Source organism: Neptunomonas sp. (assembly GCF_016744175.1).
Classification (GTDB): Bacteria; Pseudomonadota; Gammaproteobacteria; order Pseudomonadales; family Balneatricaceae; genus Neptunomonas.
This window is the reverse complement of the sequence record NZ_JADGEV010000001.1, coordinates 11,658-69,328: the sequence shown is the minus strand read 5'-3', so window position 1 is coordinate 69,328 and position 57,671 is coordinate 11,658. Positions and strand designations below refer to the sequence as shown.

Here is a 57,671-nt window from a genome sequence, read left to right as displayed (position 1 = left end):
ACCGAAGCTTTAAGCAAAGGGAGTGACACGGCACTCTTTGTTGCCATTTTAATGGCTATTTTTGCCATCCTGTTTGGTACCCGTCACATCGACGCCACTGAACACCATGAAGGTATAGTCCTTGCTGTAGCGTTTGAATCAATAGTGAAACTCACTGCATTCATAGCAGTAGGACTATTTGTTTCAGGCCAAGTATTTGATGGTATTTTTGATACCTTGCACAATGTCAGCCTTCAGCTGCAAACAGAGTACAAGTATCAGAACTATTTAAGTGGCAGTTTCTTGACGGAAATTGTTCTCGCGAGCTGCGCCATTCTTTGTCTTCCCCGTCAATTTCACGTAACTATTGTTGAAAATACGGATATTAAAAACCTACGTATTGCACGATGGATGTTTCCATTCTACATGGTACTGCTGAGTGTTTTCGTCCTCCCTATAGCGACCGCAGGTAACATTTTTTTCCAAGGCGAATACATTGATGCTGACACCTTTGTTCTTATGCTCCCATTTGAACTGGGTAACAAGCAGCTAGCGACGTTTGCTTTCATCGGCGGACTCTCTGCGGCAACAAGCATGGTTATTGTCGCCAGCATTACGCTCTCAACCATGGTATGCAATGATATTATTATGCCGCTCCTTTTCAGAGTGTCGAGGCTGAAACTATCGCAAAGCAAAGACTTAGGTGCTCTCCTGCTTAAAGTCAGACGCTTAACAATTATCACACTGCTACTCATGGCCTATTTTTATTATCGTATATTAGGAGAGCAAGGCCCCTTATCTTCATTTGGATTGCTCGCATTTGTCGCAGTGGCACAGTTTATGCCTGCCATTATTGGTGGTATTTTTTGGAAGAAAGGCTCCCGACAAGGGGCGCTTGCAGGAATGATGGCAGGGCTATTTTTATGGATCTACACCCTTGTTATCCCTACACTTATTAACGCAAGCATTATGTCTCCTCAATTCCTCAAAAATGGCCTTTTTGATTACCTGATTCTTACGCCCACGGCCTTATTCGGAATAGATAACCTTGATCCGCTGACACACGGTGTTTTATGGAGTCTGATCACAAATACGGTGCTTTACATTATTGTTTCTCTTTATACCTCCCAAAGATTAACGGACCGCATTCAGGCAAGCGCATTTGTCGATGTCTATAACAAAGACCCCACTACGCCATCTCGCCAGCACAGCACGGTGACTGTAGGCGACTTACAAATGCTGACTGAGCGCTTTTTGGGTCTCAGCCGCACCCAACATGCCTTTACTGGTTACGCACTGCAACGCAACGAAGACCCTCCTTTATCAGGCGAGAAAGCCACACCTGAACTCAACAACTTTACCGAACGACTGTTAGCCGGTGTCATTGGAGCGTCTTCAGCTCGCATAGTACTTGCGTCTACGCTTCGTGGAAAAGACATGCAAATAGGCGATGTAGTGTCCATCGTCGACGAGGCATCTCAAGCCCTGAGATTTAATCGCTCACTACTCCAGTCAACCATTGAAAACATAGGATTAGGGATCAGTGTTGTTGACCAGCAAATGCGCCTTGTTGCATGGAACCGACCATACTTACAGATGTTCAACTACCCCGAAGGGTTAATTTGTGTAGGCCGTTCTATAGACGAAATTTTCCGATATAACGCGCTACAAGGAGAGTATGGTCCAGGCAATATTGAAGAACAGGTCAACCAGCGCCTAGAAAGCATTAAATCAGGACGGCCACATCGCTACGAAAGGTACCGCCCCGACGGCACCGTTTTAGAAGTACGTGACAACCCAACACCTAACGGGGGCTATGTAAACACTTACATGGATATCACGCAGCACAAACGAGTGGAGGAAGCGCTACGTGAAAGCGAACATAACATAAGAATTTACACGGATAATGTTCCTGTATTGATTGCTTATTTGGACACGGAACGTCGCTATCTATTTGTTAACAAAGCTTATGCCGAAGCCTTTGGCATAGAGCGAGACAGCATGATAGGCATGCCTGCTTACAAGGTACTCAAAGAAACAGAATACGCAAAAAGGAAAGATTTCATACAACTAGCGCTAACCGGAAGTAGGCAAAAGTTTGAAACAGATCTTCCCTCACAAAGTGGTGCTAAGCGATTTGCCGAAGTCACCTATATTCCTCACATAGGAGAATACGGTGATGTGTTAGGTTACTTCACTCTTTACCAAGACATTACGGAACGTCGTGAAGCAGAAATCGCATTACAAATCACCAATGAAACACTTGAGCAACGAGTAAAAGAACGTACACATGCTTTATCCGTTGTAAATAAAGAACTTCGTAAAGAAAACACCATACGCGCACTCATGGAAGACGAGTTACGCCAAGCCAAAAGCGATGCAGAAGCCGCAAACTTAGGCAAAACCCGCTTCTTGGCCGCCGCGAGTCATGACTTATTACAACCCCTTAATGCCGCGCGCTTATTTACATCGGCTTTAGCTCAAAAAAGCCATGCATCACCCAGCACAACGCAACTTGTAGACAATTTAGATGGCTCTCTTAAAGCAGCAGAAGAGCTCATCACCACTATTCTAGATATTTCAAAACTGGATGCCGGTGCTCTTGAGCCTGTTATTACTCACTTTTCTTTAGACTCACTTTTCAACAATTTAAGTACAGAGTTTGCCGCATTAACACAGGAAAAAGCGTTGAATTTTCGCTATGTTCATTGCAATCAAATTGTTGCCTCGGACCAAAAGCTATTAAGAAGAATTTTGCAGAACTTTCTATCCAATGCTGTCCGCTATACACAAAACGGAAAAGTGTTATTAGGGTGCAGGCATTTAGGTCAGCACTTACGTATCGAGGTATGGGATACCGGCGTAGGCATCCCCCAGGAAAAGCTCCATGAAGTTTTTGAAGAGTTCAAACGCATAAACAACCCTAAGCATTCAAAGGTTCAAGGCTTAGGCTTAGGCTTAGCCATTACTGACCGTATTGCTAAAATGCTAAAACATAAGCTGCATGTACGCTCTTGGCCCGGTCAAGGAACCGTATTTAGTATTATGGTGCCGCTTGGTGACCCAGAGAAAGAAGTACAATCAAAACCCGAACAACGCGGCTGGATAAGAAGTAAAACGCTGAATGGCACCACCGCACTCATTATTGATAATGAGCCCAAAATATTAGAAGGCATGTCTGCACTTCTACAAGGCTGGGGCTGCGAAACCTATACAGCGGTTTCAATTAACACCGCTACAAGTCTATATACCCATAAAGACACCCCTCTTCCAGATATCGTTCTTGCAGACTATCATTTAAATGAATCAGACACGGGAATTATGGCATTACGAGAGCTCTATACAGCGTGGGGGGTTGAAGTCCCTGCACTCGTCATAACAGCAGATAGAACAGATGAAGTAAAAGATGAAATTGCAGATTTCGGTGCCCAACTACTCACAAAACCCATAAAGCCCGCAGCTTTACGTGCCGTGATTAACAAACTTGTTTCAGCCAATAAATCAGCATAAAAAAAGCACCCTTAAGGGTGCTTCTTTTTCAAATCAATAAAACCTATTTATTCCATTTCTGTACGCGCAGGATCAACACTCAAGCGCTGAGCAGCAATAACAGCTTGTGTACGGCTATGGACACGCAACTTACGTAAGATAGCTGTTACATGGGCTTTGATGGTCGCTTCAGACACATTGAGCTCATATGCTATTTGCTTATTCAACAACCCCTCTGTCAGCATAGTCAGTACCCTGAACTGCTGTGGCGTTAATGAAACCAGTGCAGCTGCAAACTTGCGCTCTTCTTCACTAACATCAACCGTACCATTTTCGGTGATATCACGAGGTAGCCACTCTTCACCTTTAAGAACAGCAACAATCGCTTCAGAAATAGTTTCAAGCGGAGCTGACTTAGGAATAAAACCAGAAGCGCCATAGTCCATTGCACGCCTTAATACACTTACTTCTTCACTTCCCGAAACCACCACTACTGGCATACCTGGATTTTGTCCACGTAAAAAGACTAAGCCGGTAAAGCCATGTGTACCTGGCATATGGAGATCTAACAGCACTAAGTCAGCATCACTATGCTGAACAACAGCCTCTTGAACCGCAGCGAGTGAATCAGCTTCTACAATTTCAACGCCCTCAATCGCCTGAGTTACCGCTTGGCGTAAAGCCGCACGAAACAACGGATGGTCATCTGCAATAATGATTTTACTGGCTAGCTGCATGCTTTATCCCCCGGACGCAGAAACGCCCAAATCTATATTATTCAGTCTTTAATAGCATGAATAATAACATCTATAAACGAAAAACTCCCCCTACAGACTCTCTGAAGAGGGAGCTTTCACTAAATTAACACGTAATTAATAAGTAACCTTACTTACGGTTCATTCGGTTTTCGATCAGATCATCAACAACTGTTGGGTCTGATAAGGTAGAGGTATCACCCAGCGCATCAAAATCATCTTCAGCAATTTTACGCAAAATACGACGCATAATCTTACCTGAGCGCGTTTTTGGCATCCCTGGAGAGAATTGAATCAAATCGGGCGAAGCAATTGGGCCAATCTCTTTACGGACATGTAAGCGCAGCTCTTTCATCAACTCATCTGACTGATCATAGCCAGACTGTAGCGTTACATAAACGTATATTCCCTGCCCTTTCAACTCATGCGGATAACCCACTACAGCCGCTTCAGCAACCGCGGGATGGGCTACAAGTGCAGACTCAACTTCAGCTGTACCCATACGGTGACCAGATACATTGATAACATCATCAACGCGACCCGTAATCCAGTAGTAACCATCCTCATCACGACGCGCACCATCCCCAGTGGTATAAACACCTTTATAAGTAGAGAAGTATGTTTGAATAAAACGCTCATGATCACCCCAAATAGAGCGACTCTGACCAGGCCAAGAATCTTTAAGAACCAGATTACCGTCTACTGCACCTTCTAACTCATTACCATCTGCATCCAAAAGTGCTGGTTGCACACCAAAGAACGGACGTGTTGCAGAGCCCGGCTTAAGCGCCGTCGCACCCGGCAATGGAAGAATCATCATTCCGCCAGTCTCAGTCTGCCACCACGTATCCACGATTGGGCAACGACCTTGACCCACAATACGGTGGTACCAATTCCATGCTTCTGGGTTAATCGGCTCACCGACTGAACCAAGAATACGTAAAGAAGACAGGTCTGAATCACCCAACACATCTTCGCCCTGCTGCATCAAAGAGCGAATAGCTGTTGGAGCGGTATATAACTGATTGACTTTATGCTTCTCAATAACACGTCCGAAACGGCTGTTATCAGGGTAATTTGGCACACCTTCAAACATCAAAGAAGTACCGCCGTTTGCTAACGGCCCGTAAACAATATAACTGTGACCCGTTACCCAACCGACATCAGCAGTACACCAGTAAATGTCACCATCTTTATAGTCAAAAGCATATTCATGTGTCATGGCCGCATACACCATATAACCGCCGGTAGTATGCTTCAAACCTTTAGGCGCACCCGTAGAACCTGAGGTATACAGAATGAACATCGGCGCTTCCGCTTCCATCTCTTCTGGAGCACATTCTGCAGACGCTTCAGCAACAAGCCCTTCATACCACACATCAACTTTTTCATTCCAGGCAACATCTTGGTCTACGCGCTTCACCACAATTACGCTACTAACTAAAGCAGCCGCTGCTGGATGCTCCAGCGCTTTATCTACGTTTGCTTTAAGCGGAACAACTTTACCACCGCGCAATGAATAGTTTGACGTTACAACTACTTTTGATTTTGCGCCTTCGATACGAGCAGCAAGCGCTTCAGGCGAGAAACCACCAAAAACAATAGAGTGAACCGCACCCACACGCGTACAAGCCAGCATTGCGATAGCGGCTTCAGGGATCATAGGCATATACAGAGTAACAACATCTCCCTTTTCTACGCCCTGACTTTTCAGTGCATTAGAAAAGCGACAAACACGCTCATATAGGTCCCTGTATGTGATATTTTCTGATTCACTTGGGTCGTCACCTTCCCAAATAATAGCAACTTGATCACCACGTGTTTCAAGATGACGGTCTAAGCAGTTATAAGAAGCATTTAGAGTACCATCTTCAAACCAACGAATATCTACATTGTGCGGATCAAAAGTAGTGTTCTTAACTTTAGTATATGGCTTAAACCAATCAAGACGCTTACCTTCTTCACCCCAGAATGTATCAGGATCATTGATGGACTGCTCATACATAGCTTCATATTTTGCATTATCAATATGCGCCTGTGCCGCCACTTCTGGACTGACTGGATGTATCTTTTCGCTCATGGTGATGCCCTTAGCTTGCTTGTTTTAATTATATATCCGCTTGTCTACCCATTTATTATAGTTCTCTAAGGGTTCAACATACGGAATTAGAGTCTAGATTTATACCCAACCGGAAGCTCACCCCTGAATTAGACATTGGTCTATTTAGACTCGTTCAATAGTCTAACAAATGTCATAAAACTTTGATATTAAAGGAATTATTTCATTCATGACATGTTAGTCATTTTGCTAACAACTTATCCAGATCCAAACCAGATTCACGAATCTTAGCCAACTTGTAACGCAACGTCCTTGGACTAATCGCTAATCGCTCGGCTGCTTCTTTTCGACTGCCCCCAGAGGTTTTCAATGCATCAATGATCAATTGAAATTCATGTTGACGTAAATCACTGCCTAATTTCCCAGCCTCATCCTCTTCTACTGGGTGAGCATCAAGTGTATTAATCACCGAAGAAGTTTCTTGTAAAGAAATTGCGCCCGTTAGCATATGAAGGTCTGAAGGCGTTATAACATTGCCAGTTTGTAAAATAAGTGCTCGCTGCACAACATTTTCCAACTCGCGGACATTCCCCGGCCAAGAATGTTGCGATAATGCTATTTCAGTTTCTCCACTCAAACGCACCGGCTCTCGCTTCATCTTATGGCAATGCTTATCAAATAAACCTTTCGCTAAAGGGACAATATCAGCTCTACGATCACGCAGTGGCAACCACTGTAAAGGAAACACATTAAGGCGATAGTATAAATCTTCTCGAAATTTACCGTCAGCGACAGCTGACTCTAACTGGCGATTCGTCGTTGCAAGCACACGGACATCTAGCTTAATAACCGCTCTTCCGCCTACCCTTTCTACTTCTTGTTCTTGTAACACTCTGAGCAATTTAGCCTGCAAACCCAACTCCATTTCTGTAATTTCATCCAGCAATAAAGTACCGCCATTTGCTTGCTCAAACTTACCCGCTTGACTTGCAACAGCCCCGGTAAATGCGCCTTTCTCATGACCAAACAACATAGCTTCCAGCATATTTTCAGGAATGGCTGCACAATTAATGGCAATAAAAGGCTTATCTGATCGTCCTGAATGCTCATGGATATACCGTGCCAAAACCTCTTTCCCAGTTCCAGACTCACCTGTAATAAGCACAGTAGAAGCGGTATCAGCAACGCGTCTAGCTAACTGCAGCAGCTGTTGACTGCTTACTTCTTCAGCCACGGGCTCAGATATCTCATTAGATACACCGTTGGCATACTGATTAATAGTGTTAATCAACGCATCGGGTTCGAATGGCTTTAATAAATAATCCACGGCTCCTTTACGAATGGCATCAACAGCTTTGTCTACCTGCCCAAAAGCAGTCATTAATAAGACAGGAGTTCCTGGTAGATTTTGCTTCACATATTCCAATAAAGCATGACCATCAATTCCCGGCATATTGACATCGGAGACCACCATATCAATCCTATTACTTTTCAAACGGAGAATAGCCGATTCTCCATCTTCTGCTTCAATGGCACTTATACCTGCAAGCTCAAGCGTATCAACCAGAGCCTCCCTCAAATCAAAGTCATCCTCGACAACCAATACCGTTAACGACATCTGTTCTTCCTGTTATGCCTATTTCAGTAGCATATAAAAAATGAGTTACACATTCTGGCTAATAAATGGCAAACAAAACTGCGCCACTGTGCCCTGACCTTCCTGAGATAGTAAATTGAAATGCCCGTGATGCGCCTTCGCGACCACCTGAGCAACAGCCAGCCCAAGACCTGTCCCATGAGACTTCGTAGTATAAAAAGGCTCTAATGCTTGAGCTATCGTCTCTGAGTCCATCCCCGGACCTCTATCAATCACACTGATTAGTATATTTTGTTCTTCGACACGCGCTTCTATTAGCAAAGGATGTAAATTATCCGCCGCTTGCAACGCATTATTCACTAAGTTCAGAATAGCACCGATTAGTGTTTCTTGATTGCATTGCAGCCTGTAGCCCTTGGCGTTGTTCGATAATTCGCAATCAGCATCGTATTGCGCCAACGGCACATCCAATACATCATCAATCAACAGAAATAATTCTTCTGTTGAAATTTGATTGTCCAGTTTTGTTTCTCCCCGAGCGAACAGGAGCATGTCTTGCACCTGATGTTCTAGATGCAATAATCGCGACTTAACTTTCGACGCAAACTTAACCCGCTGCTTATCTGTAATGTTTTCAGCACCGAGATGACTAGAATAAAGCAATGCAGCAGAAAGCGGCGTTCTGATCTGGTGAGCCAAAGACGCCATCATTCGCCCCATTTCCGAAAGCCTCTGATACTGAGACAACCTCGATTGCAATAATCGTGTTCCTGTTTGATCTGTGAGTAGAACCAACTGACCCGGCTCATCTTTCATGGCTCTGGTAAGGAGGCTAACCCGTCGCCCATCTTTCAGTGAGATCTCATGACCATCATCACTTCTGGGAGCGAAACTGCGCTGGATAATCTGCATCCAAACCTCCCCCAAAAGAGGCTTACCTAATAGGTCTTCTGCTGCAGGGTTACAATCCGAAACCAACCCTTGATTATCAATTAAGATGACACCAGCGGGTAATAGGTCAAGTAATTGACGCATACGCACAGCAAGTAAGTCACCATGCGCCATTTCACGATCTCGGACACGCTTTATGCTTTCCAACTCTTGCTTAGTACTTTCCAACTCTTGCTTTAAATCATCAATTTCACTCATTTATCTGATACTCGCTGAATACCAAACTTTCGCATTTTTTCAACCAAGGTCGTTCGCCTGATCATCAACAAAGCAGCAGCACGCGCAACGACAAAACCGGTCTTATCTAACGCATCAGTAATCAAAGATTTCTCGATTGACTCCATATACTGTTTAAGGTCGAGCCCGTCTGAAGGAACATGTAACAGTGGAGCACTTACTGCAAATACTGGCGATTCGTCTAGAAGGGCCGGTTTATCTGTTGTCACAAAGCTATCGTGCTTTTCTTTACCCGCCAGAGCTAAGGAGTTCTGTGCTTGATATCGGGTAGGTTCAGGTTCAGCAACATGACGGCATTTAGCCGGTAACTCAGACACACCAACAACACCATCAGGATGCATAATGGCAAGCCGTTCAATCAAGTTAGAAAGCTCGCGTACATTTCCCGGCCATGGGTGCCTTTGTAATGACTCAAGAGCCGATGAATGAAAACGCAAACGACCTAACCCTTGTTTTTCTGCGCGCTTAGATAATGTATGCAACAACATAACGACATCATCTTTTCTTTCACGAAGTGGAGGTGTTTCAATTGGATAAACATTTAACCGGTAATACAGATCTTCACGAAAATCACCTGTAATTATCATATCTTCAAGGTTTTTATGCGTCGCTGCTATTATTCGAACATCAACGTCAATTGTTTTACTTCCTCCAACTCGCTCAAAACAGCGCTCTTGCAAAACACGTAGTAGCTTCACTTGCATAGCCAGAGGCATATCGCCAATTTCATCTAGAAACAAGGTGCCACCGTCTGCCATTTCAAACCGGCCAGCACGTGCGCTAATGGCGCCTGTGTACGCTCCTTTTTCATGACCAAAAAGTTCACTTTCCAATAATTCAGCAGCTATCGCACCACAGTTTACTGGAACAAAAGGCCCTTTTTTTCTTTTTGAGTAATCATGCAAGCTACGCGCAATTAACTCTTTCCCTGTTCCTGATTCGCCTGTAATCATCACGTTTACGTCACGATCAACAACTCGCATCATAGACTGCTTCAGCCCTTTCATGGAGTGACTTTGGCCTATTAACTGTGGAAATAGAGACTGATCAAGCTCTTCGTCATCCTCCCCCTTTAATACTTGTGCTTCATGTAGTAAATCGGTGAGAACATGTTCCGTTAACGGACCATCTAAAACACGTAACAATTGTACTTTCGAACGTTCAGTTAGCTGCTCAACATCATCCCAACGCTCCAAAAGGCACAACGATGTCTGGGTACCTTTCGAACGAAATGAAGCTATCAATTTCTCAAGCGAAACAGGCAGCAAGCATCGCCCAATAAATGCGACATTGAGATCAGGGCTCACTTGATTTTTCTGAAACCACTCAACAAAGGTCATCATTTGATGAGCAACGCCAAGAAAATTAAAGATAGTACTGACAGATTGCCGGCGCTGATCATCATCATCAACCAACAACACATTCATTTTAGAGGGTAAGTTCATAGAGCACTAATAATATGTCATTTTTTTGACAGCTTAGCAGAAGAAACAAAATAAACAAGGAAGTAGCTACGTTTAAATAGCTCATGTCAGAATTTTGGCTATAAGAAGAAATTTAACGTTTTAGATGGAGGTGGGTGCAGAATAGATAGGGGGATAAATATGGCCGTGATGAGATACCAGACTAAAGCATTTTTATACTAAAATAAAAATGCTTTCTAAACCTCCATTTTTTATGAAGGTACTTCCATAGCGTTCCACCCTGATTTAATTTGCAACATCAGGCTCATCACTTCCTGAACCTTAGCTTCGTCATTATTACGATTAGCCTGCATGAGAGAACGTACCATATAATCATACAATGCATCTAAATTACCGGCTATTTCACCGCCTTTCTCATGATCTAAAAAATCTTTTAAGCCTAATATAATATCATTGGCTTTATTTAACTGCTCAGTACGCATGCTAATATCGCTGCGTTCAATAGCGCCCATTGCTTTCGCCATAGCCGTCAATGCACCATCTACTAACATAGAGATAAGCTCTTTAGGAGAAGCTGTCTCTACTGCAGCTCGCAAATCTACGCTTTGATACTGTTTCAGGGCATTCATGTTGACACTCATTTTCACATTCTCCAAAGCGTAACCAATATAATATTGTTATATAGCTTCTATAAATTAATTTTATTTTTTAGCAGTAAATGGCAAACGATCTACAAGCCCTGTAAATGTGTCACCCGTGGTTTTCAAACTCGTTATTACTTTTTCCATTGCAAGATACTGCTGAGTTAAACGATCTTGATAGATCGTCATTCTTCGATCCAAGTTCGTTTGATCTTCAGTAATACCCTTTAACTGACTATTGATGCTATCTTCGCGGGTTTGAATCACACCCGTCTTAGATAAAAAGCTATCAAATAATGCAGCCATCTCACCAGCAAAACCTTTGGAAAAGGTAAAACTGAAGTCACCTATGGGAGCACCAGCCCTTACTGTCAGATTTAAACCATAAGGATCTGTATCAATTTTCGGTAACAGTACATTCCCTGATCCAAAAGCGGCTTCTCCATTAATGTTACCTGTTGCATCGGCGCCATTAGAAGAAACAGATAGCGTAGAAAGTCCTGTTGAAGCAGCAAACTCTGCACCCGATGTCTCTATATCTACTTCTGATGCACTACCAAACTCCCGTGAGGCCAGTTTGAATTCACCACCGGTTTCAATCACGACATCAACGAAAGTGTTTGCTTCTTTTAGTGTTGCATCGTTATTAATAAGCGATTGCAATTCAGTACGAAGATCATCAGCCGTGGCAAAACTACCTGACAATGTAAGCTCGCTAGATGTAATACCATCAACTGTTACTGAAAATGTATAGTCTCCAGGAGAGGCGACTGTATCTATAGGCAGTACAGGCACAGCTCCCACTACAGACCCTTTACTAGGCGCAGCAGCAATAGATCCCGTGTAGGTTCCAGACACAGTTTTCGAAGCATAGCTACCGACGCTCACATCAACATAACTACTAGTAGAAGATGTTTGTGGTGCGAAAATCGATGCGACTTTATCAAAGTTATCAGCAATGGCTGCGTTAAATTCTTTATCTATTATTTCTAATGTGCCATCTAACTGAGTACGAATACCCACATTAGTTAACGCATTAAACTCACTTACGCCAGGCACTGTAGAAGAAATCAGGCCTCGAATACTGTTCAGTAATGTCTTAGCAGAGCCATCTGTTGCCAAATCACCACGCGTAGTTTGATTAGTTTCTGCATCTTTGCTAATGCCGGTAAGCGACTTTGCCGTTTCGTAAAAGGTATTGTATGCCTCTACAAATCCGCGGATAGCTTGTTCGGCTGTATTTTTATCTTCTGAAATCGAAAAAGTAAATTTATCACCAGGGCTTGCTTTATTAATCGTAAACTCAAGTCCTTGGATAACATCTTTTACTTCATTACTTTCACGAAAAACGGTTAGGCCGTTCACTTTCAGCTCTGCATTATTACCTTGCTGCGTTTCTGTCACATTGGCATGTAATGTTTCATTAAAAGCAAACATGTTATTAAGATCGGTATCATCAGCAGAAATTCTTAGTGCATTATCCTCACCAGAAGGAGCGGCAATCATTAACTGAAAATTCCCATCTACCAACAGTACTGAAGCTTGCACCTCTGAATCAGCCGCATTAATTTTATCGGCTATGTCCTGTAATGAATCATCAGTGGTGATGTCGAGGGTAATAGCTGTTTGGGTTTCGTTCTCTGCAAATGAAACAGGGTTATCATTATCGACACCATCGTATGTCCATTCACCCAAACTAATGGTAAGTGCACCCGATAAATTAATACTGGCATCTTTATCTTCTACAGCGGTATTCACTGCCAAGGCTTGAGCTTGAGCTACATCAATAACTTCAATTTGATATGAACCGGTTAGCGCATCAGCATCCAATGCAGCCGGGGTAATTACGTCAGTTTCGGGGAAAGATACAGAACGGGCATTAAAGGTATCATTATCGGAGAGCGGTTCTAGCATTTTCTGAAATTCAGCAAGGCTACTTTTTAAAGTCCCATACGCTGAAATTTGAGCATCTAGCTTTTCTTTTTTTGAATCTAAGCGCGATTGCTGAGGCGCTTTTTCTACCTCAACCAACTGCTTAACAAGATTTGTGGTATCGATACCTGAACCACCCCCCAGTGCGGAAACGATATTGGTATCCATAACCTTCTCCTTTTTACTTTATCACCCAGCGTTGGTGTAAAACTTATTCAAAACTACTTTTATGACATTTTTCATATGCTATTAAATAAGAACAAGTTTACATCTAATTAAGCTCGATCATTCAATATTAAACCCAACATCCCTTCAATATGCTTAGCTAACTTGAGGGTCTCTTCTGATGGGAACTGACGAATAACTTCCTGCGTCTCTGTATCCATCACTTTTACCACCATATCATCAGTATCTTTATCAATACTGAAACTAAGGTTTCGCTGGCCATCCTGCATAAAGGCATTCATTTTATCCAGTACAGCTTGAACTTCTTCAGCATTCATTTTTTGTGATGGCTGAATACTATCAACCTGTTCTGCCTGGGCATTTACATTGCCTGATTGAACACTACTCGTTTGTTGTGATGCCGCTGCCTGTACAGTAGAAGCCGCAACATTACTGGCGTTAACTGATTCAACTGACATTTTCCACCTCCTGAACTAGTGCACTCACCAGCTCACTATACCACTTTTTAAATCAACCCTTTTTAAACAGCAATCCCCCACCAAAGGTGGTGAGGGATTTTAATAGGCTGAAAGCTAACCTTTAATGCCTATTACTGTAGCAATGACAATACTTGCTGAGGAGCAGCATTAGCCTGAGCCAACATCGCACTACCTGCTTGCTGTAGTACCTGAGCACGACTCAAGTTTGCAGATTCAGCTGCAAAGTCAGCATCCATGATACGTGACCGAGCAGATGATACGTTCTCAGATACGTTAGACAAGTTGCTCACTGTAAAGTCAAGACGGTTACTAATCGCACCCAAGTCACCACGGGTTGAGTTGATTGTTTCCAATGCATTATCAATGATGCCGATGGCTTTTTGAGCCCCAGCTGCAGTTGAAATATCCAACTGAGATATAGATGCACCGAATGAACCTTCTGCAGTCGCATTCGAGTCAGTCAAACCAGATGCTGTTTCAGCACCAGCATCAGCATGCAACACACTAATTGGATTACCCGACTCGCTCTCTAGTTTAATACCGCCATCAATGTTTGTAGCTGCGGTTAGAGCTGTAACAGTATCAGCACTGCCAGAAGTAAGCTCAACGCCTGCTGTTTCCCATGCAGCCACATCATCCGTAGTTGTAACAGTGTTACGGAAAGATATCTGCGAAGTGTTGCCTTCTAAAACGATTCTTGACCCAAGAACTGTTGCTGATAAGCCTGTGTCATCACTGCTAGCATTGAAAGTAGCAGCCACATCGGCAAGGCTCGCATCACCGACAAAATCAAGCGACACACCGTTAACGTCAATCTCATTGGCAGCAGCGATATCAGCCAAATCAACTCCTGAGAAATCTAGTGCAGCTGATGAGAAAGCACTTGCTGTAACACCTGATTCAGAGCTAACTTTATTAATTGCATCAATTTTGTCTTGTAAGCCAGCAGAATCACTAATACCGACTTCAACATTATTGATTGTTAAATCGCCAATCGCAAAAGCACCAGCACCAACAGCAGACCCTTCAATTTCTCCACCCGCATCATTTTCTCTGAAGCCCAGGTTTTCCAAATCATTTAAGGTACCATTTGCACCACGTTCAACTCGGATTGGATCGCCATTATCTGATGCCAGAGCAAGTGATGCTTGCGCTGTTGCCGGAGTACCTGCTGCGGCCACACCACCACCCGCACCTGTAGTAGTGATAGTAGCAACATTTTCAGCGCTGATAGTTAACTTACCATCATCATTAATAGTTGCAGACAGCTCACCACCAGATTCATCTGTCAATTTAGCAGCTAGCTCTTCTAAGCTTTCTGTATCCGTTACGGTAACAGCAGATGTTGTACCATCTAGTTTTGTTAATGTAACAGTAACTTCATCACCTGCACCCAACACACCCGAACCAACAGTCGCTGCAGTCGAGTTAGCATGTGTAGAAGCAGTTACGCCTGTAACGTTTTCATTAATTTTGTTAATCAGCTGATCCATATCTTCGGTGTTACCATCAAAGGTTTCACCAACAGCCATAATGGATTGACCGTTAACCATTACATCATTGTGACCGAGAGCAAGAGCACCTGTTAAAGTTGCAACACTTGATGCCGCACCTAACAAGTCAACACTCGTAGAGCCTAAACCAAGTGACTTAGAATCCATTTTATCAATTTTAAGTTCAATTGTTTGATTGGCTTCAGAACCAACCTGTAGATCCACTTTACCTAACGACCCATCAAGAATATTCAAGCCGTTAAATGATGTTGTTTCAGAGATTCTATCCAGCTCAGATACTAGCTGTTTAACCTCTGCATCCAACGTGCCTCGGTTACCAGAATCGTACGTGCCGTTGGCAGACTGAATTGACAGTTCACGCATACGCTGCAAGATGTTAGTAGACTCATCCAGCGCACCCTCAGCTGTTTGAATCAATGATGAACCGTCGTTCGCATTACGAATCGCCTGGTTAAGACCATTTACCTGAGAAGTCATACGGTTTGAGATAGACAGACCTGCGGCATCGTCAGCAGCGGAGTTGATACGCTTACCACTGGCTAAACGTTCCATAGAAGTGTTCAGGTCGTTCTGAGACATTGTCAAGTTACGCTGAGCGTTAAGTGACATAATGTTTGAGTTAATTACCATAGCCATGAGACTTTCTCCTATCAACCAGATTTGACTGGCTGTTTTGTGTTCGTTACCGAGGAATGCTTTTTAAAAATCTTGTCTTTAAATGGCATCTCTACCGGGTATACTTTTAGTTATCGACCAATTATTTCTTTGCTTTAGTCTTTATTTCTAGTTTCTTCTGTGGCAGCTTCCTGCCTTGGTTACTTTATATATCGGCACATATTGTGTGTGCTTTAGCAAAAACATGAGCAATTATTTCGAGGCACGTCACATGCTAATAAATATCGAGCAAGCATTTGATTTAACAAATAAAATACAAAAAGCTGTAACAGATAAGGATTGGGATCAAGTAGTAGACCTTCAAGAAAGCAGAGAAAAGCTCATGCTTAGTACGCAACAGCTCCCCACGCCGACAAACGAAGAAGCTTCGTTACAGATTGAGAAGTTGATATCAAGTATTCAACAGATAGACGCTCAGATACTACCGCTCATTACTGAGCATATGCGCTCTTTAAGCCAAGAGAGACAGCAGACCAACCAGGGGAAAAAAATGACAAAAGCTTATCAGTCTACCTGATAAGCTTTTTTGTTAAACACCAAAAACAAATACGAGGTTAAACGTCACTAGTTAATGTGATTGAAAAGTGACAAAGAGGATACGCGCCCAAATGTAGCCTGCGCTGCCTGCAAGGTTGCTTCTTCTAATTTAAACTCACTAATAACAGACGCCAAATCAGCATCTACCAGAGTAGATAATGCTGACTCGGTAAAGAGTTTAAAATCTAGATTAGAACTACTCATCTGCTCTAAAGACCTTAATCGTGAGCCTACGGTTGAGATAGCCTCATTATTTCGATCCGACGCTTGTGTAAACTGCACTAAGCTTGTTGCCACTATTTCATTTAGCTCATCACGCTCAGCCTGACTCTCTACCGGCTTGCTCAACACTTCTGCTAAGTCCATTGCCACATCAAGAGCGTTTTTCTTTTCCGTAGAAACCGTTAATCGAATATCTCCAGCAACCGCTGGCTGATGTATTTCTACCTGCATGCCATAAATATTCAAACCACCGGGTGTTGTTGAGAAATCACCGGAAATTGCTATAGGGTTACCCAATTCATCATTGACAACCTGCCCACCGCTATCCACCACTGTATAATCAAACTCACCTAATGGCGCAGGTGAAAGCGAAGCCGTTGCTCGAATAGTAAGATCACCCCACCCTTCTGATTTAGCGACCTTGCTGAATGCACTTTCAACATCTGCTGTAGAAAATGCTACATTTCGAGCAAAGGGCTCAACTGTTGAAACACCACTGTTGAAATCAACAACAGCCTGACCTGTTAGCTCAACTTCTAACCTATCGCTTGCTGCTTCGAACAAATAGGTACCAGAATCATTTGATGGTATATATAGATCAGATCCAACTTGCATCTGGCGCTGCCCATCGTCTCCTTGATACTGATATCGACCATTTTCAAGTTCGTAGGGCTTAGCACCACCCTGACTACCTGAAAAAAGATACTCGCCCTGAGAGTCTTGCGTATTCATAAGACCCGCAACATAACTCGTTATCTGCGTAAGCTCATTGGCGATAGTTTTCCTATCTTGGTCATGCAATGTTCCATTAGATGCGTTTAGTGTTAACTCACGCATCCTATTGATGGCTGTATTTACATCATCCAGAATCGTTTCTTCTAACTCCAAACGTCGCTCAGTCACATTGATGTTATCATCAAATTTTTCATACTGTGCCAACTCTCGTTCTAGCTTAACTACTTGCGCAGCAGCAACAGGATCATCGGAAGGCGTTTGTATTCTCTTCCCAGTAGAAATCTGGTTTTGCAACTCTGACAATTTAGATTGCGAATTTTGCATCTGATCTATCGATCTAAAATACTGTTGCTGGGTTGAAATTCTCATCGCTCAACCTCCTTCATTAAATGCTGCTAAGTAGTGTATCGAATAATGTTTGAGATGTTCTTATCAGCTGAGCAGACGCTTGATAAGCCTGCTGAAATTGCACAAGCTTTGCCGCTTCCTCGTCTAAATTAACACCTGACACACTCGATTTAGCTGTCACTGTTGAGTCCAATACTGCTTTATTGGCATCCACCGTAATGATTGAAGTTGCTGTACGTGTACCAACGCGCTCAACCAAACTGCCATATAAATCCTGATATGAACCACCATCTAAGGTGGATTCTTGCTGAAGACCCGATAGCACAAGCGCATTGCGATTATCCGACACGCCATCTTTATTAAAGGTAAAGCTAAATCGATCACCTGCTTTTGGCTGATCCGTTATAACCACGTTATAACCCTTCAACCCGATGTCACTGCCGGCTGAATAAGTTTGATTTAATAGTGGCTTATTATCAACTTCAAGAACGATAGGGTTTAAAGGCTCAGTCATATCGTAAGCGGTGTACGTTAACGGATCACTATTATTAAACACTATATCAACCGGCGGCTTGAGATCACCTGAAGCATCAAATGCGGATGCAATTGAATCCAGTATCTGAACACTCGCTTTACCCGCACCTATATTATCTGTGTCGGCTGTTACACGTACAGGGGATGCAAGTGCCAATTGCCGACCATCCTTAACAATTAAAGATAAATTATCAGCACCACTTCTCACAGGCTGAATCAAGAATCGATCACCCTTTATAAAGTTAGTCGTTTCTATTGATACTTTTATGCCATCGATGGCAAAGGATAATGTATTACCGCCCGGGTCCATATAAAACTCACCCTCGCCAACATCCTCCACACCCAGCACTGTATCACCACGTGTTGATTCGACATTATTAGTCCCATCAACTAAGACGGTTGTAGCCCCAACAAGTACTCCAGCAGAAAGGCTAAGGGACTCCACCGATGAGTCGACTGTTGCTGTGTTGTCTTTTAAGTACCCAACAACGCTACCGGTATTACCAGGAGAAACAGCAACAGGGCCACCAGCAACTAAGTTGCCATTTGAGCTGTAATTTTGGATGCTAATACTGTCACCAGCCGCACCGTTATTACGAACTGATATATTTCCACCCGTGCTATCTACTATCTTAACCCCTCCGCTGGTAGGCGTACTAACAGCAAGGTGACTAAAATCATTTGGGTCAGCACTGAGTGCTGCATTGATTGCCGAGGCAATATTACCATCTGAAAACACACCCGCAGCCAAGGGAACCGTCACCGTTTGCACATTTCCTGTCGCATCATTTACGGTCACATCAAAAGATACACCATCAGCTCCACCGTCCACTATATTCGACAGATTTATCGCACTTTCTGCTGTTACACCTGACACTCCAACAAGCCCATTTAATGTTGCCGCCATAACTTGTGCTGAATCGACAGAAACACCGGGAGCGGCCACTCCGTTTAGAGTAGGTGTAACGACCTGAGTCACGATGGCTGCTGGGGTTACAGAAGGCGCAACATTTCCACCCCAGGTTAATGCGTTAGATGGAACCGAGCGATTATCTACCGCATCTGCCAAAAGGTTTATCTCTATTTTTTTGCCATCACTATTTCTTGTTAGTGTAATTTCACTATCACTACCGTAAAACAGCTCATAATCGCTCGCTTGCAACTTGGTAGTATCTTGGATTTCAACACTCGCTGCTAATACATTGGAATGATTACCAAAACCCGCTGATATTCGATCTGCCTGTGCGGCAAATGAGTTCACATCACTAAATAGATTGCCACCTAGCTCATTATTCAGGTCAATACCTGCACGATGAGCTGTATTCATACTTTCTGCAAAACCAATAGCTATCCGACCCAGCTCATCCCGCGCAGTGTTAAGTGCATTTTCACGGTACTCTAATAAACCGCCAATTTTCCCGCCGCTCAGTACGTTTGTTACATCCACTGAACTATTAGCCATCTTCAGAGATAAACTTCTTTGCGATATATCAGGGTCTCCGGGAACCACTTCAAACTGGTTTGCAGATATACCCGTCACGAGTGGCTCACCGTTTCCTACAAAAATACTGTAGCTGTCGGCGTTTTGCTGTTCCAGTACAGTAATACCAATAAGTTCAGACAACTGGTTTGTTAGCTCATCACGTTGATCCTTAAGCTCGTTAGCAGGCTTATTGGATGCAACTTGTAATTGAATATTGGCATTCAATTCTGCAATATTTGTTGATAGCGAATTTACTTTACTGGCAAGATCGTCCAGCGACTCGTTTACTGTGTTATTTTGTCGCTGGATATGAGCATCCAAACTATTGAAACGCTTTACTAACGCATCAGACTCAGCAACAAACAACTCTCGGTTAGGCGTAGATACTGGATCATCAACAACATTTTGCAACGCACTAAAATAACTATCTAAAGCGGTGGAGACACTGCTAGTTTTGGTTGCTAATAGGTTATCTAGCTGGCTAGATAATTCTGAAAAAGTAGAAGACTGGTTATAAGATGACAGGTCAGCCCATAACTGCTGTGTTAAAAACTGGTTCGTTATTCGGTCTATAGAATCAACCACCACCCCAGATTGGTCTGGTAGTGTTGAAAAATTAGCAATTTGGCGGCTATACCCAGGTGTATTCACATTGGATATATTTTGACCAACAGTCGACAATGCGGCCTGATTAGTCCTAATCGCCTGGTTACCTAAATTTAGTAAGTTGAAACTAGACATAATAATCTCCTGAGCCTATAGCCTTATTAGCACCAAGAACTCACATTTATCTATTATATAGCGGCCAAACATCAACCTTCTTTAGGTGTGTTTACATCCATGGCCAATATTCGATTCTCAAAAATCGCTGTTATCTTTTCCGCATAAGCGGGGTCTGTAGCATATCCTGCGGCTTGAAGTTGCTGGAGATACTTCCTTGGATCAGCAGCTGCCTCCAAAGCTTGTTGATAACGCGGACTATTTTTCAAAAAGTCAGCATAATCTCTAAAACTTTGCTCGAAGGAATCATACGAACGAAATTGTGCTTTTTCTTGCTGCGCTAAACCATCACGATACTCTAGTGTATTAACCTGAGCTCTATCACCATCCCAACGTTTGTCTGCTTTAATATTGAACAGGTTGTTACTACTTTCGCCGACTGCGTCCTTAATAATATGCTTACCCCAGCCAGTCTCGAGCGCCGCTTGTGCCAACAGCACTTTAGGGTCGACCCCTAAATCTGCAGCAACCTCTTTAGCCAGAGGGAATAAATGTGTAACGAACTCCTCCGGTGAGTCGAATGTTCTCGGCACTGCTACTGAGGCTGCTCGGCTATCCAATTTCTTAGCATTTGATACAACCAATGTCTCTACTGTCTTAGCAACAGGAATAATTGAAGGCGGCTCCTCCGTTTTCCCTGCTTCATGCACAACATTTTGACCAAGAAGGGTAGAAGCCGCAGCACTTGCCCCTTGATTAATTGCATTGTTTAACAAACGCTCTGAATCAGAAAGGGGCTGCTGCTTCTTATCACTAGCATCATCCATGCGTACATTTAACTGATGGCTTAACTGCCTTGCCAAAACGTCAGCGAGCCCAATACCCTGACCTTGTGACATTTCCTGAGTCATCTGACTATCAAGCATGCCCTGATAAAAACGCACATCACCACTACTAAATGGATTATCTTCACCAAAAGATGCATTAGCATCACGCATGCTTTTCATCACCATGCTGAGAAACATTTGCTCAAACTGCTCAGCAACTTGCTTTAACGCTTCTGGCGTATCCGTTTTGGCCTGATGCTTGAGTTTTTGCAAACTCCCCATATCGGCATAAAACTGTGGGTTATGATTTGGATCGTTATTAATAGCCATATCAAATTACTATCAGTTCAGCTTTAAGCGCGCCCGCTTGCTTTAATGCCTCTAAAATGGCCATCAAATCACCTGGAGCTGCGCCCACTTGGTTCACTGCTTCAATTATTTCCTGCAGAGAAGTCCCAGGAGAAAACTCAAACATATGCCCGGACCCTTCATCAACTTCTATACCGGTACGTGGTGTGATCACGGTTTCGCCACCTGCTAAAGCATTTGGCTGGTTAACATCCAAATTCTCGGTAATAGCCACCGTCAAGCCACCATGAGTAATAGCAACAGGGGATACTCGTACATCTTGTCCAATCACTATTGTTCCGGTACGTGAATTTATAATGACTTTTGCAATTTCTTTTGCTGGTGTGATTTCTAAATTTTCAAGCACAGAGACAAAAGAAACACGCTGCGACGCATCTCTGGGGGCTCTCACACGAATAGAGGTCGCATCAATTGCTGTGGCCGTTCTCATACCCAGCAAACCATTTATTTCTTCTGAAACACGTCGAGATGTTGTGAAGTCTGGGTGATTAAGATTCAGTGTAAGACTATCCCCTTGTGCGAATGCATTCGGTACTGTTCGCTCAACTGTCGCACCATTTGGAATACGGCCAACACTGGGTACATTTAACGACAATCGTGAACCATCTCGCCCTTCAGCACCAAAACCTGATACGACTAGATTCCCTTGCGCCATGGCATAAATTTGGCCATCAGCACCCTTCAATGGAGCAAGCAGAAGGCTACCACCACGTAAACTTTTGGAGTCACCAATAGAGGAGACTGTTAAATCTATTGTTTGGCCGGGTTTTGAAAAAGGAGGTAGTTCTGCATGTATAGCAACCGCAGCAATGTTTTTGGATTTCGGGCTCACCGTTGCAGGAATAGCCACACCAAAATTATTGAGCATATTTCTGAATGTCTGTGAGGTAAAGCTTGCTTTATCACCTGTACCATCTAAACCTACAACCAATCCATATCCTACCAGCTGGTTATTACGAACGCCGGCAACAGAACTAATATCCTTAATACGCTCGGCAAATACGCTCGAGGAAAACATTAATCCGAGTAGCAATAAAGGCAACATTTTATTAAACATACTATTCACCATGTTCTAGTTTATTGCAGAATGAATGTGCAAAATCAGTATTAAAAAGGCCAAAGAGGACTGACAAAAAACTTACCTAACCAACCCATCACATTTGTATCATGTACGGTACCTGTTCCACTGTAGCCAATTCTTGCATCTGCTAATTTAGTGGAGGATATCGTATTATCAGACGCAATATCTTGAGGTCGGACCAAACCACTAATCTGAATATACTCATCACCCTGGTTAAGTTTCAGCCATTTCTCACCACGGACAGCCAAGACACCATTTGGTAAAACATCATGCACTGTCACGGTAATATCTCCGCTAAGGCTATTACTCATATCTGACTTACCTTCACCTTCAAATGTGTTTGTCGATGCGCCAGAAGAGGCACTCACAGGAGCACCAAAAACAGATAAAGGGTTACCCAACACCGTTGGCTGAGGAATTGATAATGTACTGCTCTTATCAGATGTTGTTTTTGCTGTTTTAGAAGACTGTGTTTTTTCACTTAACACGATAGTGATAATATCTCCTACTCGATGAGCTCTACCATCACTGTATATATCAATATTTGTTGCCGCGTTAAAAATAGCGCCATTCACTGGCCTTGGTTGCTGCAATTGCTGTGGAGCTACCGGTGCATAGTACGGACGATCAGGCTTTACCGGCTTGTTCACACAACCTATTAAAAATATTGATGTTACCGCCAACAATAAAGCACCCTTCATGGTATTTATCATAACCGCGCTCTTAAATTCATCTAATTACAACTGCTGAGAAACATAAGATAGCATTTCATCAGCGGTAGAAATCACCTTGGAGTTAATCTCATATGCACGCTGTGTCGTGATCATGTTAACTAGCTCTTCTACCGAATTGACGTTAGAGCCCTCTAGCATTCCTTGACGCAAAATCCCTGTTCCTGCCTCGCCGGGAACAGCCACTTGCGGTGCACCACTGGCTGCTGTTTCTATAAATAAGTTCTGCCCTATGGCTTGTAAACCCGCAGGGTTTACAAAATCCGCTATTTCCAACTGCGCTATTTGTACTGGGTTAGGGTCTCCCGCCACAACAGCTGTTACCGTTCCATCAACACCAACTGTAAAGGTTTGCACTTCAGCAGGGAGGGTGATTGCAGGGTCAAGCAAATACCCTTCTGCCGTAACGACCTCATTTTCACCATTCACATGAAACTGACCATTACGTGTGTAACCCAGCTCACCATTAGGCATCGTTACTTGAAAAAAACCTCGTCCGTTAATGGCCACATCAAATGGCTCCTCAGACACTTGCATTTCACCTGTTTGGAACAGTTTTTGTGTTCCAACAACACGTACACCGTTACCTAATTGCAGACCTGATGGCAACTGAGTTCCTTCAGCAGAATCCGCTCCAGGCTGGCGTTGCACCTGATAAAGCAAATCTTCAAAAACCGCACGGTCCTTCTTAAACCCTACCGTACTGACGTTTGCCAAGTTATTAGAGATAACTTTCAGCTGTGTATCCTGTGCTGACAAACCTGTTTTAGCGACATAAAGTGCACCGTGCATTGCTATCTCCTAACTCTGTTAACCTAACTGAAGAATCTTAGTCGCAGCACTTGAATTCTCTTCTGCGGTTTTCATCATTTTTATGTTCATTTCAAACTGGCGCGATAAGCTGATAATACTAGTAAGCTCATTCACTGCATTTACATTACTTGATTCAAGATACCCTGAGCGTAGCTTTAGTCCCAAATCCGGTGGTTGTGGAAGATTTCCATCTACATGCATCAACCCATCTACACCTTTATAGATGGACTGTTGATCTAATTGCACTAGCTTAATACGGTCGACAACGGCTAATTCAGCGGCAGCCTCGCCTAATGGCCGAATGGTAATCGTTCCATCGGAACCAATATCAACTTTTTCGGCAGCAGGAACAGCGATTGGAATGCCGCCATTACCCATTACCGGCAAACCACTGCCCGTTACAAGCTGATTGGCGGCATTGAGCTGCAGTTCCCCAGACTGGGTATATGCCTCTTGACCGTCAGGACCAATCACTGCCAACCACCCACCGCCATCGACGGCTACATCTAGCGTGCGGCCCGTTTGAATAAAAGTGCCCGTCGTTGTGTCTGTTGCAGGCCTTTCTGTCATGGCATAAACACGCGTGGGCAAACCCTCTCCAAACACTTGCATAGCGCGGGCTTGAGCCAAATCAGTTTTAAACCCAGTAGTGCTCACGTTAGCCAGGTTGTTAGCATGAGTTTGCTGTGCAAGCATATTTTCTCGCGCACCGCTCATCGCTATAAAAACAACTTTATCCATAACATCTTCCGGAATTTAGTGATTGCCGCATTTATTCTATATATCTTTAAATGCAAACCACATGCCAAAAAAAAGAGCCGCATAAGCGACTCTTTTAATAAACAGAATAAAGAATAAATTAGATCTGTAAAATTGACTGCGTTACGGTGTTTAAAGTTTCCAACGTTTTTGAATTTGCCTGGAAGTTACGCTGCGCCTCAATCAGTTTCACCAACTCTGCTGATAAGTCTACATTTGACTGCTCTAACGAAGCCGATCTAATCGTACCATTTAAACCAGTCCCCGGCGGGTTAAGAATCGCTTGCCCTGAAGAAAGAGAAGCAACCCACTCCGTATCTCCTGCCGACTGTAGTCCAGACTGGTTTTCAAATGAAGCTATTGCAACTAGACCTAGATTTTGTCGCTGACCATTACTAAAACTTGCAACCATCTCTCCTGTTTCTTCAAAAGCAACACCAATCAGATCACCTTTGGTGTAACCATCTTGAGAAGCTTTCTTCACAATAGATGCAGAAGAGAACTGTGTTGACCCAGAAATATCAAGCTGCAAACCAACCAAGTTATCTGTATCACTTTCTAACTTTGTATCATTAGGGTTAGATGGATCAGCCCCTTTGATAGTTATATTAGGAATGGCCGCACCAGCAATCAGCTCTTCTCCATTGATCTCTTTTAATACACCCGTAGTGGTATCAAATTTAATAACAAGCGCACCTACTTCAGTCGTTCTAGCAGCAAAACCAGCCTCACCCGGGTCAACACGCTTTCCGACATCTAGCTGCTGAGAGTCATTAAGGTAGGCGTACATACGGTAAACGCTCATAAAGCTATTATCACCCTCTTGGGAAACAGGGTCTGTAATATCTGTAGGGCCATTCAATAAAAGTGCAGCCGTATCCACTGTTGGAATGGGATCTACATCGCCTGCCTCTGCCTGCCATGTCACATAAACTGTATTGGTGTTTTTATTATATTGCACCGCTTGTATATTCGGGTTTTGCTCTATTACTCGTGCCTGAGCAGCAGCAATTGTTGCCCCCACATCATCAACATCCATTTGCACGTCTAACGGTATAGTGACACCACCGATAACAACATCTACATCAGCCAACAATTTACCCGTCACAGCACTAAATTTGGTAGGATCACCATCAATCAAAAATGACTGTACTTCATTGGCCGTTCTCGTTAAAGGCTCACCTTCTACTAGATTCGCAACGAGTAGATCGGGGTTTGCATCAGCAACTGCCCCAGTATTATCTCGTACGCGCACATCCCCAGTAGCAGACGATTCAGACTTAAGTTCAAAACTCACTTTAGCACTCACCGCTGGCGGACCTGCAACTGCAGCAGAAAACACAATCGAGTTTGTATCAATACGAGGATCGGCAGCTTCGAGCAAGTCTTTTTCAACACCCGTAATAGCCGAGATATCTACAATGTCGACGCCTGAAATCCTGACGTCTGTACCCGCAACGTCAAAGGAATACTGTTCGCGCACAGGTCTCTGCTCAGCAAAATTATATTTAATAGTCTGCGCATTACCTAAACTATCAAAAGTTTCGACAGTCGTTGTATAACTAAACGAGTTAGCATTGTTTTTGTCATAGACTGACGCTAATTTTGATGAGTCTAATTTTGAATCTATGTTAAATGCCAGCCCTATGCTTTCTGTCGCATGAGGAGGGCTCTCTTTTTGATCTACTGCCAAATTACGCAATGGCAATTGATTACCTTGAGTATCAAGACCGAACCCTTGTAAGTTTTTACCATTTTTTGAAACGATAAAACCTTCTTTATCTAATTCAAAAGCACCGGCTCTAGTATAGGTAGTTCCGCCCTGCCCATCATCAAGCTGGAAAAAACCTGATCCATTAATGGCCAAATCAAGGTTATTATTTGTGAACTCAGCCGTGCCCGCACTAAAATCTTGCGATATACCTGATACTGTCACACCAGATCCTGGCAAGTTACTTGAACCTGCCCCGACAACTGCCGTTGCATAAATATCGCCAAACTCTGTGCGCGAAGACTTAAAGCCTACCGTACTGGAGTTTGCAATGTTATTACCTGCTACATCAAGCATAGTTGAAGAAGCTTTGATACCGGTTACCGCTGTATTGAAACCCGCCATGATTACACCTCTCCAATTAACCTAATTGCTTGATATCATTAATACTTACAGAACCAGTAGCGGTATTAACCTTCATGCCAATCCCATTTTGGCCGAGCGTCACACTATCAACGCGATGGCCAATATAGCTGTCTACTTCTTGATAAGCACCTTCACTATCCGGAGCCTCTACAACCACTCGATATTCACTTTGGGGGGCACGATCACCCACCTGCCAACTAAAGCTATGATCTCCCGATGCCTTAGCACCCATTGACCATCTATCGACTTCCGCACCCGATAAATCATATACCGACACGCGAATATCTGAAGCACTTGATGGTAGCGATATCACTCCGTCAATATTCCCTTCGCTATCGAGCATAGCCTTTTCAGTTTTCACAAATGCTGTTTGACCTACCATTGAGGATGCTTGCAAAGCCGACTGACTCGTTAATAAAGCACTGCTCATCTCGGTCATCGTTGTATTAAGATTATTAATACTCTCAACTGAGCTCATGTTTGAAATCTGTTGCATAAAATCGGCCGTATCAGCGGGGCTGGTAGGGCTTTGATTTTTCAATTGAGCAATCATCAACTGCATGAACATATCGTTGTCTGATTCAGACTGTGATTGCGCCTTAGCTGTAGACGATGCTTTATTGCTTTGGTTTATCTGCTCATAAACCGAAGTTGCATTATTGATACCGTTGATATCAGCCATATCGTGACCTCAACTCTAAAATTACGGCCAGTAACATCGCGGCCTAGTTAATATAAGTTCAACAAATTACTGACCCAATGTCAGAGCCCGCTGCACCATCTGTTTTGCTGTATTCATAACTTCAGCGTTGATCTGAAATGATCTTGAAGCCGAAATCATATCTGCCATTTCCTCAACTACATTTACATTGGGGTAATGCACATAACCTTTCTCATCTGCTAATGGGTGGCTTGGCTCATACGCAGTTCGAAGCGGCGCTTGGCTCTCAATAATTCCGGCAACATTCACGCCTTGACCAGGAATCAAACCAGCATCGACATTAGTAACTTGTTCAAGTGAAGGTGCTTGCAATTCAAAAACAGGCTTACGAGCTCGATATGTTTCACCGATACTAGAGCTTACACTGTCAGCATTGGCCATATTACTTGCTGTTGTGTTCAGACGTACTGTCTGAGCACTCATGGCTGAACCCGCTATATTAAATATATTTGACAATGACATGATTAATCACCTTTGATCGCGCTAGTAATGCCTTTAAATTTACGATTTAGAAAATCAAATGACGCTTGGTAACCCAAAGCATTTTCTGTATATCGAGCCATCTCTTCCTGAACATCAACTGTATTCCCATCAACAGAAGGCTGCATCGGTGTTCGAAACAAAAGCTCTGCTGCATAATCTGGATGTATAACCGTATCTTTATGGGCTGTATTCGTATTCATCATTTTCAAGAGACTAATACCCTGATGCGCCCCCTGAACTCCCTGTAAGATACTTTTAAAATCTATATCTCTCGCTTGGAAATTTGGCGTGTCCGCATTAGCAATATTATTAGCGATCACTTCAGCACGTCGTGAACGCAATGCAACTGCGTCTTCATGAATCCCTAATGCTTTGTCAAAAGTAATTGCCATACGTCACCTCAATAATATGTAAGTAGATAAAGCAATATGCATGCCAGTGGCACAGAAACGCCGTATAGCGTAAGGAAGCAAGGATGATGATTTTTTTACGATGCGAGAAACAAAAAAAAGCGGCATTCGATTGCCGCTTTTTTTGCCGCTATAGTACTAAATAGCTTGGTAGATAATGCCAGGACGGCAATGAATCATTTTATAGCAATCAGACAACCCCGGCAGAGACTCTGAAGCGCCCAGCAAGAGGTAGCCTCCCGGATTGAGCTGTTTATGCATTTTTCTAAGTATTTCTGTTTTTACTTCTAAAGAGAAATAAATCATAACATTACGACAAAAAATTATATCGAACTGCCCTAAGTTGGTATATTGACTAAGCAGGTTAATACTTTGAAAACGCACCCTGCTTTTTATATCAGGGTTAATAGTCCAAGAACCATCAGCATTTGCTTTAAAATGCTTTTGCAGTCGATCCTTCTCTAAACCACGCCCTAAAGCCAACATTTCATATTCACCAGAGCGGGCCTGCTGAAGCACACTCGCAGAAATATCCGTTGCGACTATCTCTTCTCCCGCCATAAATGAACCAGGCACTGCTCGCTTATATTCATCAATAACCATACTCATAGAATATGGCTCCTGCCCAGTTGAGCAGGCAGCCGACCAAATACGTAACTTTTGGCGACCTTTTTTCTCTTTTATTTCGGGAAGCAGTTTATTTTTTAAAATGTCATACGGGTGAATATCACGAAACCATAACGTTTCATTGGTCGTCATAGCATCGATAACTTTATCTTTTAGCTGACTCCCACCCGGACGCTCTAACTGCTTTACAAGACAACTCAAGTTATCTAATGAGCTATCTTGCATTATTTTACCCAGACGGCTCTTCACAAGGTATTGCTTGTGCTCTGCTAACAAAATACCGCAGCTTTTTTCCAAAAACTGGCTAAATATAGCAAATTCATCAGAGGTAATTCTGAAAGCTTCTACACGCTCATTCATAGCGATGATTCCACTCTATAGCCGCTGCTCAAGTTTCTTAATTCGCTCAATAACAACACTCGCTAAATCATCAGGGTTGAACTTAGCCAAGAATCCATCTGCACCCACTTTTTTCACCATTGATACGTTAAATCCGCCACTTAGCGAAGAATGGAGAACAATATGCATTTTCTCCATACGAGGGTCTTCTCGAATCATAGCTGCTAAGGTATATCCATCCATTTCTGGCATTTCGATGTCTGAAATAATCATTAGATAGAGTTCTGTAACATCGTTACCTTTATCTGCCAATTTATTTAGCATATCCCATGCAATTTTTCCGTTATTACATGTGGTTACTTTAATGCCTAGATCTTCGAGGCTGCGCTGCATTTGATTACGAGCAACACTCGAGTCATCAACACAAAGAATTTGGTATTCTTTGGCTTTAGCCTTCATCTCTTGAGTAGCAATTTCTTCACTAACTTTTGTATGCATTGGATACAAGTCAGCTAAAATTTGCTCAACGTCTAGAATCTCAATCAATCTATCTTCATATTCAAAAACGGCTGTCAGATAGTTCTCCACACCAATTTCTTTTGGTGGAGCCATGATCTGATCCCAATGAGTATTTAGGATGCGATCAACCTTTCTGACCAAAAAGGCCAATGTACGCGTATTGTACTCAGCCACTATTAGGAAGCACTGTTGATGCTCATCCTTTGGAATACCAGAGCGCCCAACAGCTTCAGAGAGATCCAATACAGGAATGGTCTCTCCACGGATATGCGCCATCCCCTTCACCGATGTCGTTTGCCGGGGAACCTCCGTCAATCTTGGACATTGCAGCACTTCACGCACTTTAAACACATTGATTCCGTATACTTGCTCGGTCTCAAGTGCAAACAATAAAAGCTCTAAACGATTCTGCCCAACCATCTGGGTACGCAGGTTTACAGTATCTAGAATACCTGACATGATCTACACCAAATCTATTGTCACTATATTAAGCGACACCACGCTAACCATCCTGTTCTAAATCAGGAGCCACCGTGAGTTATTTTCAAATAATGCCTAGTATCGGCACTCTCATTATTCTTTTTAGTACTTATTTATTCTCTACGCAATGCATAGCCCAACCTTTACAAACCATAGTAGAAAGACATCTTTACGAGCATTTTTCAGTAAAAAGTGCTCAAACTGATATTAATATAGTCGTAAACCCAATTAATGATCATACAAATTTAAAAAAATGTTCAAAATTTGATATTCGAGTTCCTTCAACCCTCCCTTCAGGAGGTCGTATATCAATGCGCATCAGCTGCCTTTCACCCAAAAAATGGGCCACTTACGCAACCGCAAAGGTTAGTATTTATTCTAGAGTTGCCACGGTAAAGCACCCAATATTAAAAGGGACAGTCATTACTGCCAATGATTTCTCATTTGTCCGGACAAACACTAGCATACACAAACAGAGTTATTTCACTAGGCCTGACCAATTAATCAACCTTATTGCCCGACGGAACATACCTACAGGCAGCGTATTAACGGCAAACATGCTGATCACCCCGAAACTTATCAAACGAAATGACACCGTGATTATAGAGGCCAAAGTTGGCGCCCTTTCAGTCAGAACACAAGGCACTGCATTACAAAGCGGGAAAAAGGGAGAGCAAATAAAAGTGCTTAATAATAAATCCCAAAAAATTATTCGCGCCTATGTAAAAAGCAGAGGCCATGTATCCGTATCCAGATAGCTATTCTGAGCTAAACAGTTATAATCACACTCTATTATTGAAGTGAAAAAATATTTGTTATTTTCTCTAAAGTTTTAATAAACACGGCCGCTAAACAACGTACACATAGTTTTTGAGGGTAGAAAAATGGCTATTGATCTTAACAGCTCCTTATCGCAACAAGCGATGGCTGCTCGTGAAAAGGTCAGCACCCAGAAAAGTAATGGGAGTGCTGCACCAATTCCCCATGCTTCCGCGAAGCCTATTCAGAAAGATACAGTTGAGCTAAGCGACACCGTTAAAGTAATGCAGGCAGCTGATGCCAAAATTGCTAATACACCGGATGTTGATAGCGAACGTGTTGCAAGCATTAAAGCCGCTATTGAAAATGGCAGCTATTCTATTGATGCTGAGAAAGTGGCAGAGAAAATGATCGATTTTGATTCCATGATGGCATAATCCACCATGACAGATCTGTCTTCCACTCTCGCATCAATCGATGTCCTTGCTAATGAGGGTATCGCCATTCTGAGCGGTTTAGAAGATTTTCTGAATCAAGAGTTGATCGTACTTAAGTCTCGTGACATTGACGCTATACGATCAATCAATCTGGAAAAGCAAAATATTCTTCATCAGTTTGATCTTAACAATCAAGCTAGAGCAGAGCTGCTTATAGCGGCTGACTTGCCCGTTTCTAAAGCTGGACTCTCTTCTTTGCTTTCACAAAGCTCAAATCAAGCACTTAAAGCACAATTCAATGATCATTGGAATGAGCTTGAGAGCACCCTTAAAAAAACCATGGATGCCAATCAGCGAAACGAGCAAGTGGTTATGAGAACCAGCCAAAGCTTAGACAAACTTCTCACTGTTTTGCGCGGACAAAAGCCCACCAATAGCTTATACACAGCAAAAGGCGCAAAAGGAAACTACACTGGACAGTCACATATAGGAAAAGCGTAACCCCCCCCTATTTACTCCCAAATGTTTTCGAAAACTTCATAAATCAACGATGATTGCTTTGCAGATTCAAAAAAAAGCCTTAAAATACGGGCTCTTAAATGCTTGTCGTTTATGTGTTAAAAATGTCTCAGTAGCTCAGCTGGATAGAGCAGCCCCCTCCTAAGGGGCAGGTCGCAGGTTCGAATCCTGCCTGGGACACCATTAATAGATTTGACTCAGAACGCACGACCAACTTTTTACTTCAACAAAACACCTAAACTCCCTTCCGGAAGCTGATCCAAAGAAACTTTACTGCATGATTTAAGTAAGGCTAATTTTTTACTTTCAAAATCATTCAATGCCATACGTTCTGCTAACCGCAAATATCGCGTTACCATTTTCAAGCGCTCTTCACGCCGTGCAGACTCTTGTTTAGCAGACTCAAGAAACAGTTGCGCTAAATTAAGTAGTGCACGAGCATTTTTAGGGTCGTTCTCTATTGCCAAACCAAAATAACGTATTGCTTGCGGGACCTTATCTGCCAGATAGTGCTTCACACCCAAACGGTTTACCCGAATACTCATTTCTGGATCATATACGTGACCTTTTGCTTTACTCTTTTCAGGCAACGGCTGCTTTTCAAGAATAGGTAGACGATCACCCGTTATATCTAAGAGCTCCCTTTGCAAATCCATGGACTGATCAAGCTTCCCAGCGAGCTTCGAAGCCTCACCCATAAATCGATTAGCATCATCTTCATTTCCCATATCACTACTTAGCTGACTGCGTAAGAGAGCTGTCTTAACTTTAAGCGCCTTATCTTTTGGGTATTTGTAACTAGCAGTATTCAATAACTCGTCAAACTGCGAGCGTAGGCTGCCCTGCTCACTCTCAGGAAGACCAGCCATTTCCAGTCGACGTATATTAGCCAAACGTAAAAAGGGCTCAGGTGAGCTATAGCAACTATTTCGACCCAAAGAAATCGATTTTCTATAAGCACCCTCAGCTAACTCCAGCGTTTTCGTGTAAACAGCAACCCGACCTAACTCCATTTGTCTCAATAAACTTAGCGGCGACTTTTGAGTGGCATCTTTTAAAGTGTCTTGAACAGGAAGCAACTCACCATCATGTTCATATACTTTTGCAAGAAGATCATAGGCAGGCAGAAAAAGAGGAAACTTAGCAACAAGCTTCAAGAGTAACGGCTTTGCGACAGAATACTTATCTTGACCGATACAGGCTTCAGCAAGACACAAACCACTTTCTTTCTCATTATGGTGCCTAAAGCGTTGCTTGAAAAAAAGCTCTGCTTCTTCAAAACGATTGAGTTGTAGCAATAACTTACCTTTTACCATCTGAACATAATCATAATCACTACCAGACAACTCGATCTGATCGCAGGCTTTTACCGCCATATCAAGCTGACCACGCTCCACAAGCGCATCCACTTCTTGCAATGCATCCTTTCGAAACATCAACAAATCAAGCCTTGATTTAAGCTCATCCATTGAAAATGGTTTTGTTAGCAATGCATCAGGTTGGTTATCAATTGCATGCAAAATCACTTCCTGAGAAGAGTCTCCTGTCATAAACATCCAACATGCTCCAGGCTTCACATAGCCAAGGGAGCGGGACTCTTCCAGCAATTGCAAACCCGTTAACTGATCACTTCCATTATGCCCCAGTAGAATAATATCAAAGGCACCCTCTTTAATAAGCTCCAATACATGGCTATTAATCGTCACTGCTTGAATATTAGCAATTCCCAACTGCCTCAACATATAGAGGATAGTCGAGCGCATGTTTCCACTGCTCTCAATCAACAGAACACGTTTGGTGGAATAGTCTATTTTCGGCGGGTGCACGAAATCTGCGATCCTTCTGCAAGAATGATATTTTCAAGCATAGTATAAGAGCCATTGTTGGCCGGGGGAAGGAGTCACTCTCTCAGACAAAAAAAAACACCGGCGAGGGTGAACACGCGATGTCTAATACAGTTCTATGCTGTGATTATCATCATAACTTCACTCCTATACATGACCCATGATTTAAATCAAGAAAATGATTAGTAGATTAAAATTTAGACCTTCGGCTAAGCAGGTCAGAAACTATTTTCCAGTACACTGACAGAAAAGAATGAGAGTTGAAGGGAATATGACGACTACTTTTATTACCCATGAAGATTGCGGCCTTCATAACATGGGACCAGAACATCCTGAGAGCCCGATTAGACTACTAGCCATACGCAAAGTCCTTGAAAGAACAGGCTTAATGCAGCAATTAGAAACAATGCAATCTATTCACGTCACACCTGAACAGATAGCAATGGCTCATGCATCACTCCATCAAAAGCGTTTAGAGATGAAGCTCCCCGAAGAAGGGATCGTTTATGCTGACGAAGACACCGCTTTATGCCCAGACTCTTTGCACGCTGCAAGCCTAGCCGCTGGCTCAACAATTCTTGCGACCAACCGAGTCCTTGCAGGAAAAACTGACAACGCATTCTGCGCAGTAAGACCCCCAGGCCATCATGCTGAACACAATACACCCATGGGTTTTTGCTTTTTTAATAACGTTGCTATAGGCGCAATGCAGGCTCTTCAACACCCCCACGTAAACCGTGTTGCTGTTGTCGATTTTGATGTTCATCACTGCAATGGGACAGTCGATATTTTCAAAGACAAACCAGAAGTATTAGTTTGCTCTACCTTCCAGCACCCATACTATCCAGAGAGATATTGCGACATACAGCGACCTAATATCGTCAACTGCCCAATGCCCGCTCACAGCGATAGTAAATTTTTCAGAAACATAGTTGAGAAGCACTGGCTGCCTGCATTACAAAATCACAAACCTGATATGATTTTCATCTCAGCAGGCTTTGATGCTCACCACGAAGACCCTATGGCTGATATAAATTTAAATGAGGATGATTATCGCTGGGTCACAAAACTACTGATGGACGTAGCCCGCGTGTATTCACAAGGACGTTTAGTGTCCGTTTTAGAAGGTGGCTACAACCCTGTCGCGTTAGCGTTCAGTGTAGAAGCGCATGTGGAAATACTCGCAGGCTATTAACCGTTCTGATTTTATACCGATACAAAAAAGGCCGCTCAATGAGCGGCCTTTTTATTTACTTTTAGCTATTAGCCAACAAACTTGATCATAACGCCTGCAGCAACCGCTGAACCGATTACACCAGCAACGTTTGGCCCCATAGCGTGCATCAACAAAAAGTTTTGAGAATTAGCCTCAAGACCCAGCTTGTTCGAAACACGTGCAGCCATAGGTACAGCAGATACCCCAGCCGACCCAATCAATGGATTGATAGAGTTACCACCTGCCAGCTTGTTCATAAACTTAGCCATTAAAATGCCCATTGCAGTACCGATACCAAAGGCAACAATACCCAGCACCAAAATGCCTAATGTCTGCATATCCAGAAACTTATCAGCTGAAAGCTTCGAACCAACTGAAAGCCCTAAGAAGATAGTAACGATATTGATCAATGCATTCTGTGCAGTATCACTTAAGCGATCAACAACACCACATTCACGCATCAGATTACCGAAACAGAACATACCCAATAGAGGCGCTGCATCTGGCAACAACATAGCCACCAATATAAGCAACGACAGTGGGAATAAAATTTTCTCTAATTTTGAGATATGGCGCAATTGCACCATCTGAATTTTACGCTCAGCTTCCGTTGTTAAAGCACGCATAATAGGCGGCTGAATCAACGGAACAAGGGCCATATACGAATATGCTGCTACTGCAATTGCACCCAGTAATTGAGGAGATAATAAACTTGCCACATAGATTGCTGTAGGACCATCAGCACCGCCAATGATACCAATTGCAGCCGCATCTTGAATGCTAAAGTCCATCAACCCCATGCTAGTTAGGCCCACAGCACCTAGTACGGTAGCAAAAATACCGAACTGTGCCGCTGCGCCCAAAAACAGCGTTTTAGGATTTGCCAATAACGGTCCGAAGTCCGTCATTGCGCCCACACCCATGAAAATAATCAAAGGGGCAGCACCCGAAGCGATCGCTACTGTATAAAAATTATACAGCATGCCGTTATTGAAGTTATTATCGTTTGCAAACAACGTCGTGGCTGCATGCACACTGGCACTAGAGGTGTGATATGCATGTAAAACATCATGCGGATCAACACTCGTAATACCTAGCACAGCAGCAAAACCAGCTAACAATTCAGGGGTAGCAAAATGCACAGCATTTTCTACCGCAGAAAATGCCAACCCTGCTTCTGGAATGTTTGCCATAATGCCACCAAAGCCAATTGGAACAAGCAATAGGGGCTCAAAGTTTTTACGAATCGCCAAGTACAGCAGTAATAGACCAACAACGATCATTACAAACTGCCCTAGCGAAATGTTATAAATACCTGAGGCTAGCCACAGGTCGAGAAGCTTATCCATTCGATAGACCCCTTACGCTAAAGTGATAAGGGTATCACCCACCTGAACTGCATCACCCTCTTTAACGTCTACAGAAACAACAGTACCGGCTCTTGCCGCACGTACTTCCGTTTCCATTTTCATCGCTTCGAGGATTACGATCACATCACCTTCTTGGAGCGCCTGCCCAGGCGTTACCTGTACTTTCCAGATATTACCTGCCAAAGGTGCTGGTACTGGCTCACCAGAGCTAGCAGCTGGCGCAGCAGCAGCCACAGGAGCAGCCGCGGGAGCAATTGAAGTAACATCTCCCCCTTCTGCTACTTGAACAACATAATTCTGACCATTGACAGTAATAGTATAAACTTGTGGTCCAGTATTTTTAGGTGCAGCCATAGCCATAGCATCCTCTAATGTAGGGGCAGGTTCAAACGCGTCAGGGTTGCCGCGATTTTCTATGAATTTCAAACCGATCTGAGGGAATAATGCGTAGGTTAATACGTCATCAATTTCTTTATCTGCGCTAGCCAATTTAAGGCCTTTTTCATTTGCCACTGCGCGCAGTTCGGTTGTTAATTTTTCAAATTCTGATTCGAGTATATCTGCAGGACGGCAAGTTAATACTTCCGCACCATCTAAAACACGCGCCTGAAGTTCAGCATTATAGGGTGCAGGAGCTGCGCCATATTCGCCTTTAAGAATACCCTGAACTTCTTTAGAGATGGTTTTGTATCGCTCACCCATCAATACATTGATAACAGCCTGTGTACCAACAATCTGAGAAGTAGGCGTAACAAGCGGGATATAACCCAAATCCTTACGAATACGAGGTATCTCAGCAAGTACTTCATCAAATTTATCTGAAGCACCCTGCTCTTTTAACTGGCCTTCCATGTTTGTCAACATGCCACCAGGAACCTGGGCAATCAAGATACGTGAATCGGTACCACGTAAAGAACCTTCAAACTTGGCATACTTCTTACGAACTTCCCTGAAATATGCAGCGATATCTTCTAACGCTTCTAGATTCAGACCTGTGTCACGATCAGTACCCGCTAATGCAGCTACGACAGACTCAGTCGAGCTATGCCCATATGTCATAGACATAGAGGAGATAGCAGTATCGACACGATCAATCCCAGCCTCTACAGCTTTCAGAATCGTCATATCAGATAATCCTGAAGTTGCATGCGCATGAAGCTGCACTTCTAAATCAGTCTGTGCTTTGAGTCGCGAAACCAGATCAAATGCGGCATAAGGCGTCAGAATGCCTGACATGTCCTTAATTGCGATAGAGTCAGCGCCCATATCTTCTAATGTTTTAGCATACTCGACCCACATATCAGTGGTATGCACAGGACTCGTTGTAAATGAAAGAGTACCCTGGGCATGCTTTCCTGTTTCCTTCACTGCTTTGATCGCAGTTTCCAGGTTGCGCGGATCATTCATCGCATCAAAAATACGGAATACATCTACACCGTTAACAGCAGCACGTTCTACAAACTTATGTACAACATCATCAGCATAGTGACGGTAACCGAGTAGGTTCTGACCACGTAATAACATTTGCTGAGGAGTATTTGGCATAGCCGCTTTTAATTCACGAATACGATCCCATGGATCTTCTCCGATAAAACGGATACAAGAGTCAAAAGTAGCTCCACCCCAGCTTTCTAGGGACCAGTAGCCAATTTTATCAAGTTTCTCTGCGATCGGTAGCATATCATCAATACGCATACGCGTAGCGAAGAGAGACTGATGAGCGTCACGCAGAACTACATCAGTAATACCTAGCGGTTTCTTTGCATCGGACATGGGTAAAAGGCCTTCTGTCGATAATAGTGCACGAATAATTTATTGTGTTATTTATCGCTTCTTATGAGCGATATTTATGTACCGCAGCTGTAATCACAGCTACAAGCTCATCACTTCCACCCTGCGCAACCGCAGGCAAAGCTGATCTTGTTGGGGCTGCTTTAGGTTGCGGTGCTGGCTCGAATTTAACGACCAGCTTTGACATCATAGTTGTTACACCAACTAACAACGTCAGGAACGTAAAAACGAAGCCCATACCAAAGACCATCAGTGTAAGGCCTTCTGATAACAGATTATCCATCTGTGGCTGCTCCTAAATTTAATAATAAGAAAAGTATGTATAAACCCCTAGTACCAACATGTATCTTCATGAAAATGAAGATACTGAGAAATAAAAGAAATTTATAACAGAGGCAATTAAACCTCAAAAGGCCAGTTGTAGCAACTTTACCTAACGGCTTTAACTTAACTTTCGTCGATAGTCTTACAGATTGTCGACAATATTATTACTCTATATAATCAACAAGATAGCAATTATTTCGCAAAGAAAAGCTGCTTTTAATTAGACTAACGGACGAAATATTTTTACGTGTTCAAAGCCTTTCTCTTGCAAATTTTGTGCATGCAAACGACTCATAACACCTTTGTCGCAATACAACAGATACTCTTTATCTTCAGCCCACGTGACAGCTACCGCTTCCAACTCATAGAACGGAACTAAAATAATTTCACACCCCGGCATATTTAACGGTTTACGCTCTTGCTCATTTGGCGCACGCACGTCAACAATTACTTGATTTTCCGAGACTTTACTCATCGCCTCTATTTCACTTTGCACATCAAGGTTTTCTATAATTTGGTCAATGGCTATTACCTGACAATCCACAACAGCTTTGTTCAATACATCCATATCCAAACATGCTTCTTCTTCTAGCACTCTTGTCATTTTCGCTTGAGTTGTTGGCCTATCAGAAATAACACCACAATACTCTGGAATCATTTTCACAATATCAAAACAACCTAACGCTTTTGTTTTGTCTACAATCTCTTGCTTATCCATGGTAATTAACGGACGAATAACTAACTTATTTGTGGCCTGATCTATGACGGTTAAGTTAGGAATTGTCTGACTGGAAACCTGCGCAATACTTTCGCCAGTAACAATCGCATCAATTTTCATAAAGTCGGCTACTTGCTCAGCCGCTCTCATCATCTGACGTTTCAATACAACACCCATATGAGAGTGGTGTACATTTTGTAATATTTCACCAACCACTTCATCAAAAGGTACAGAAATAAACTTTACGCGCGCTGATGAGCCATAGCGCTGCCACAGGTGAAGAGCCACTTGCTGAACACCTATTTCGTGCGCTTTACCACCAAGATTAAAGAACAAAAAATGTGTTTTAGATCCACGACGCATCGTCATGTAAGACGCTACTACAGAATCAAAACCACCCGATATCAAAGAAAGAACCGCATCTTGGGAGCCTAACGGGTATCCACCTAAGCCCTGAAGCTGCTTCTCGACGATATACAAGCGCTCATCCCGAACCTCCATATCAACATAAACATCTGGCTTGTGCACATCAACACCGGCCGAGTCAGAGTGCTGCAACAAACCTCCGCCGACATATCTCTCTAAATCAACGGAGGTAAACTCATGCTTACCACTGCGCTTAACACGCACTTTAAATGTTTTGCCTCTAATACGATCTACGTAAAGAGGTAGAGTCTTTTCAAATACATCTTGAAAATCACCTAAAGGAAACTCGGTCACCTGAATAAAGAACTGAACACCGGGAGTGCGCTGCATAGCCTCACAAACAGCGTCATAAGAAGCGATTGATTCCTCAGGTAGAACTACTTCTATTTTATCCCAGAAACCACTGACAGTTATTTCATCAACGATGCGCTTTAACTGTATCTGTAGATTATTTTGTAGCCGCTGAATAAAGCGCTTACGAACTGGACGGCTTTTAATAGTAATTTCTGGAAATAGTTTGACGATGAATTTCATATCAAAGAGCTTTCTTAAATTAGGGATTAAACTGAATGGTAAAACAAGGAGAGGAAGTGGTGCGCCCGAGAGGATTCGAACCTCTGACCGCCTGGTTCGTAGCCAAGTACTCTATCCAGCTGAGCTACGGGCGCTTACACTTTTTAAGACATACTGTATTACTAATTATATTACTAGTTAAGTGGTGCGCCCGGCACGATTCGAACGTGCGACCGCCTGGTTCGTAGCCAAGTACTCTATCCAGCTGAGCTACGGGCGCGCTTAACACTTACTAGGTATAACTTTAATCTTTCATACTATCGATTGTTAAATCGATTCACACTGTTGACTGGTGCGCCCGGCACGATTCGAACGTGCGACCGCCTGGTTCGTAGCCAAGTACTCTATCCAGCTGAGCTACGGGCGCAAATGGCGGTGAGAGAGGGATTCGAACCCTCGATAGAGTTTCCCCTATACGCCCTTAGCAGGGGCGCGCCTTCAGCCACTCGGCCATCTCACCTGGTCAACGCGGCGTACTATACAAGACTGATTTTAAAAAGAAAAGCATTTATTCTAAAAAAATTAATCTTGTGTTTCAGTACTGTCTTTTTCACCGTCTTTTTCACGCTGTATACGATCGTAAATCTCTTCACGATGTACAGCTACGTCCTTAGGCGCATTAACACCTATACGTACCTGATTACCCTTTACACCTAGTACAGTAACGGTGACTTCGTCCCCTACCATCAAGGTTTCACCTACACGGCGAGTTAAAATTAACATTTCGGATCTCCCAATCGTCCCTTAGTACTACTAACCATATCAGGTCGTTATTCTTACCTGAAGATAAAATTAGATATGGCTACTCGTTGAGCCTACACTATAGACCAAATATTAACCGTCGTCATTCACTGACAGTATCAGCTTTATCTAATTCAAACGCCGAGTGCAGCCCACGTACAGCCAACTCTAAGTATTTCTCAGCAATAACAACAGAGACTTTGATTTCTGATGTAGAAATCATCTGAATATTGATATTTTCACTTGCTAGAGAATCAAACATTTTAGTTGCTACACCCGCATGAGAGCGCATACCAACACCGACAATAGACACCTTAGCTATCTTATTGTTCCCTACCACTTCCCTTGCAGAGAGATCACTAGCCACTTGTCGAAGTATCTCTTCAGCTTTGCCGTAATCATTACGATGCACAGTAAAAGTAAAGTCGGTGGTCTGATCTGCAGCAACATTCTGAACAATCATATCGACTTCAATATTAGCACGGCTAATTGGCCCTAATATCTTCGAAGCTACGCCCGGAATATCAGGCACTCCCAACACAGTCAACTTTGCTTCATCACGATTGAATGCAATTCCTGAAATAACTGGTTTTTCCACTGTATCATCTTCCTCTATAGTAATCAGAGTGCCCGGCCCATCCTCAAAACTAGACAGCACACGCAAAGGCACTTTGTACTTACCCGCAAATTCGACTGAACGAATTTGTAATATTTTAGATCCAAGACTTGCCATTTCTAGCATTTCTTCAAAGGTTATTTTTTCAAGGCGTTGAGCGCCCTCAACAACCCTAGGGTCTGTTGTATAAACACCATCTACATCTGTATAGATCTGGCACTCATCAGCCTTTAACGCTGCAGCGAGGGCTACACCCGTTGTATCAGAACCACCACGCCCCAGTGTTGTTATATTGCCTTGAGCGTCAGCTCCCTGAAAACCAGCAACAACTACAACACATCCGGCCGCTATATCTGCCTGAATTCGTTCGACGTCTATATCCTGAATACGCGCCTTGGTGTGTGAGCTATCCGTAAGGATACGCACCTGACTACCCGTATAAGAACGCGCAGGTATGCCACGCTTTTCTAGTGCCATACAAAGTAGCGCGATCGTTACCTGCTCTCCTGTCGACAAGAGTACATCCATCTCTCGCAGGCTAGGTGTTTCTTGAATACTTCCAGCCAAACCTACCAGCCGATTTGTTTCGCCGCTCATTGCTGACACAGCTACTACTAAATCATGCCCCTGTTCACGAAAACGCTGCAGTTTATCTGCAACCGCTTCGATTCGTTCAACCGAACCAACCGAAGTCCCACCATATTTCTGTACAAATAGAGCCATTGCCTATCAGTCTCCATCAGCTATTTAAGTCGTTTGCCCATACTATCGATCGGCGATCAAGGTTTTGACGCTATCAAGTACCGCTGGTAGTGCAGCACAATCCACACCACCGCCCTGCGCAAAGTCTGGACGACCGCCACCTTTTCCGCCTAATTTAGCTGTCAGCTCACGAACCAAGTCTCCCGCTTTAACTCGGCTTGTGAGATCTTTAGTTACACCGGCAGCCAAACTTATCTTCCCTTCACTCTCTGTAGCCAGCACAACCACTGCTGACCCTAACTTATTTTTCAGTTGGTCAATGGTATCGCGTAACGCTTTGGGGTCAGCACCCTCAAGGTTCTCAACCAACAACTTAATACCATTCACTTCTACGGCATTAGAGACCAGATCTCCACTTTTCGCCGAAGCAAGCATCATTTTCAAACGATCTAATTCTTTTTCCAGTTGTCGATTACGATCGGACAAACCCTGAACTTTCTCAACAACCGTGTCGCGTGAGCCTTTAACCAGCGCGGATATTTCGTTCAAGTGATGAGTATTAGCCGCTACATACTCGAGTGCAGCCTGGCCTGTCACTGCCTCAATACGGCGTACTCCCGCAGCAATTCCGCCTTCGGATACAATATTCAAGAAACCAAGATCACCCGTACGTTTTGCATGAGTACCACCACATAACTCAACAGAGAAGCCCTCACCGAGGTTTAGTACACGCACTTGGTCATCATACTTTTCACCAAACAACGCCTGCGCACCCGTTTGCCTGGCATCTTCTATCGCCATAACATCCGTTTTAACATCGCTATTAGCTCGTATTTGGCTATTAACCATAGCCTCTACCTGCGTTACTTCGTCTGCTGTAAGCGCCTCAAAATGAGCAAAATCAAAACGCAACCTCTCAGGATTCACCAGCGAACCTTTTTGTTGTACATGCTCACCTAGCACTCGACGTAATGCCTCATGCAATAGATGCGTGGCCGAATGGTTGTTAGCAGTAGCCAAACGAGCAGATTCATCAACATGCGCAAAAACCTTGTCACCTACCGACAAAACACCTTCTGCTAACTCGCCCATATGCAAATGACTCTTAGCTTCTTTAGTGCAATCAGTAACTGTAAACAGCCCTTGATCCCAACTTAATTGCCCCTGATCTCCTGCTTGTCCACCAGACTCGGCATAGAAAGGTGTATGTTCCAACACAACAATGCCTGACTGCCCTGCTGTTAGCTGCTTAACCGCTTCACCTTCTACAAAGATAGCAACAACATCAGAGCTGCCTTCTAAATGCTCATAACCAACAAACTCGGTTTCACCACTAAGCTCAAGTTTGTCGTTATAATCAACAGAAAAACCGCCTGAAGCACGTGCACGCTGGCGTTGCTGCTCCATGGCCAATTCAAAGCCTTCCATATCTAGCGTCAACTCATGTTCACGAGCAACGTCAGCGGTTAAATCTGCTGGAAAACCGTACGTATCATATAACTTAAAGACAGTTTCACCAGATAGAATTGATCCTTCAAGACCACTAATAGCTTCCGTCAATAAACGCATGCCATTATCTAACGTTTTAGCAAACTGCTGCTCTTCCTTAAGAAGAACACGTTCAATCTGAGACTGCATTTTAATCAATTCAGGGTAAGCCTCACCCATCTCATTGGCTAAAGAAGCGACCAGTAAATTGAAGAAAGGTCCTTTCATACCTAGCTTGTTACCGTGGCGAATCGCACGACGAATAATACGGCGCAATACATAACCACGCCCTTCATTTGAAGGCGTAATACCATCAGTAATCAAAAATGAACACGAGCGAATATGATCGGCAATAACACGTAATGACTTGCTATCTAGATCATCGGTTTTTACTGCTTTTGCTGCTGCTTTTAACAGGTTTTGAAACAGATCAATTTCATAATTGCTATGCACACCCTGCATTACAGCAGCAATACGTTCCAATCCCATACCGGTATCAACAGATGGACGCGGCAAAGGCGTCATCTCACCATCAGCAGTTCGATTGTACTGCATGAACACCACATTCCAAATCTCGATGTAGCGGTCACCGTCTTCGTCTGGGCTTCCTGGAGGGCCACCAAAAATATCTTCTCCATGGTCAAAGAAAATCTCAGTACAAGGACCACACGGGCCGGTATCACCCATCGCCCAAAAATTATCTTCATCTAGCTTCGAAAAACGCTCTGGATCCACACCAATTTCTTCTTTCCAAATACGTTCAGCTTCTTCATCTGAGTGATGCACTGTGATCCACAGTTTTTCTTTAGGCAGCCCCATCACTTCTGTAAGAAATACCCAAGCAAAACGAATAGCCTCAGGTTTGAAATAATCACCGAAACTAAAATTACCAAGCATTTCAAAAAAAGTATGGTGACGAGCTGTGTAGCCAACATTTTCAAGGTCGTTGTGCTTACCACCTGCTCGCACACAACGCTGAGATGTTGTAGCGCGGCTATAAGCACGCTTATCATCACCAAGGAATACGTCTTTAAACTGCACCATACCGGCATTGGTAAACAGCAACGTTGGGTCATTCGCAGGAATCAGCGAGCTTGACGCCACTATTTCATGTCCCTGTTTGTTGTAATAATCCAGGAAAGCCTGGCGAATTTCGGCACTTGTCATGTATTTCATATGGATGAATCGTTCCGCTGCTGGTTACACACCTAAAAAAAGCCTTTTAACGAGCTATTTAATGTAAATCACACGTAAAATGGCGAACAAGTATATATCGCAGCCGGAATTTGTTCGAATCTTTTTGTCAATAGATGATGAGATATAAAGCAGTAATTAGTCTATTCCATTTCGTTATTAGCCAATTCAAGCGCATATTTGGCTTGTTCATAGGAGAAACCACGACTTAGTAAAAAGCGTACGCGTTTCTCATATAACTTCCTGTCCTGCTTATCCGTTTTCTCCTTAAACTTTCTCTGACTTAACAAAGTAGCCAATTCAAACCAATCTGGCTGTTGTTCTTGGATGCATTCTTTTAATAGGCTTTCATTTATGCCTTTACGCTTCCCCTCTTGTAGTATCCGTAACAAGCCATAACCTTGACCTGTTTTACTTCTTACCAACATCTCTGCAAAACGCTGATCACTTTGATAACCATTTTCCTGACACTTATCTAAAACACGAGTCAGTAATTCCTCATCATATTTATTTCGGTATTTTTGCTCAATTTCTGCACGGCTGTATTCTCGTCGTGCTAATAAAGAAATAACTGCACACCTAATTTCGGCTTCTGCTTCCATATTTGCTTCGCCTTTATAATTTTTAGACAATAAAAAAGGCCGTAAAAACGGCCTTTAATTATGATAACTGCTTTATCCTAAACAATGTTATAGATCCAACTGCTCAGCATCAGCTTTTTCTGCTTTCTCAGGAATCTGTGAAGTCAGCAGCTTGTCACGCAAAGCACTCTCTATTGCTTGCGCCGCTTCCGGGTGTTCAGTTAAATACTTAGCTGCATTGGCTTTCCCTTGGCCAATTTTATCTCCATTGTAAGCGTACCAAGCACCCGCCTTGTCAACAAAACCATTCTGTACGCCCAGATCAATAATCTCGCCCATACGGTAAATACCCTGACCATATAGAATCTGGAACTCCGTCTGTTTAAAGGGTGGAGATACCTTATTTTTAACAACTTTAACACGCGTTTCGTTACCGATAATCTCATCGCCCTGCTTAACAGCGCCGATACGACGAATATCTAAACGAACAGAAGCATAGAATTTTAATGCATTACCACCTGTTGTTGTCTCTGGAGAACCAAACATCACACCAATTTTCATACGAATCTGGTTAATGAAAATCAGTAGGCAATTTGAGCTTTTTACATGACCTGTCATTTTTCGCAGTGCTTGCGACATCAAACGCGCCTGCAAACCCATGTGCGAATCACCCATCTCGCCTTCTATCTCAGCTTTAGGTGTTAGCGCAGCGACCGAGTCAACAACAATAACATCGACGGCATTAGAGCGAACCAGCATGTCACAAATTTCTAGAGCCTGCTCCCCCGTATCCGGCTGAGACACTAGCAATTCGTCAACATCAACGCCGAGCTTTTCTGCGTAGTTAGGATCAAGTGCATGCTCAGCATCCACAAATGCACAAGTTTTACCCTGCTTTTGCGCTTCAGCAATAACTTGCAATGTAAGGGTCGTTTTACCAGAAGACTCAGGTCCATAGATTTCTACAACACGGCCATAAGGAAGACCACCTATGCCCAGCGCAACATCTAAACCTAATGAGCCAGTAGAAACGGAAGGGATAGCCTCACGTGGCTGATCTCCCATGCGCATAACAGCGCCTTTACCGAATTGACGTTCAATCTGTGATAAAGCGGCATCAAGCGCTTTTTTTCTGTTATCGTCCATATTCAACCCTTTACACTGCCTGACAATAATACTGTATGTATGGACAGTATTATTACGACATCCCTATTTAATTGCAAGCATCTTAATTTATTTCTTATAGTAAGCTAACAATACCTTCTAATGCCTTTTCAATACTTTGATTCCTTACCTGCTCCCGATCCCCTAAGAACAGATTGTCAGTAGCCACCGTGGCCCCACCACGTATGGCCCATGCAAGCCACACAGTACCAACAGGCTTATCTTTTGTTCCTCCTTCGGGTCCTGCTACCCCACTGACTGCAACCGAAATATCAGCACCACTATTATGCAAGGCACCTTCGGCCATCTGCCTGACTACCGCCTCGCTAACCGCACCATGCGCTTCAATCACATTAGAACTAACACCCAGCATTTGCTGCTTGGCTTCATTCGAGTATGTAACATATCCGCAACCAAACCACTCTGAACTTCCCGCTACTGCTGTAATTGCTTGTGCAATCCCACCGCCTGTACAAGACTCTGCCGTAGCTAATACAGCAGCACGAGACTTGAGAGCCACACCTGCCTTTTCTGCAAGATTTAACATTACACGCCCCAAATACACTCGAAAACTCAACTTCAAATCACAAAGCCGTACGTTTTACATTAGTAATAAATAGCTACTATGGCTTAGCAACTAATGCGCTCTAACTCACATAAAATAAAAGTAGCAATAATAGATAGCTGATGCAGCCATTAATTACACAATGACCTAGCTTTAAGATAATGGGTAACAAATTACGAAGAGACCGGAACGAGATGGTCGTTTAAAGATAGACAGGATTAATTTTCATTGAAAAAAAGGGAGAATATTATCCTCCCCAAAAAATGACCTTAATGGTCAGACCCGGAAACACAACTACCACTCACTAACTCGTTAATAGCCCTTCTTGCTTAACAAATTGGTAAGTGTCATCCAGTGCTTTACTGAATTTTTCAATCATTTCATCAATCTGCGCTTCGGTAACAATCAGTGGCGGACAAAACGCTAAGGACGAACCTGCAACTGCACGCGTTATCATGCCGTGGTTCTGGCAAGCTTGTTGTGCAAAAGCACCGACTGCCCCCCCATTAAATGCTTCACCTGTTTGCTTATTGGCTACCATCTCGACAGCAGCAATCATGCCTTTCCCGCGTACTTCTCCTACCAGAGGGTGCTCAAGAAACTCACCAAGACGTTTCTGCATATAGGCACCCAAAACAGCGGCACGAGCGAACAAATTATCGCGCTCATAAATTTCTAGCGTTTTTAGAGCAACAGCACAAGCAACAGGGTGCCCTGAATACGTATAACCATGGCCAAACACACCAACAGAAGAGGTTTGATCTACCATGGCATCGTACATATCACCACGTATTACCGATGCACTAATCGGCATATACGCAGAAGATAGCTGTTTAGCCAAAGTCATCATCGCTGGCTTTTCGATACCCATTGTTGTGCAACCAAAATCATTTCCGGTGCGCCCAAAACCTGTGATTACTTCATCAGCCCAAAAAAGAATGCCGTACTTATTTAAAATCGCCTGCACTTTTTCGTAATAACCCTCAGGCGGTACGATTACACCGCTGGCCCCTGTTATTGGCTCAGCAATAAACGCAGCAATACTGTCAGGCCCTTCTTTAAGAATAAGTGTCTCAAGGTTATTGGTAATACGCTCAACAAACTGAGATTCACTTTCCCCCGCCAGAGCACCACGAAAATAATGAGGAGCATCCGTTCGCAGTACACCCAAAGCGTCAAACGGCAAATCAAAATGGGTATGATTTGGTGGCAAGCCTGTTAATGATGCAGCGGCCACCGTTACGCCATGATATGAACGTTCACGCGAAATGATTTTGTACTTTTCTGGCTTACCGATGGCGTTAAAGTAATAACGCAACATTTTAATATGGGTATCGTTTGCATCACTTCCTGAGTTACCAAAAAAGACTTTGGCATTATCAACCGGAACCATTTCAGCGAGCTTAACGCCCAAATCCATTCCCACTTGATGTGTCTTACCACCAAACATATGTGAGAAAGATAACTTACTCATCTGCTCGCTTGCAGTATCCACTAGCTCACGATTGTTATAACCCAACGATGTACACCAAAGACCTGCCAGCGCCTCGAGGTATTGATTACCTTCGCTATCATAAACATAAGCACCTTCCCCTCGTTCAATAGTCAGGGTGCGGGTCGCTTTAAAATTTGTTGTTGGGTATATAATGCTGCTCATACTCTCTTCCTCGAGAACACTTAAGACACCTATATGCCTCTATATAGTTTAATTAGAGAACACATAGGCACCATTGATAACGTCTAAATATTAACGGTTAAGACCGCCCATACAGATATATTTGGTTTCTAGATAATCATCTAGACCATATTTTGAACCTTCACGCCCCTGACCTGACTCCTTCATTCCACCAAAAGGAATTACTTCAGAACTGATAGCTGTTTCATTAACACCCACCATCCCGTAATCCACACCTTCTGATACACGCCAAATACGCCCTAAATTCTCTGTATAGAGGTAAGCGGCTAGGCCAAATTCAGTATCATTTGCCATTGCGATGGCCTCTTCTTCGCTCGAGAACTTGAAGACAGGGGCAACAGGGCCAAAGATCTCCTCACGAAACACACGCATCTTGTTAGTAACATTGGTCAAGATAGTCGGCTCATAAAAACAACCACCTAATGCACCGGGCTTGCCGCCCAACACAACATTGGCACCTTCAGATACAGCACTTTGAACCTTAGCGTGAATTTCAGCAGCGGCTTTCTCAGTAATAACCGGACCATGAGTGGAGTCATTATCCATGCCATTACCAACACGAAAGCCTTTTACAGCTTCTGCAAACTTCTCAACAAATGCGTCATAAATACCGTCCTGTACAAGAATACGATTTGCACAGATACAGGTTTGGCCTGAGTTACGATATTTAGCGACGATTACGCCGGCAACTGCTGCGTCTAAATCAGCATCATCAAAAATAATGACCGGTGCATTACCGCCCAATTCCATAGAAGTACGTTTGACAGTATCGGCACACTGCTTCATCAACAGCTTGCCAACCGGCGTTGAACCCGTAAAAGTGACTTTTTTAACAACAGGATTCGACGTCATTTCGCCGCCAATGGCTTGCGCATTCATGCCAGGCAAGACGCTAAATAAGCCCGCAGGCAATCCAGCGCGATTAGCCAATTCAACCAACGCCAATGCAGAAAGTGGCGTCTCAGCAGCAGGTTTAAGTACCATGGCACAACCAACAGCCAGTGCCGGTGCCACTTTGCGTGCGATCATGGCATTAGGGAAGTTCCATGGCGTAATAGCAGCAACAACGCCTACCGGCTGTTTAACAACAACACCACGACGATCTGAAGAACTTGGGATGATATCGCCATAAACGCGCTTACCTTCTTCGGCAAACCATTTAATAAATGAAGCGCCATAAGCTACCTCACCGCGAGATTCAAACAAAGGTTTCCCTTGCTCTGCCGTCATTAAAATAGCCAAGTCTTCTTGGTTGTCGATAATCAGGTAAAACCAACGCTCCAATAACTCTGAACGTGTTCTAGCTGGCAAGGCTTTCCAGCTAATCATAGCTTCTTGTGCAGACAAGATTGCACGACGTGTTTCAACTGCACCAACACTAGAAACATCTGCCAAATGCTCACCGGTTGCCGGATTAGTGACTGCAAACGTTTCACCGTTATCACCATCAACCCATTGGCCATTTATATACGCTTGTGTTTTTAACAGGCTGGAATCTTTCAACTGCATTGTCATGCTTATCTCTCCGACAATCCGATAGCTGGAAATTGCGCTATCACTTAATGTTGCATATTTATAGACCATCATTTCTTTGGCTTATATAATTACTTAGCCAAACTTACATTTAAATATGCAAATGCAAGGCATTCTTAACAGCAAGCCAGGAGGTATTTATGGGACGTAAAAAGGCCGCTATTTCAGGCCAACTTGCAGATATCGACCTACGCTTGCTAAGGGTCTTTAGAGCTGTGGTTGATGCTGGAGGTTTTACCGCCGCAGAAATCAGCTTGAATTTAGCAAACTCGACAATATCAAATTACATATCTGATCTTGAAAAACGCTTAGATATGCACCTTTGCGAACGTGGTCGTGGAGGCTTTAAGCTCACAGAGCAAGGACAGGTTGTCTATGACGCTACGCTCGATCTTGTAGGGGCACTTGAGCAATTCAAGCAACGGATCAACCACTCCCACAACCGAATTTTTGGTCAACTTCATGTAGGGTTCGCTGAGCATATGCTCGGTGCACATAACTCTTGTATCGTTGCTGCAGTGGACAGCTTTTCGCAGCAAGCCCCTGACGTACACGTCCAAATAAGTACGATGAGTTCAGATGAAGTAACGACCGCAGTAATGGATAAACAAGTTGATATCGGTATAACAGTACTACCGCATCAATACCCAGAATTAGAAACACTCGCACTATTCGATGAGGAAATGCGCCTATATTGTGCAATTGGGCACCCTCTTTTTGAAAAGCCAACTGATGCCATTACTCGCGAAGAACTTTTGCACTATGCCTTCGTTGAATCACCCCGACTCATGCCAGGCAGGGAAATACACCAAGATATGATGCTTTGGAATAAACAAGCAAAAGCCCACCATCAAGAAGCAAGGGCAACCCTTATTTTAAGTGGACATTATCTAGGAATGTTGCCACGCCACTTAGTTAAAAACTGGGGGCTAGAAGAGAAGATGCGTCCACTGTTTACAGATACCTACAGCTATATTAATACGTTTACCGCTATCCAGCGCAAAAAGAGCACTAACAAACAAATCACTACTATTTTTACTCATTGCTTATCGCAAGCAATTAATAATACTTCTCTAGCAGGCCCCTCCTAAGCAAGCGTCTAAATCATAGGCATAAAAAATCAATAGCAATGCATACAACATCTATAGCCATCACCAGCAGTGCTAGCTATTAATATTGCTAATCCAGTGTACCTATACTAGCTTGTTAGAATAAAAATTGGATTATTGGTTCCAATTTATGATCTACCAAGAAGGACTACTTGATCATGAATTCTCTTTTCTTGAGAATGCGCTCTATTCACTGGGTTGGCATTATACTCCTTGTGGCCAACGCGCTATTTTTGACAGACAACTTTATATCAATCATTGTTCAGCTTGTAGTTGCAGCAGTGGTTCTCATACATGACTTAGACGAAAAACGCTGGGGAGTTGATCCACTCAAGCAAGTACGTAGTTATCTTCAATATTTATCTAGTAAAGATCTATCAAAAGAGTGCACCGTTGATTCTCGCTTTAATTCAGAGCTTAAACAGGTACTTGATACAGTCGATGAATTTCGAACGTCAATTCGCACATCACTTCAAGATATAAAAAACAGCTCCGACAAAAGCACAAAAAACACAGCAGAGATCTCATCGATGGCTGATGATATTCACCGCCGAACTATCGAATCAGACGACCTTATATTGCAGTGTAATAAAGAGCTATCTGAGTTAGAGCAGCTTGTCGCAGCGGTATCTGACAGAGCTTACCAAACCCAAGAAAAAATCATTAATGTTAATGAAAACCTAATAAACAGCCAGGAAAACTTTTCAGCATTGGAGCTTCAACTCAATAATTACTCATCTAACAATACAAACATGGCTCAGGGGCTAGAGCGCCTAAATAACGGTGCTGACAAAGTCAAAGGTGTACTCACCGTTATTACCAGCATCGCAGAACAAACCAACTTACTCGCTCTTAATGCTGCCATTGAAGCCGCTAGAGCTGGCGATCAAGGCCGGGGGTTTGCTGTGGTCGCTGACGAAGTTAGAGTGCTTGCAATTAAAACCCAACAAAGCTTAGAAGAGATTCATCAGATTATCTTAGAAATCACTCAGTCTAGCGCCGACATTACGAACCAGATAGATTCTCAAACATCACTATTAGAAGATGTCTTGAGTAGCATGGAGAAAACTACCTCAATTGTTAGCCAATCTGCTGATGAGGTGCTCACCGCATCAGAACTCATTGGCCAAACAACACAGAATGCTGAACAATCGCAATCAAAAAGTAATGAAATGGTAGGGATGATTGGCAGTATTAGAGACAACTCTGAAAATAATCGAAACACTATCCATCAAATTACTCAACGTATTCATGACCTAAAAACGATGGAAGAAGCTGTTGCGGGTAACATTGCAAAATTCACAGTGTAGCAACACTAAATATCCTGCTAAAATAATTGCATTAGCAGCCAGTTAATTGTCCCTACTACAAGGCCATTAAAACTGCTCTTGCTTTAACTACAACCCTATCGTCCACCCTGTATACACTGCAATAATTTATGTCCCTCTTTCACATAAAAATATACCCTACTGGGTATATCAACAATGGTCCCCTGCAAAGTATCTTTATTAGCCTCAGCTATATAAACCCTAAGTCGAAGAGTTATGACGGCGAACAAATAACATGATGGGTTTATCAAACATCCGAAGCCAAAATCGACCCGCTCTCTGCCGGTCGTAATATAGAGGTTTACTATGGCAGCACCATCACACACATCGTCTTACTATGCCGCCTCGGCTAACGACAAGAGCATACGCCCAGCACTAAACGAGCAGATCAACGCAGACATCTGTGTTATTGGCGCAGGTTACACAGGGCTTTCTACAGCGCTGCATCTTGCCGAAAGTGGCTTTAAGGTTATTGTGCTTGAAGGTAGCCGTATTGGTTTTGGTGCTTCGGGCCGTAACGGTGGGCAAATCGTCCACAGCTTTAGCCGTGATATTGATTTTATCGAGAAGCACTACGGCAAAGAGACGGGCACTGAAATGGGCAAAATGGCTTTTGAAGGTGGGAAAATAATTCGTAACTTCATCAGTAAATACAATATCCAATGCGACCTCAAAGAAGCCGGCATCTTCGCTGCGTGCAATGCTAAACAGCTGCAAGAAATGGAAAGTAAAAAGCAGCTTTGGGAAGCTCATGGGCATACTCAGTTAGAAATGCTCTCAGCTGACAGTATACAAAAGCATGTTGGTTCTACACGTTATGAAGGCGGCTTACTGGATAAAAGCGGCGGCCATTTTCATCCACTTAACCTTGTATTAGGTGAAGCTGCCGCGCTGGAATCTTTAGGCGGCGTCATTTATGAAGACTCAGAAGTCACCCGCGTTGAAGAAGGTAGTAAATCCAAAGTTCATACCAAAAACGGCTGTGTTACAGCTGACTTTGTCGTTGTTGCGGGTAACGCTTACCTTGGCGGGCTCATTCCAAAGCTTGAACAAAAAGCAATGCCCTGCGGTACGCAAGTCATCACCACTGCCCCTCTTAGCAAAGTTCAACAAAAAGAACTGCTACCCCAAGACAATTGCGTAGAAGACTGCAACTACCTATTGGATTACTTTCGTTTATCCGGTGATGGCCGTTTAATTTATGGCGGCGGTGTGACCTACGGCGCACGAGAGCCTAGTAAAATTGAGTCTCTTATCGTGCCTAATATGCTAAAAACATTCCCGCAGCTCAAAGGCGTTAAAGTTGATTACGCATGGACGGGTAACTTCTTATTAACACTCATGCGCTTGCCGCAGTTTGGCCGTATCGGCGCTAACATATACTACGCACAAGGCTATAGTGGCCACGGCATTACCTCTTCACACCTCGCAGGAAAAGTACTCTCTGATGCCATTCAGGGGCAAGCCGCTCGTTATGATATTTTTGCCAGCCTTCCTCAGTACCCTTTTCCAGGTGGGCGAACCTTCCGTATTCCTTACACTGCCATGGGCGCGTGGTACTACAACATGCGCGATAAACTAGGCGTTTAGTTTCTTATTAACACAGCGCCTAACAGCGCTGTGTCACAGCAAATGGCTCCAAAAAATATAATAATGACCAAGGTATTTCCATGAGTACAGATTTAGCTCAACCGAGCATTGAGAATAGCGCCTCAACACACCTACAAGAGACTACGAGTAGCCCTCAAAAGTGGTTACTATTTTTCGGCGGTATTATGGCCTTCTTTGTCTACCTATCAACACAACATGTTGAAGGGGAGTCTTACGGGTTTTATAGCCTACTGCCTGCTCTATTGATCCTGCTTGTCGCTGTGATTACTAAAAAACCTCTTGAATCTATCTTTGCAGGCATTATCGCTGGGTTGTTATTACTAGACCCCAGTAATGTTGTTAGCGGGCTAGGCGATTTATCCATCTCTGTTGTTATGAACGAGACCATTGCTTGGATTGTCTTAGTCTGCGGTATGATGGGCGGTTTAATCAACATGCTAGAGCGCGGTGGCAGTGTACTCAGCTTTGGTCAAATGTTAGCACGGCGCATCAAAACACGCCGTGGAACCATGCTCACAACCTGCACATTAGGGGTCATGGTATTTATCGATGATTATTTAAATTCATTAGCCGTTTCAGCATCGATGAAAAACCTCACCGATCACTATAAAATCTCACGTGAAAAACTCGCCTTTTTAGTAGACTCCACAGCAGCCCCAGTGTGCATCCTCGTTCCTGTATCAACGTGGGCTGTGTATTTTGCAGCCTTACTGGAAGAAAACGGCGCAGCAGCAGAAGGCAAAGGGATGTCGCTTTATATCAACTCTATCCCGTATATGGCTTATGGCTGGCTAGCACTACTGGTTGTATTTTTAGTTGCCGCGGGTATTTTGGGTGACTTTGGTGCCATGAAGCAGGCTGAAGAGCGCGCTAAAGCAGGCCAGACAATTCCCCCCGGCATTTTAGTAGATGGTTTTGATACATCTAAGATGAAAAAAACCACTCCTCTCATTGGGTTAATGAACTTCCTATTGCCAATGGCTATATTGGTCGCGGCAAGCATTTACTACGATATAGACCTGCTATTGGGTGCATTAGTCGCGTCGATGTTTACTATGGTGTTGTATTTCTGGCAGCGTCTATTGAGCTTTGCTCAACTGGTAGACTCTATGCTGGATGGCTTTAAAGTCATGCTACATCCAATTGCAGTAGTATGTGCAGGCTTCATGGTCAAAGAGATCAATGATCAACTTGCCATGACTCCCTATATCATCGACTCTCTAACACCCTACTTGTCTAAAGAGATGCTGCCAGCTTTGGTGTTTGCTTCTATGGCAGCCGTCGTATTTGCCACAGGTTCTAGCTGGGGCGTATTTGTGGTGTCTTTGCCGATTGTAATTCCTATGGCAATCTCATTTGATATGTCGATGCCATTAACTGTGGGCGCCCTTCTGTCTGCTTCGGCATTTGGTAGTCACGCCTGTTTTTTCAGTGACTCAACGGTACTGTCATCGCAAGGCTCTGGTTGCACGCCAATGCAACATGCACTCACACAGATTCCCTATGCAGTGATTGCAGCGGCTTTAGCATTTGCATCACTGTTAGTACTGGGTTTTGTTATGGCTTAAGGCCATCAAGCAGACTCAATTGTTGTGTAAATAGCTGCTGGCTCAATTTGCTAGTTTTTCTGATGATTTTATCAAATAAAAAATTAGTGACTGAGCCTAAATCTATTCCATCGATTAACACTCAAATGTTAATCCCATGACCAGAAGCCCAAAATAATGACCATTACTTCTCCTCGTATTGCCACTGTCATGCTACTGTTTGTCAGCTTAATCTGGGGAGTCGAATTTGTTCTGATTGACCTTGCAGTTGCCCGAATCCCAACGCATACCTTTAACGCTATCCGCTTTGCTTTAGCCGCTTTATCTTTACTGCCTCTGTTATGGTTTTCAACAAAAAACGAAGCAGCATTGGTCTATAACAAACTTATACCCGCAGGCCTGTTATTAGGTTTTTTACTGTTTATTGGATTTTATACACAAACAGAAGGCTTACGATTCACGTCAGTGTCTAATGCAGGTTTCATTACTGGGTTGAACGTCCCCTTAGTGCCGATATTAGGGTTACTCATATTCAGAAAATCCGTCAGCTCACCCGTGTGGATTGGCGTTTGCACTGCAACTACCGGTCTATATTTACTGACAATGGGTGATAACCTAGCGCTCAATTATGGCGATGTACTGGTACTCATATGCGCATTCGCATTTGCAGCACATATCGTACTCACTGGCCGTATGGTTGATAGCTTACCGATCATTCCTTTGAGTCTTATTCAGCTAACAGCTGTTGCAATTTATAGTGCTTTTGCCGCATTAATTGACCCTAATCCAGCATTTTACTTTCCTGAAGCAACAGCGATAACTTGGCAAGATCAACTACTTAGCCCAATAGTTTTACTTGCAGTTTTAATCGCGGGCGTTTTTGGAACGGCTTATGCGTTCTGGGCACAATCGGCAAGCCAAAAGCTGCTTGAGCCGCATAAAGTAGCGCTTATTTTTGCAGCAGAGCCCGTGTTTGCCCACATATCAGCATGGTTGTTTTTAGATGAAACCCTTGGTGAAAAAGGT

At 43.3% G+C, this 57,671-nt stretch carries 46 protein-coding genes and 5 tRNA genes (1 of these 51 only partly in view); 12 read left to right on the top strand and 39 right to left on the bottom strand.

Features of this window, described 5'->3' with window-relative positions; genetic code table 11:
• On the top strand, window positions 1-3,489 hold the 3' portion of the coding sequence (locus tag QZZ55_RS00305) for a NahK/ErcS family hybrid sensor histidine kinase/response regulator (RefSeq protein ID WP_293264100.1). The gene continues 447 nt to the left of window position 1, outside the view; 3,489 of the gene's 3,936 nt are visible here — the last part of the coding sequence; the start codon falls outside the window, past its left edge; its stop codon occupies window positions 3,487-3,489.
• Window positions 3,490-3,536: 47 nt separating this feature from the next.
• Here QZZ55_RS00305 and QZZ55_RS00300 read toward each other — a convergent pair whose 3' ends face one another.
• The 9 genes from QZZ55_RS00300 to QZZ55_RS00260 form a co-directional block, all read right to left on the bottom strand.
• A complete protein-coding gene (locus tag QZZ55_RS00300) occupies window positions 3,537-4,205 on the bottom strand; it encodes a response regulator transcription factor (RefSeq protein ID WP_028471179.1) in 669 nt (222 codons plus the stop codon).
• Between the two features lie 148 nt (window positions 4,206-4,353).
• Window positions 4,354-6,303 carry an acetate--CoA ligase gene (acs, locus tag QZZ55_RS00295; protein ID WP_293264094.1) on the bottom strand — a complete coding sequence of 650 codons (1,950 nt, stop codon included), beginning with the start codon at window positions 6,301-6,303 and terminating at the stop codon, window positions 4,354-4,356.
• 220 nt (window positions 6,304-6,523) lie between these two features.
• Window positions 6,524-7,900 carry a sigma-54 dependent transcriptional regulator gene (locus tag QZZ55_RS00290; RefSeq protein ID WP_293264092.1) on the bottom strand — a complete coding sequence of 459 codons (1,377 nt, stop codon included), beginning with the start codon at window positions 7,898-7,900 and terminating at the stop codon, window positions 6,524-6,526.
• A gap of 45 nt (window positions 7,901-7,945) precedes the next feature.
• Window positions 7,946-9,028 (bottom strand): ATP-binding protein, encoded by a 1,083-nt coding sequence (locus QZZ55_RS00285; protein WP_293264090.1) that lies wholly within the window; start codon window positions 9,026-9,028, stop codon window positions 7,946-7,948.
• Window positions 9,025-10,512, bottom strand: a complete 1,488-nt coding sequence (locus QZZ55_RS00280; protein ID WP_293264088.1) for a sigma-54 dependent transcriptional regulator — start codon at window positions 10,510-10,512, stop codon at window positions 9,025-9,027. Before QZZ55_RS00280 ends, QZZ55_RS00285 begins: the two co-directional genes overlap by 4 nt.
• Before the next feature lie 230 nt (window positions 10,513-10,742).
• Window positions 10,743-11,120 carry a flagellar export chaperone FliS gene (fliS, locus tag QZZ55_RS00275; protein ID WP_293264086.1) on the bottom strand — a complete coding sequence of 126 codons (378 nt, stop codon included), beginning with the start codon at window positions 11,118-11,120 and terminating at the stop codon, window positions 10,743-10,745.
• Between the two features lie 72 nt (window positions 11,121-11,192).
• Entirely contained in the window at window positions 11,193-13,232 is a 2,040-nt protein-coding gene (fliD, locus tag QZZ55_RS00270) for a flagellar filament capping protein FliD (protein WP_293264084.1), read from the bottom strand.
• A 107-nt stretch (window positions 13,233-13,339) separates the two neighbouring features.
• Window positions 13,340-13,708, bottom strand: coding sequence for a flagellar protein FlaG (locus QZZ55_RS00265; RefSeq protein ID WP_293264082.1), 369 nt, complete (start codon window positions 13,706-13,708; stop codon window positions 13,340-13,342).
• 131 nt (window positions 13,709-13,839) lie between these two features.
• Complete coding sequence (locus QZZ55_RS00260; RefSeq protein WP_293264080.1) at window positions 13,840-15,879, bottom strand: flagellin; 2,040 nt, start codon at window positions 15,877-15,879, stop codon at window positions 13,840-13,842.
• Window positions 15,880-16,129: 250 nt separating this feature from the next.
• On the opposite strand from QZZ55_RS00260, the gene QZZ55_RS00255 reads away from it, so the two are divergent.
• Complete coding sequence (locus tag QZZ55_RS00255) at window positions 16,130-16,435, top strand: flagellar protein FliT (RefSeq protein WP_293264078.1); 306 nt, start codon at window positions 16,130-16,132, stop codon at window positions 16,433-16,435.
• A 47-nt stretch (window positions 16,436-16,482) separates the two neighbouring features.
• Here the strand turns inward: QZZ55_RS00255 and flgL are convergent, their stop codons facing one another.
• From flgL to QZZ55_RS00190, 13 genes are all read right to left on the bottom strand, one after another.
• The gene (gene flgL, locus QZZ55_RS00250; RefSeq protein ID WP_293264076.1) at window positions 16,483-17,781 is read right to left on the bottom strand and encodes a flagellar hook-associated protein FlgL; all 1,299 of its coding nucleotides are present in this window, start codon (window positions 17,779-17,781) and stop codon (window positions 16,483-16,485) included.
• A 16-nt stretch (window positions 17,782-17,797) separates the two neighbouring features.
• A complete protein-coding gene (gene flgK, locus QZZ55_RS00245) occupies window positions 17,798-20,518 on the bottom strand; it encodes a flagellar hook-associated protein FlgK (protein ID WP_293264074.1) in 2,721 nt (906 codons plus the stop codon).
• A gap of 71 nt (window positions 20,519-20,589) precedes the next feature.
• Complete coding sequence (gene flgJ, locus QZZ55_RS00240) at window positions 20,590-21,654, bottom strand: flagellar assembly peptidoglycan hydrolase FlgJ (protein ID WP_293264072.1); 1,065 nt, start codon at window positions 21,652-21,654, stop codon at window positions 20,590-20,592.
• Window position 21,655: 1 nt separating this feature from the next.
• The gene (locus QZZ55_RS00235; RefSeq protein ID WP_293264070.1) at window positions 21,656-22,750 is read right to left on the bottom strand and encodes a flagellar basal body P-ring protein FlgI; all 1,095 of its coding nucleotides are present in this window, start codon (window positions 22,748-22,750) and stop codon (window positions 21,656-21,658) included.
• Between the two features lie 50 nt (window positions 22,751-22,800).
• The gene (gene flgH / locus QZZ55_RS00230) at window positions 22,801-23,487 is read right to left on the bottom strand and encodes a flagellar basal body L-ring protein FlgH (RefSeq protein WP_293264068.1); all 687 of its coding nucleotides are present in this window, start codon (window positions 23,485-23,487) and stop codon (window positions 22,801-22,803) included.
• A 24-nt stretch (window positions 23,488-23,511) separates the two neighbouring features.
• Complete coding sequence (gene flgG / locus QZZ55_RS00225; RefSeq protein ID WP_293264066.1) at window positions 23,512-24,297, bottom strand: flagellar basal-body rod protein FlgG; 786 nt, start codon at window positions 24,295-24,297, stop codon at window positions 23,512-23,514.
• Window positions 24,298-24,315: 18 nt separating this feature from the next.
• Window positions 24,316-25,059 carry a flagellar basal body rod protein FlgF gene (locus QZZ55_RS00220; protein ID WP_293264064.1) on the bottom strand — a complete coding sequence of 248 codons (744 nt, stop codon included), beginning with the start codon at window positions 25,057-25,059 and terminating at the stop codon, window positions 24,316-24,318.
• A 118-nt stretch (window positions 25,060-25,177) separates the two neighbouring features.
• On the bottom strand, window positions 25,178-27,193 hold the full coding sequence (locus QZZ55_RS00215; RefSeq protein WP_293264062.1) for a flagellar hook-basal body complex protein: 2,016 nt from the start codon (window positions 27,191-27,193) through the stop codon (window positions 25,178-25,180).
• 16 nt (window positions 27,194-27,209) lie between these two features.
• Window positions 27,210-27,896 (bottom strand): flagellar hook capping FlgD N-terminal domain-containing protein, encoded by a 687-nt coding sequence (locus tag QZZ55_RS00210; protein ID WP_293264060.1) that lies wholly within the window; start codon window positions 27,894-27,896, stop codon window positions 27,210-27,212.
• A 66-nt stretch (window positions 27,897-27,962) separates the two neighbouring features.
• A complete protein-coding gene (flgC, locus tag QZZ55_RS00205; protein ID WP_293264058.1) occupies window positions 27,963-28,397 on the bottom strand; it encodes a flagellar basal body rod protein FlgC in 435 nt (144 codons plus the stop codon).
• Window positions 28,398-28,399: 2 nt separating this feature from the next.
• Complete coding sequence (flgB, locus tag QZZ55_RS00200) at window positions 28,400-28,810, bottom strand: flagellar basal body rod protein FlgB (RefSeq protein ID WP_293264056.1); 411 nt, start codon at window positions 28,808-28,810, stop codon at window positions 28,400-28,402.
• 156 nt (window positions 28,811-28,966) lie between these two features.
• Window positions 28,967-29,815 (bottom strand): protein-glutamate O-methyltransferase CheR, encoded by an 849-nt coding sequence (locus QZZ55_RS00195; protein ID WP_293264054.1) that lies wholly within the window; start codon window positions 29,813-29,815, stop codon window positions 28,967-28,969.
• A gap of 15 nt (window positions 29,816-29,830) precedes the next feature.
• Window positions 29,831-30,772 carry a chemotaxis protein CheV gene (locus tag QZZ55_RS00190; protein WP_293264052.1) on the bottom strand — a complete coding sequence of 314 codons (942 nt, stop codon included), beginning with the start codon at window positions 30,770-30,772 and terminating at the stop codon, window positions 29,831-29,833.
• Between the two features lie 74 nt (window positions 30,773-30,846).
• Between QZZ55_RS00190 and flgA the strand changes: the two genes are divergently transcribed.
• The 4 genes from flgA (at window position 30,847) to QZZ55_RS00170 (ending at window position 32,691) form a co-directional block, all read left to right on the top strand.
• A complete protein-coding gene (flgA, locus tag QZZ55_RS00185) occupies window positions 30,847-31,551 on the top strand; it encodes a flagellar basal body P-ring formation chaperone FlgA (RefSeq protein WP_293264050.1) in 705 nt (234 codons plus the stop codon).
• Between the two features lie 126 nt (window positions 31,552-31,677).
• Window positions 31,678-31,989, top strand: a complete 312-nt coding sequence (gene flgM / locus QZZ55_RS00180; protein ID WP_293264048.1) for a flagellar biosynthesis anti-sigma factor FlgM — start codon at window positions 31,678-31,680, stop codon at window positions 31,987-31,989.
• 6 nt (window positions 31,990-31,995) lie between these two features.
• Window positions 31,996-32,490, top strand: coding sequence for a flagella synthesis protein FlgN (locus tag QZZ55_RS00175; RefSeq protein WP_293264046.1), 495 nt, complete (start codon window positions 31,996-31,998; stop codon window positions 32,488-32,490).
• A 124-nt stretch (window positions 32,491-32,614) separates the two neighbouring features.
• Window positions 32,615-32,691, top strand: a tRNA-Arg gene (locus QZZ55_RS00170).
• A gap of 35 nt (window positions 32,692-32,726) precedes the next feature.
• Here the strand turns inward: QZZ55_RS00170 and QZZ55_RS00165 are convergent.
• Complete coding sequence (locus QZZ55_RS00165; RefSeq protein WP_293264044.1) at window positions 32,727-34,334, bottom strand: response regulator; 1,608 nt, start codon at window positions 34,332-34,334, stop codon at window positions 32,727-32,729.
• Between the two features lie 289 nt (window positions 34,335-34,623).
• Between QZZ55_RS00165 and QZZ55_RS00160 the strand changes: the two genes are divergently transcribed.
• Entirely contained in the window at window positions 34,624-35,547 is a 924-nt protein-coding gene (locus QZZ55_RS00160; RefSeq protein ID WP_293264042.1) for a histone deacetylase family protein, read from the top strand.
• A gap of 68 nt (window positions 35,548-35,615) precedes the next feature.
• On the opposite strand, the gene QZZ55_RS00155 is transcribed toward QZZ55_RS00160, so the two are convergent.
• The 16 genes from QZZ55_RS00155 to QZZ55_RS00080 all read right to left on the bottom strand — a co-directional run bounded on the left by QZZ55_RS00155 (window position 35,616) and on the right by QZZ55_RS00080 (window position 51,032).
• A complete protein-coding gene (locus QZZ55_RS00155) occupies window positions 35,616-36,917 on the bottom strand; it encodes a sodium ion-translocating decarboxylase subunit beta (RefSeq protein WP_293264040.1) in 1,302 nt (433 codons plus the stop codon).
• Between the two features lie 12 nt (window positions 36,918-36,929).
• Window positions 36,930-38,711, bottom strand: coding sequence for a sodium-extruding oxaloacetate decarboxylase subunit alpha (gene oadA / locus QZZ55_RS00150; protein ID WP_293264038.1), 1,782 nt, complete (start codon window positions 38,709-38,711; stop codon window positions 36,930-36,932).
• A gap of 61 nt (window positions 38,712-38,772) precedes the next feature.
• Window positions 38,773-39,012, bottom strand: a complete 240-nt coding sequence (locus QZZ55_RS00145) for an OadG family protein (RefSeq protein WP_293264036.1) — start codon at window positions 39,010-39,012, stop codon at window positions 38,773-38,775.
• 261 nt (window positions 39,013-39,273) lie between these two features.
• Window positions 39,274-40,731: a tRNA uracil 4-sulfurtransferase ThiI gene (gene thiI, locus QZZ55_RS00140; RefSeq protein WP_293264034.1), complete on the bottom strand. Its 1,458-nt coding sequence runs from the start codon at window positions 40,729-40,731 to the stop codon at window positions 39,274-39,276.
• Window positions 40,732-40,788: 57 nt separating this feature from the next.
• Window positions 40,789-40,865, bottom strand: a tRNA-Arg gene (locus QZZ55_RS00135).
• A 48-nt stretch (window positions 40,866-40,913) separates the two neighbouring features.
• Window positions 40,914-40,990: transfer RNA gene (locus QZZ55_RS00130), tRNA-Arg, on the bottom strand.
• 70 nt (window positions 40,991-41,060) lie between these two features.
• Window positions 41,061-41,137: transfer RNA gene (locus QZZ55_RS00125), tRNA-Arg, on the bottom strand.
• Window positions 41,138-41,140: 3 nt separating this feature from the next.
• Window positions 41,141-41,230, bottom strand: a tRNA-Ser gene (locus QZZ55_RS00120).
• Window positions 41,231-41,292: 62 nt separating this feature from the next.
• Entirely contained in the window at window positions 41,293-41,493 is a 201-nt protein-coding gene (csrA, locus tag QZZ55_RS00115; protein WP_090724876.1) for a carbon storage regulator CsrA, read from the bottom strand.
• A gap of 121 nt (window positions 41,494-41,614) precedes the next feature.
• Window positions 41,615-42,850, bottom strand: coding sequence for an aspartate kinase (locus tag QZZ55_RS00110; protein WP_293264029.1), 1,236 nt, complete (start codon window positions 42,848-42,850; stop codon window positions 41,615-41,617).
• 42 nt (window positions 42,851-42,892) lie between these two features.
• Complete coding sequence (gene alaS / locus QZZ55_RS00105) at window positions 42,893-45,484, bottom strand: alanine--tRNA ligase (RefSeq protein ID WP_293264386.1); 2,592 nt, start codon at window positions 45,482-45,484, stop codon at window positions 42,893-42,895.
• A gap of 170 nt (window positions 45,485-45,654) precedes the next feature.
• Window positions 45,655-46,113 (bottom strand): regulatory protein RecX, encoded by a 459-nt coding sequence (locus QZZ55_RS00100; RefSeq protein WP_293264027.1) that lies wholly within the window; start codon window positions 46,111-46,113, stop codon window positions 45,655-45,657.
• A gap of 87 nt (window positions 46,114-46,200) precedes the next feature.
• Entirely contained in the window at window positions 46,201-47,238 is a 1,038-nt protein-coding gene (gene recA / locus QZZ55_RS00095) for a recombinase RecA (RefSeq protein ID WP_293264025.1), read from the bottom strand.
• Between the two features lie 94 nt (window positions 47,239-47,332).
• Entirely contained in the window at window positions 47,333-47,803 is a 471-nt protein-coding gene (locus QZZ55_RS00090; RefSeq protein WP_293264023.1) for a CinA family protein, read from the bottom strand.
• A gap of 322 nt (window positions 47,804-48,125) precedes the next feature.
• Window positions 48,126-49,478 (bottom strand): aminotransferase, encoded by a 1,353-nt coding sequence (locus QZZ55_RS00085; RefSeq protein ID WP_293264021.1) that lies wholly within the window; start codon window positions 49,476-49,478, stop codon window positions 48,126-48,128.
• Between the two features lie 90 nt (window positions 49,479-49,568).
• Window positions 49,569-51,032: an NAD-dependent succinate-semialdehyde dehydrogenase gene (locus QZZ55_RS00080; protein WP_293264384.1), complete on the bottom strand. Its 1,464-nt coding sequence runs from the start codon at window positions 51,030-51,032 to the stop codon at window positions 49,569-49,571.
• A gap of 158 nt (window positions 51,033-51,190) precedes the next feature.
• On the opposite strand from QZZ55_RS00080, the gene QZZ55_RS00075 reads away from it, so the two are divergent.
• From QZZ55_RS00075 to QZZ55_RS00055, 5 genes are all read left to right on the top strand, one after another.
• Window positions 51,191-52,141 (top strand): LysR family transcriptional regulator, encoded by a 951-nt coding sequence (locus QZZ55_RS00075; RefSeq protein WP_293264019.1) that lies wholly within the window; start codon window positions 51,191-51,193, stop codon window positions 52,139-52,141.
• 176 nt (window positions 52,142-52,317) lie between these two features.
• Window positions 52,318-53,469: a methyl-accepting chemotaxis protein gene (locus tag QZZ55_RS00070; RefSeq protein ID WP_293264017.1), complete on the top strand. Its 1,152-nt coding sequence runs from the start codon at window positions 52,318-52,320 to the stop codon at window positions 53,467-53,469.
• A gap of 324 nt (window positions 53,470-53,793) precedes the next feature.
• On the top strand, window positions 53,794-55,077 hold the full coding sequence (locus QZZ55_RS00065) for an FAD-binding oxidoreductase (protein ID WP_293264015.1): 1,284 nt from the start codon (window positions 53,794-53,796) through the stop codon (window positions 55,075-55,077).
• An 80-nt stretch (window positions 55,078-55,157) separates the two neighbouring features.
• Complete coding sequence (locus tag QZZ55_RS00060) at window positions 55,158-56,666, top strand: Na+/H+ antiporter NhaC family protein (protein ID WP_293264013.1); 1,509 nt, start codon at window positions 55,158-55,160, stop codon at window positions 56,664-56,666.
• A 156-nt stretch (window positions 56,667-56,822) separates the two neighbouring features.
• On the top strand, window positions 56,823-57,671 hold an 849-nt coding region (locus tag QZZ55_RS00055), incomplete at its 3' end, for a DMT family transporter (protein ID WP_293264011.1).

Excerpts from the sequence above, each read along its gene's own strand:
- QZZ55_RS00300 (WP_028471179.1), bottom strand. The coding sequence starts at position 4,205 with ATGCAGCTAGCCAGTAAAATCATTATTGCAGATGACCATCCGTTGTTT.
- acs (WP_293264094.1), bottom strand. The coding sequence starts at position 6,303 with ATGAGCGAAAAGATACATCCAGTCAGTCCAGAAGTGGCGGCACAGGCG.
- QZZ55_RS00290 (WP_293264092.1), bottom strand. The coding sequence starts at position 7,900 with ATGTCGTTAACGGTATTGGTTGTCGAGGATGACTTTGATTTGAGGGAG.
- QZZ55_RS00285 (WP_293264090.1), bottom strand. The coding sequence starts at position 9,028 with ATGAGTGAAATTGATGATTTAAAGCAAGAGTTGGAAAGTACTAAGCAA.
- QZZ55_RS00280 (WP_293264088.1), bottom strand. The coding sequence starts at position 10,512 with ATGAACTTACCCTCTAAAATGAATGTGTTGTTGGTTGATGATGATGAT.
- fliS (WP_293264086.1), bottom strand. The coding sequence starts at position 11,120 with ATGAATGCCCTGAAACAGTATCAAAGCGTAGATTTGCGAGCTGCAGTA.
- fliD (WP_293264084.1), bottom strand. The coding sequence starts at position 13,232 with ATGGATACCAATATCGTTTCCGCACTGGGGGGTGGTTCAGGTATCGAT.
- QZZ55_RS00265 (WP_293264082.1), bottom strand. The coding sequence starts at position 13,708 with ATGTCAGTTGAATCAGTTAACGCCAGTAATGTTGCGGCTTCTACTGTA.
- QZZ55_RS00260 (WP_293264080.1), bottom strand. The coding sequence starts at position 15,879 with ATGGCTATGGTAATTAACTCAAACATTATGTCACTTAACGCTCAGCGT.
- QZZ55_RS00255 (WP_293264078.1), top strand. The coding sequence starts at position 16,130 with ATGCTAATAAATATCGAGCAAGCATTTGATTTAACAAATAAAATACAA.
- flgL (WP_293264076.1), bottom strand. The coding sequence starts at position 17,781 with ATGAGAATTTCAACCCAGCAACAGTATTTTAGATCGATAGATCAGATG.
- flgK (WP_293264074.1), bottom strand. The coding sequence starts at position 20,518 with ATGTCTAGTTTCAACTTACTAAATTTAGGTAACCAGGCGATTAGGACT.
- flgJ (WP_293264072.1), bottom strand. The coding sequence starts at position 21,654 with ATGGCTATTAATAACGATCCAAATCATAACCCACAGTTTTATGCCGAT.
- QZZ55_RS00235 (WP_293264070.1), bottom strand. The coding sequence starts at position 22,750 with ATGTTTAATAAAATGTTGCCTTTATTGCTACTCGGATTAATGTTTTCC.
- flgH (WP_293264068.1), bottom strand. The coding sequence starts at position 23,487 with ATGATAAATACCATGAAGGGTGCTTTATTGTTGGCGGTAACATCAATA.
- flgG (WP_293264066.1), bottom strand. The coding sequence starts at position 24,297 with ATGCACGGTGCACTTTATGTCGCTAAAACAGGTTTGTCAGCACAGGAT.
- QZZ55_RS00220 (WP_293264064.1), bottom strand. The coding sequence starts at position 25,059 with ATGGATAAAGTTGTTTTTATAGCGATGAGCGGTGCGCGAGAAAATATG.
- QZZ55_RS00215 (WP_293264062.1), bottom strand. The coding sequence starts at position 27,193 with ATGGCGGGTTTCAATACAGCGGTAACCGGTATCAAAGCTTCTTCAACT.
- QZZ55_RS00210 (WP_293264060.1), bottom strand. The coding sequence starts at position 27,896 with ATGGCTGATATCAACGGTATCAATAATGCAACTTCGGTTTATGAGCAG.
- flgC (WP_293264058.1), bottom strand. The coding sequence starts at position 28,397 with ATGTCATTGTCAAATATATTTAATATAGCGGGTTCAGCCATGAGTGCT.
- flgB (WP_293264056.1), bottom strand. The coding sequence starts at position 28,810 with ATGGCAATTACTTTTGACAAAGCATTAGGGATTCATGAAGACGCAGTT.
- QZZ55_RS00195 (WP_293264054.1), bottom strand. The coding sequence starts at position 29,815 with ATGAATGAGCGTGTAGAAGCTTTCAGAATTACCTCTGATGAATTTGCT.
- QZZ55_RS00190 (WP_293264052.1), bottom strand. The coding sequence starts at position 30,772 with ATGTCAGGTATTCTAGATACTGTAAACCTGCGTACCCAGATGGTTGGG.
- flgM (WP_293264048.1), top strand. The coding sequence starts at position 31,678 with ATGGCTATTGATCTTAACAGCTCCTTATCGCAACAAGCGATGGCTGCT.
- QZZ55_RS00175 (WP_293264046.1), top strand. The coding sequence starts at position 31,996 with ATGACAGATCTGTCTTCCACTCTCGCATCAATCGATGTCCTTGCTAAT.
- QZZ55_RS00160 (WP_293264042.1), top strand. The coding sequence starts at position 34,624 with ATGACGACTACTTTTATTACCCATGAAGATTGCGGCCTTCATAACATG.
- QZZ55_RS00155 (WP_293264040.1), bottom strand. The coding sequence starts at position 36,917 with ATGGATAAGCTTCTCGACCTGTGGCTAGCCTCAGGTATTTATAACATT.
- oadA (WP_293264038.1), bottom strand. The coding sequence starts at position 38,711 with ATGTCCGATGCAAAGAAACCGCTAGGTATTACTGATGTAGTTCTGCGT.
- QZZ55_RS00145 (WP_293264036.1), bottom strand. The coding sequence starts at position 39,012 with ATGGATAATCTGTTATCAGAAGGCCTTACACTGATGGTCTTTGGTATG.
- thiI (WP_293264034.1), bottom strand. The coding sequence starts at position 40,731 with ATGAAATTCATCGTCAAACTATTTCCAGAAATTACTATTAAAAGCCGT.
- csrA (WP_090724876.1), bottom strand. The coding sequence starts at position 41,493 with ATGTTAATTTTAACTCGCCGTGTAGGTGAAACCTTGATGGTAGGGGAC.
- QZZ55_RS00110 (WP_293264029.1), bottom strand. The coding sequence starts at position 42,850 with ATGGCTCTATTTGTACAGAAATATGGTGGGACTTCGGTTGGTTCGGTT.
- alaS (WP_293264386.1), bottom strand. The coding sequence starts at position 45,484 with ATGACAAGTGCCGAAATTCGCCAGGCTTTCCTGGATTATTACAACAAA.
- QZZ55_RS00100 (WP_293264027.1), bottom strand. The coding sequence starts at position 46,113 with ATGGAAGCAGAAGCCGAAATTAGGTGTGCAGTTATTTCTTTATTAGCA.
- recA (WP_293264025.1), bottom strand. The coding sequence starts at position 47,238 with ATGGACGATAACAGAAAAAAAGCGCTTGATGCCGCTTTATCACAGATT.
- QZZ55_RS00090 (WP_293264023.1), bottom strand. The coding sequence starts at position 47,803 with ATGTTAAATCTTGCAGAAAAGGCAGGTGTGGCTCTCAAGTCTCGTGCT.
- QZZ55_RS00085 (WP_293264021.1), bottom strand. The coding sequence starts at position 49,478 with ATGAGCAGCATTATATACCCAACAACAAATTTTAAAGCGACCCGCACC.
- QZZ55_RS00080 (WP_293264384.1), bottom strand. The coding sequence starts at position 51,032 with ATGACAATGCAGTTGAAAGATTCCAGCCTGTTAAAAACACAAGCGTAT.
- QZZ55_RS00075 (WP_293264019.1), top strand. The coding sequence starts at position 51,191 with ATGGGACGTAAAAAGGCCGCTATTTCAGGCCAACTTGCAGATATCGAC.
- QZZ55_RS00070 (WP_293264017.1), top strand. The coding sequence starts at position 52,318 with ATGAATTCTCTTTTCTTGAGAATGCGCTCTATTCACTGGGTTGGCATT.
- QZZ55_RS00065 (WP_293264015.1), top strand. The coding sequence starts at position 53,794 with ATGGCAGCACCATCACACACATCGTCTTACTATGCCGCCTCGGCTAAC.
- QZZ55_RS00060 (WP_293264013.1), top strand. The coding sequence starts at position 55,158 with ATGAGTACAGATTTAGCTCAACCGAGCATTGAGAATAGCGCCTCAACA.